The organism is Chryseobacterium sp. Leaf404, assembly GCF_001424145.1.
Classification (GTDB): domain Bacteria; phylum Bacteroidota; class Bacteroidia; order Flavobacteriales; family Weeksellaceae; genus Chryseobacterium.
This window is the reverse complement of the sequence record NZ_LMQM01000001.1, coordinates 632,304-689,974: the sequence shown is the minus strand read 5'-3', so window position 1 is coordinate 689,974 and position 57,671 is coordinate 632,304. Positions and strand designations below refer to the sequence as shown.

The following is a 57,671-nucleotide window of genomic DNA, read 5'->3' as shown; positions in this document are numbered from 1 at the left end:
CTCAGGAGCCGTCAAAGGTGCACGGACAAAACGAGAAGAAGGTGTATATGCGTTCAGATTCCACGGCTTCTTATTCACGGTCGCATGGTTTTATGACGGGACTTTTGCTGTATCATGCTTTCAGACCGTATGGCGCTTACAGTAATGGCGCTTTTCAAAGAACAGGATACTACAGCGATGCCATCAGTTCAAAATCGAATATCGGGAGAAGCACTTACAAAGGAAATGTTGTAAGAGGCGGAATGGGCAGAAGCGGTTTCAGGGCATCATCTTAGAATTTAAAAATGAAAAGAATTGCATCACCCTTCAGGAAAAACTGGGAACACAAGCTTGAAAATTTAGGTTTTGGCTATCATTCTATGGAAGATTTGTACTGGGACGAAAGTCATTACTACGAACTTTCCATGGATGAAGTGAACACCATCGAAAGGGCAACTGCAGAATTGTGGCAGATGTGTCTGGAAGCTGTAGATTATGTGATTGATAAAAATCTTTGGGACAGGTTTAATATTCCTGAATATTTCAGAAAATATATCGTGACGAGCTGGGAAGAAGATCATCCTTCTATTTACGGAAGGTTCGATTTTGGTTTTGACGGGAAAAATTTAAAACTTCTTGAGTTCAATGCCGATACGCCGACTTCTCTCTACGAAGGCTCTGTTATTCAGTGGTACTGGTTGCAGGAAATGTTTCCGGGAAAAGATCAGTTTAATTCCATTCATGAAAAACTGGTGGATTACTGGAAGTATCTTAAAAAGTATATGGATCCGCATTATATTTATTTTGCTTCCCTTACGAATATTGAAGACGTTACCAATGTGGAATACCTACGCGACTGCGCAACACAGGCTGGTTTCGAAACAGAATTTATCCCCGTTCAGGATATTGGCTGGGCAGAGGATGCGGGCGAATTTATTGCGGCTGACAGAAGTGTAATGGAATATATTTTCAAGCTTTATCCTTACGAATGGATTCTGGATGACGGTTTTGGCGAAAAACTGGTTAAAAACAATTTCAGATCTCAATGGATAGAGCCGTCTTGGAAAATACTTCTTTCTTCAAAAGCGATTTTACCGGTTTTATGGGAAATGTACCCAAATCATTCCTATCTTTTGGAGTCTTATTTTGAACAGAGAATGCTGACGAGTTTCGTAAAAAAACCAATCTATTCAAGGGAAGGAGCCAATGTAAGTATTCACAAAAATAGTGTTCTGCTGGAGAAAAACGAGGGCGATTATGCCAAAAACGGTTTCATCTATCAACAGTTGTTTGACCTTCCTAATTTCGACGGAAATCATCCTGTCATCGGAAGCTGGGTCATTGGTCAGGAAGCAGCCGGAATCGGCATAAGAGAAAGTGTCAATTTAATTACGAATAATCAAAGCAGGTTTGTGCCTCATTTGATTGATCAGAATAAACTGTATATAAAAGAAAAGGAGCTGTAAAAAAAGCTCCTTTGTTATTTTTAAAGATTTAGGAATTAATTTCCAAAACCGATATTTCCTTTTTTATCTGAAAGATTTTTCTTAAAATCAATCATTCTTAAAGCCGTTACCGCCGCTTCAACGCCTTTATTTCCAAGGTCGCCACCACTTCTTGCGATTGACTGTTCTTTGGTGTCGTCTGTAAGAACGCAGAAAATAGTTGGTGTATCGGTTAAAATATTACAGTCTTTAATTCCCTGAGCTACGGCGTCACACACAAAATCAAAATGTGGCGTTTCCCCACGGATAACGCATCCTATAGAAATTACCGCATCAAACTTGCGTTCTTTGCAAAGTTGCATGCTCGCATAATTTAATTCAAAAGCTCCCGGAACCGAAAAAAGTCTGATGTTTTCTTTTTTTACACCCTCTTTCTCAAGAATTTCAAGTGCTGCATCACGGAGATTGTAGGTTACAAAGTCATTCCACTCAGAAAAAACAATGCCGATAGAAAAATCTTCGGCATTGGATATATGAAGTGGCTTGTAATCTGAAAGATTAACTGTTGCCATGTTTTTAGTTTAAATATTTAGACATTTCAATGTAAGAATCAGACATTCCGTTGTCGTAATCCTGATATTTTTCGTCAATTGTAGTAAAATATTTTTTAGCTTCTGCATTTTTCTTTAAACCTAAAGCCAAAATACCTGCTTTTCTTGTAAAATAATATGTTGTGTAAGGATCATCCGATGCAGAAACCGCTTTGTCTAAAAGACTCAAAGCTTCAGTGTTTTTGTTAAGACCAGACTGAGCATCTGCCATTACACCATATTTCATTGCCTCTAAAGTTTTGTTGTCTGAAGAAAATTTATCCATCAGATCGTAAGCTTCCTGAAATTTTCCTTCTTTGAATTTTAAAAGAGCCGCATTGTAACCAGCGAGTTTACCCACTTTGGTAGAAGAATACTCATTAAAAGTTCCTAAAAACCCTGGATTAGCTGCAGATTTTCCGCCTAATGCTTCTTTTTCTTTGCCTTCTACAAGGTTTTTCTGTGCTGTAAGATAGGTTTTTACTGCTTCAGCATTTTTTGGAGCCACCACAAACTGCTGGTATCCGAAAAACCCTAAAACTCCCAAAACGATTACACCAAAGGCAATACCTAAAGGTTTTGCATATTTTTCAAGGAATCTTTCTGTGTTTAAAGCTTCTCTGTCGAGGTCTTTAAAAAATTCCACTGTTTCTTTACCTTCCTGCTCGTTTGGAGCATTCTTTCCCAATTTTGCCATAAATTCTTAAAAAATTGAACTGCAAATTTAATTGTTTCTGAATGATTTACAAAATACTTTACGAGTATTATTGATTTTTAATTTTAATAACCTGTTAATGTTCTTTTTTTAAACCAAAAGCCTTCTGCCGGAACCCGCTAAGGATTGATTTTATAGCTTGAAATTTTCCAGTCTCCATTTACGTTTTTAAGTCCGAATGTTACTTTTAATGCTGTTGTTTTTCCGCTTTTATCGGTAACATCGTAGGTTGCGTTTACGCTTGCTGAATTCGGTGTTGATGCATTGGTGCTGATATTTTTCACTGAAACATTTTTCACTGCTCCGAAACCGGAAGTTGCATCAGAAAATGAATCGTAGCTTCCCCAGCTTGGGTTGCTTGAAGCGTCAAAAGCTGCCTTTAAGTTTTGAGAACTTACGTTATTCAGAAATTTGCTTACTGTAGCTTTCGGATCTGCAGATGGCGATTTTGGAGCTGTTGGCACAGTTGCAGCCGGATCTGTTGGTGTTCCTGCAGGTGTTGTTGCATCCGGGAAAGTAGGTTCTGTAATTTGCGTAGAATCTACTATTGGCGGTGCAGGCATTCTTAATGCAGATGGATTGACGTCTAAACCAATCTTTGTCATTTTCAAAGTTTTTGCTGACGTTTTTACAGAAACTGTGATATCAATTTTACCATCTGTTACTCTCTCCGCCGAAAGCGATGAAAATTTCAGATAAAACCCTTTAAAATTATTATCCAGCATTATATTTTTTGCTGTGGATAATTTTACACCATTGTTGAAAACCTCTAAAGTAGCCTCCAAAGTTGCACCACTGAAAGAAACAGGATTTCCCGAAGCGTCTGTTAATCTTGGGATAATCTGTACTGCAGTAGGCCCGCTGCCTGTATCTCCCGAATATTTTGTGATAAGATTGACAGATGCTGCACGCACATCGTTAGAATCTACCTCTTTTGCATTCAAATCTCCGAAAATTTCCAGATTACCAAGTGATGGCGGAGCGGTGCTTGACCAATCCATGCTGTTTTTCTGGGCTACCTGATCGGCAAGTGCCAGAATTTCCGGAACTTTTTTCCCGTCAATCAGTTTGCCTAAAGCTTTGAGTTCGTTGATATCGCCATCGGCTTCTACACCGAAAGTTTTCAGTACATATAAAGCCTCATTGAATTTGACTTGCTGAAGCGTATTCAGACTCGAGGTCATATCATTAATGCTCGACTGCAAAGACTGTGTGGAACTTGCGTCTACGTGGTCTTTCTTACAGGCTGTAAACAGTGCAAGACCGGCAATAAGTAAAAAGAATCTAACCTTTTTCATACGTAGGTATTTATTTTTTTTGGCTATCCCTAATAATCGGGACAAGTTATGCAATCGCTGTATTTTATTGGTGTCTGTATTTCCAAGTCACAGCAGTTTTATAAAACAGTGGTTTGTTGCAAATTTAATAAAACCTTTTATATGTATTGTTTTTTTATTTTACGTTTTGTTTTTCTTTCAGATCATCTTTAAAAAAAGAACTGAACACGGTCTGCATATTTGGGAAAGATGGGTCTTCCCAGTATTTTGTGGCGTAATTGCTTTTGGTTTTGTCATATTTCACTTTAGGGACATCCTTTGAATTACTGAAATCAATTTCTGCTGCATTAAAGTTTCTATAAACAACAACTTGATTATAATTTTCTTCTGTTTTATGTTTTAGCTTCATAAAACCTATTTCATTACTCTCAATAAAGTCCCTTAATGTCTTTTTAGAATCTTTCTCGTAAGAAACATTCAGAATTGTCTTAATATCAAACAGACGAATACCCAAAATGCTAAATTCTTTGTTCTGAAGTGCTTCACCTGTTATTTCCATTTGATCTTTTGCAGCGCTTTTCAGTTCCTTTATTTTAGCCTTTTTAGATTTATAATCATAAATATTACCAACATCTTTTAATTTTGGAAGTTCTAAAGAAGAGCTATAATCCCACGAACCCATTTTTCTAAATTCGTTCTCGGCACTTTCTAACCAAAAAATACGATACTGCTCAATATTAGTACTCTTAACTTTTTTAGTCTTGTTATCAAAAATATAAGTAGCAACACCATCTACGTAACAATTTAATTTATTATTAACCACAACATAGCTATTAAAATTTCCTCTAATGAAAAGATATTTCGCTGGTTTTGATTTCTTAATTACAACAGCTTCTATTTCTCTTACTTTATCATTCAGTTTTACAATATCTTTATTGATTTCTGCATAAGAGAGCTCTGCAAGTACCAAATTTTCATGAATAATTTTAAATTTTTCCTGCTCCGGCTTTAAGGCAGATCGATCGATTTTACCATCAATATCCGAGAATCCTAAAATATTTCCGTCTTTGCCGAAAACAGAAACTTTGGTAAGTGGTTGCCCGCTTCTCTCAGAAACGAAAGTGATAGTTTGTGCAAAGAAAAAATTCAGTACAAAAAGCAGCAGAAAGGAAGTTTTAATTTTGAAATTCATAGTTTATTGGGTTTAAATATTTACAATAAAGACGAAGAAAATCCGGAATAGTTGTCTTGAGTTTAGAATTATTTGATAAGTGCTCTCCATTTACCTTTTGTTACGGAAAATTTATTTTCTGCCAGGAAAACACAAATAATTTTTAAATCTGAGTGACAGATAACCTGCAATCTTCATCCAAAAAAGCAAAAAAAGACTGATCCGAAGACCAGTCTTTTTAAATATATTCTGTAACGAAACCTTAGAAAGGATATTCGTAAATTTCAGATTCGTGTAGATAAGGGTTACCTGTAGGAATCAGTTTCAGTTTAGATAATGCTGAAAGCACTGTAAACATAAATAATCCAACTACAAATAATACCGCTCCGGCTACTAATAAAAGCAGTTCAGGTGTCTTCCAGAAAGGACCCACTGTTCCCGGCATTACCATGTTGAAGTAATCTAAAAGGTGACCGAAGATTACGATACAAGCCATAATAGTTACCACTTTGTAATTTCTCTTGATGCTGCTGCTTACCAATACCAATAAAGGTAAAAGGAAGTTGAATACCAACATCGGTAAGAAAGTAGGTGAATAGTGCTGGAATCTTCCGAAGAAATAATTTACCTCTTCCGGAATGTTTGCGTACCAGTACAACATAAACTGTGCAAACCAAGTATACGTCCAAAGTAAACTTGTAGCGAATAGGAAAACTCCTAAATCGTGTAAGTGATTGTCATTAAACTGTGGAAGGAAACCATTTTTCTTAAGATAAACACTTAATAAAATAATAACCGCTACACCACTTGAAAGACAGCTTACCATTGAATACCAGATGTACATTGTAGAATACCAGTGAGGGTCAATAGACATCAACCAGTCCCAAGCCCATGCTGCAGAAGCAAATCCGAAGAATGCAATGTAACCAACAGCCCATCTGTAAAGGAACTGATACTCCACTAAAGATTTTGTATCATCTACTTTTTTAGACTGAGATTTCAGTTTCCAGGCAAAGAATGATGCTCCACAAACGTAGATAAATGTTCTGATTGCGTAGAAAGGAATATTAAGGAAAATTTTCTTTTCAAACAGGATCACATCAAAGTGTGCTGATGTAGGATCTGTTAATTCCGGATCCATCCAGTGGAACAAATGTCCCTGATGTGTAATATTAAGAATCATGATGATAATTAATATTGCTCCACCGTAAGGAATGTATGAAGCGATAGCTTCCATTACTCTTGTGATGATAATTGGCCATCCTGCATGAGCTGCGTGCTGAATACAATAGAAAAACAATACTGCAGCACTGATTCCGAAGAAAAATACAGCTACAAAATGGATAGATGCCAATGGTGAATTGTGAATCTGCATTGTTGCATGCTTTAGATGAGAATCTTCATCTTGAGAGCCTATCATCTCACTTGAGTGTGTAGGCGCATCATGACCTGAAGAGTGTACTTCATGCATCATGTGCTGAATTTTTTCAGTAGATAAACCGCTATTCAAAAAATAACCGGCTATGAAAAGAACCAAACCTACAACAAGAAGTATGAGAGAAGTTGATTTTAATTTTGGTGAAAAACTATACATTTCTTTTCTTATTTTTTAGTTTCAGTAGATTGAGTAGTCGCTGCTGCTGCCGGTGCAGCTGGAGTAGCCGCGGGAGCTGCTGCAGGTGCCGGTGCTCCTTTTTTGAAAGCATTCATCACATACATTGCCACTCTCCATCTGTCGCCAGCGCTAAGCTGTCCGGCATAAGAACCCATGGCATTTCTACCGTTTGTTAATACATAATGCACAGATCCTACAGTGATTTCTCTGTCTGCATAATTTGGCACACCCGAATAAGCGCCGCTCTGAACAATTGGCCCCTGCCCGTCTCCACCAATACCGTGACATGCAGAACACGTACGTTCAAACAAGAATTTACCTCTTTCAATATCTTTATCAGCATTCGCAGGATTTAAAGGAGATGTGGTCACTGTTTTAGCAGCATCATAACCAGCGTTGTACTGTTCAGGATTTTTTGGAAGTTTATCTTCGGCAAAAACGCCGTCTTTATTCTGAGCCACTGAACCTTCTACCGGGCCAAGACCTGTAGCGCCGTTGTTTCTTACAAAAGCAGGAATTTCATTTTCATGATCTGAATATGCATCCTGAGCTTTCATCAAGGGGTCATAAGCTACAGGAAAATACATATCCGGGAAATATACCAAAGGTGTATTTTCTTTTGGTCCGCAAGAAGTAAACAATACTGCTGAAAGACCTAAAAAGGCTGTAATTTTTAAAATATTATTCTTCATCTTACGCATCTTTTACAGTTATCTCTTCTACACCGGTTTCAATAAGAAGCTGCTTTACAGATTCTACATCATCAGTTACAAATTCCATTAAGAATTTATCATCAGTAGTTCTCGGATCCGGATTCTGTGCCGGAGCTCCAAGATACATTTTGTTTCTAACAAAGAAAGTTAATGACATCAAGTGAGCGGTACAGAAAACCATCAGTTCAAACATTGGGTCAATGAAAGCAGGGAAGTTATTTACCCAGCTGAAAGCCGGCTTACCTCCAATATTCTGTGGCCAGTCGTGGTTCATAATGTACCATGATAAAGTAATACCAATGGTCACACCATAAAGAGCGAAGATAAATGCGGCATCAGAAATTCTTGTTTTCTTCAATCCTAAAGCTTTATCAAGGCCGTGAACCGGGAAAGGAGTATAAACTTCGTTTATAGAGATCCCTTTATCGTTGAATGCTTTAACGCCGTTCATTAAATCGTCGTCATCAGCATAAAGTCCGTATACAATTTTAGTGGTGCTCATCTCCTTCTTTTACTTTATAGGTTTCACCTGAAATTTTTAAGATACTCTTCAATTCAGCCTGTGCAATTACAGGGAATGTTCTAGCATATAGTAAGAATAATACAGAGAAGAATCCGATTGTTCCCAAATATACTCCAACGTCAATGATGGTTGGTTTAAACATCGTCCAAGATCCTGGAAGGTAATCTCTCGAAAGGTTGATTACAATGATGTCAAAACGCTCAAACCACATACCGATGTTGATAATTAAAGCAATAATAAATGTAGCAATAATGTTTGTTCTCACTCTCTTGAACCAGAATAATGCAGGAACAACAAGGTTACAGATAATCAATGCCCAGAATGCCCACCAGTAAGGTCCTACTGCAGCACCCGGAGAAAGATAAGTAAAGTCTTCATATCTTGAACCAGAATACCATCCGATGAAATATTCAGTTGCATAAGCTACAGTTACCATACCACCTGTCAATACGATTACGATGTTCATAATTTCGATATGATACATTGTGATGTAGTCTTCAAGGTGACATACTTTTCTTGCGATTAACAAAAGCGTCTGTACCATTGCAAATCCTGAGAAGATAGCACCCGCAACAAAGTAAGGAGGATAGATCGTAGAGTGCCATCCTTTAATAACTGAAGTTGCGAAGTCAAAAGATACCGTCGTGTGTACTGAGAATACAAGTGGAGTTGCCAAACCTGCAAGAACCAAAGATACCTCTTCAAATCTCTGCCAGTGTTTTGCTTTTCCACCCCATCCGAAAGACAGTAATGTATAGATTTTTTTAGTCCAAGGCGTTTTTGCTCTGTCTCTGATCATTGCAAAGTCAGGAATCAAACCTATAAACCAGAATACCGTAGATACTGAGAAATAAGTAGAGATTGCAAATACGTCCCAGAACAGAGGTGAGTTGAAATTGGTCCAAAGTGTACCAAACTGGTTAGGAAGAGGGAAAACCCAGTATCCTACCCAAACTCTACCCATGTGAATTACCGGGAACAAAGCTGCCTGTACAACCGCAAAGATCGTCATCGCCTCTGCAGATCTGTTTACAGACATTCTCCATCTCTGTCTAAATAATAATAATACTGCTGAGATCAGCGTACCGGCGTGACCAATACCTACCCACCATACGAAGTTGGTAATATCCCAACCCCAGTTAATAGTTCTGTTAAGCCCCCATGATCCAATACCTGTTCCGATAGTGTATGCGATACAGCCAAATCCGTAGATGAATAGAACTAAGGCTGCATACAGTGATACCCACCATAATTTTCCTGCTCTTTCTTCTATAGGTCTTGCAATATCTTCAGTGATATCGTGATAAGTTTTGTGACCAATAATTAGAGGTTCTCTTATCGGAGCTTCGTAATGTCCTGACATTTTTTACCTATTTATTATTTAAACTTTATTTTATACTCTGTTTCTTACTTTAGCGTGATAGAACACATTTGGTTTTGTTCCGATCTCTTCAAGTAAATGATATCTTCTGTTGCTAGAATACAGTTTTCTAACTTTAGACTCTTTATCGTTCATATCTCCGAATAACAGTGATCCTGTAGCACAAGCGCCAGCACAAGCTACTGAATCCTGGAATTCATTATCTGTAACTTTTCTGTTTTCTTTCTTAGCATTGAGGATAGTTGCCTGAGTTTTCTGGATACATAATGAACATTTCTCCATAACCCCTCTCGTTCTTACCACAACATCAGGGTTCAACACCATTCTTCCTAAATCGTTATTCTGATTAAAATCAAAACGGTCATTTAAGTTATAAGTAAACCAGTTGAAACGTCTTACTTTGTAAGGACAGTTGTTTGCACAGTATCTTGTACCAATACATCTGTTGTAAGCCATGTGGTTCTGCCCCTGCTTACTGTGTGAAGTCGCCGCTACCGGACAAACAGTTTCACAAGGAGCGTGGTTACAGTGCTGACACATTACCGGCTGGAAGATTACGTCAGGATTTTCTGCAGGATTTTCTAAAGATCCTTCGATACCTAAAATTTTGCTTCCGTAAAGCTCAGGAACTGCTTTGTCCTGTGCCAAACCGTCATATACAGTTAGAGTGTCTTTTGAAGAATAGTAACGGTCAATTCTCAACCAGTACATATCTCTTGACATTCTAATCTCTTCTTTACCAACAACAGGTACGTTGTTTTCTGCCTGACATGCGATGATACACGCGCCACAACCTGTACATGAGTTCAAGTCAACGGATAAGTTGAAGTGAGGTCCGTCTGTATCGTCGAAAGCATCCCAAAGGTCAATTTTACCTGCAGGAAGTGCTCCGCTGATGGTATGATATTCCAAAGGCTTATTCCATCCTTTGTGCTCGTCGTCGAAAGGTACATTAATGAATTCTGCCAAAGGAACTTCCTTCGCGATTTCGTAACGACCCATTAAAGTATTTTGAAGCTGAACACCTGCAAACTCGTGATCTTCTCCTGTCTTTTCAATTTTTACGCCTGAAAGCACAAGGTTCGAACCGTCAAATAAAGGGTAAGCGTTTACTCCTGTATCAGCAGTTGCTCCGGAGTTTTTCTTTCCGTATCCAAGCGCAAGACCTACTGATCCTTCTGCCTGACCCGGCTGTACAAATACAGGAACATTTTCTAATTTTACTCCGTTTACGGTAAGATTGACTAAAGATCCATCTAACTGCATTCTTGCATTAAGATCGTTTTTGATCTCAAACTTGTCAGCATCCTTAGGAGAAATAGTAAGATAGTTATCCCAAGACATTCTTGTGATAGGATCCGGTAATTCCTGCAACCATGGGTTGTTTGCCTGAGTTCCATCTCCCATTGCAGTTTTGGTGTACAATACCAATTCTAAATCAGCAGGTTTGAAGTTTCCTAGTTCTGCAAGGGCCTGAGCCGCGTTTCCGCCAGCGTAAGTAAGCATTGTTGCATTATTTGAAGCTACGAAACCGTTATAAAGAGCTTTGTTAAATGAAGTTGCTCCTAAAAGAGAACCTGCATTTGCCTTTAAATAATCGTAATAGTTATTGGCAGCATTGTTTTTTCCATTCTTCCAAACCAATAAAGATTCTTCGATCTGTCTTGATTTATAAATTTTCTGGATTGTTGGCTGCATTAATGTATAAACACCTGTCTGAGGTTCTATATCACCCCAAGATTCCAGCCAGTTGGCCACAGGAATTACAGCTTTTGCTGCTTTATACATTTCGTTTTTCTTATCAGCAACAGCAACTATACAAGGTACTTTTGCCAAAGACTTTTTGAAATCCTCACCTTTGTGGTAAGAATAAACCGGGTCTACATTGTTGGTGATTAAGACACCTACCTGTCCACCGTTTACCCATCCTAAAAATTCTTCAAATCTTGCTTTGTCAAATTCTTTCAGGAAGTTTGCTTTACCAGTGAAAGCAACAGAACCTAATTTCTGGTTAATTAAGTGTGCTAAAACCTGAGCCGCTTTAGAACCGTCTGCAAATACTACAGCTTTGCTTCCTTTAGCCTGAAGTTCTTTTACGATTTCTGCTGCAGTTTTATCAGCCGGAGCAGTTCCACCCACGATGGCGTTGTATACTTCCACCAAAGTTTTGTTTACTGCACTTGGTTTAAGTCTATATCTTGAATCTGCGTTTGCACCCGTTAGAGACATATTAGATTCAACCTGGATGTGTCTCATCATGTTTGCTCCCGGAGTTCTTGCCGCAGCATAAGAGGTTTCAAGCCCTGAAGCATTGAAGTCTCCTAAGAAATCTGCCTGGAAAGCAACTATCAGTTCTGAACCTGTAAGATCATATACTGGTAAAGCTCTTGTTCCGAATACTTCTTGAGCAGCGTCCAAAGATGCACTGTAAGGGAAGGCATCGTAAGTTACCAGCTCTGCAGTAGGATATTTTGCTTTAAATTCAGCAAATAATTTTTTGAATGTAGGAGATGCAAAAGACTGAGATAAAAGAACAATTTTTTTACCTGCCGCCTGAGCATCATTTAATCCTTTGATAACGAAATCATCTACTTTGTCGAAAGTTTCGTCTTTACCGTCAAGTTTTGGCTGCTTTACTTTATCATTATCATAAAGTGAAAGTACAGCTGCCTGAGCTCTGGCATTAGTTTTACCTAAATTACCGGCTGCCGGGTTTGGATCAATTTTGATCGGTCTTCCCTCTCTGGTTTTCACTAAAACACTTGCGAAATCGAAACCGTCAAAATAAGTTGAAGCGTAGTAATTAGGGACCCCAGGAATAATATCGTGTGGCTTTACTACATAAGGGATTGTTTTGATCACCGGAGCTTCACAGGCTGCCAAAGTTACTGCTGCAGTAGAGAAACCTAATAATTTTAAGAAATCTCTTCTTGTAGTACTTGCATCGCTGGTTTCAGCTTTGTCTAGAAAATCTTCTACCGGAATTTCTTCCTGGAACTCTTTAAGAGCCAGCTTACCGTTTAAGGCAGGGTCTTTAAGTTCGTGAATACTTCTGAATTGTATTTTATTTGAAGCCATTTATACTTCTAATTTTTTAGTTATTAATAATGACATTTACCACACTCAAGACCTCCAATTGCATCTACCGTAATCTTACCGCCATCCTGAGGATATTGTTTTTTCAACTTGTCGTGTAGATTTTTGAAGTATTCTTTATTATAACCGTTGGTCATATCTATCTCTGTAGTTCTATGACACTCGATACACCATCCCATTGTAAAGTCGTTAGCCATCTGTACTACGTTCATGGTATCAATTTTACCGTGACATGCTTTACATACAACGTCGATTTTATTATCTGGGTTTTTCTTGTTGAAAGAATTGATGATTGCTTTTTCACCAGCTACAACGTGCTGTGCGTGGTTGAAGTAAACGAAATCCGGCATGTTGTGAATTCTCGTCCATTCTACAGGAGTTGTTTTTCCTGTGTATTGCTGTGTGGCAGGATCCCATCCGGTTGCAGCATAAATTTTCTGGATTTCTCCGTCGTAGAATGCTTTGTCTTTTCCTGGCTCCATGTAATGATCTTTGTTGTACTCAGAAATAGTTCTGTGACAGTTCATACAAACGTTCATTGAAGGGATTTCAGAAACCTTACCGTATTTTGCACTTGAGTGACAAAGCTGACAGTCTATTTTCTGTTCACCAGCGTGAATTTTGTGAGAGAAATAAATCGGTTGCTCTGGCTTATATCCTTTGTAAACCCCGATCCACATAATCCAGTTCCAGACACCGTAAGCAGCAAGGATTGCAAGAACTGCAAGAAGTCCTTTACCCACCATGTGGTATTTTTCGTAGATTTCGCTGAAAGATTTTACTTTAGACTGATTGTAATCAGATAATTCGTCAGACTGACCTAGTTTTACCAACTGTCTCAACTTCAACAAAATCCAGACAAGAAGTCCAGCAATTGCCAAAAGAGAAATAATCATGATTGTGGTAATGCTTTTGTCTGCAGGAGCAGATGCAGAAGTACCGTCAGCAGCAGCTGTACCGGCAGCGGCCGTCGGCTTAGGCTCTTCAACAGGAGGATTGGTGGTATAAGCTAAAATGTCATCAATATCCTTATCTGTAAGATTAGGAAAGACCTGCATTTCAGTCTTATTGAATTTTTCAAAAACCTCATTCGCATACTTATCGCCCGAAGCTCTGAGTGCTTTGTTGTCTTTGATCCACTTGTGAAGCCAATCTGTATCAAGTCCCTGCTCAGTTTTAAGTCTGTCTACCACACCTTTCAGCGCAGGTCCCACAACTTGCTTGTCTAATGCATGACATGCCGTACAGTTTGCCTTAAAAAGTTTTTCACCGTTTTTAGGATCGCCTTGCCCGTAAATTGAAGCACTTGTTGATAGCAATAAACCTATCGCAATCAGCCCTTTTTTATAATGCTTTCTCCAACTAATCATTTAAATTATCTTATGTTAGTAAATATTGAATATGTAATCAATTCCGCAAAAATATGATTTTTAAGAAGATTTTAACGACTGCTGTAAAAGGTAAAATGTCATTTCAGTTTAATTTGTAACTATTCTAAATAACCTTGCTTGCTATGTTTTTTATTATTTATAACTTTGCGGAAACAAGATTTTAAATGAAAAAAATTATTGCTACATTTTCTATTCTTACCATTTGCGGCATCAACACTCTTGATGCACAGCAAGTTGTAAAGAAAGATACAATCTCCGGAACAGAGCTTGTTTTAACCATGGATTCCCGCGTGAATGAGGCTTTAAGCAATCTGGAAGAGCGTTGCGGGAAATCTTCGTACGGTAAGTCTTATGAAGATCCGGAAACTGAAGTGAAAAGACCGGCCAAAATTTACGTTCCTAACCGTGAACTTACAAAAGCTGAAATCTGTGCAAAAAACCCAAGAATTTTAGGTTTTAAAATTCTGATAACAACGGTGAAATCTAACGAAGAGGCCAATGAAGTTAAGGCTTATTTCAGAAAAAGATTTCCTAATCTGAAGGTGGAAACCGACGCCTCTTTAAGACCAAATTATAAGATTTTGGCGGGAAGTTATTTCTCTAAACAAAGTGCATCAGCAGACCTTTCAAGAGTGAAAGAATATTTTAAATCTGCATCTTCTGTGCAGTACAGAATATTCTGTTCTGAAGCCAAATAGGAAAAATTTTACTCAAAAATACAAACGCCTCCAGTGTAAAATTGCAGACGTTTTTTTTTAATAATATCGGTTTACAAAATCGAAAAATTCTGTCATCCGGTAGAAATTATTGAAGCCTAAATAAATGATCATTATGATAAGGGAACTTGCTAAAAATGAAAGCATTTTCGGTTGATTTTTATATGCGAAAAACAACCATCCCAAAAGCATTGGATAGATAAAAACAAAGTGCCCACCGTAAATGTAAGAAGTGTGCAATCCGAATCTGCAAATGCAGTGAATCAGGATATCTACCGCAAAAGAAATCATCAGAATCTGTACTAGTTTGTTTTTGAAATTTCTGAAATAGCTCCAAAATATTAAAAGAAGTAATAATCCAATGAAAATATACGGAACAACAGAAGTGTAAACATCCATAAACAGGGCTTTGTAATAAAAACCCTTCATATTGTGTTTTTCTCTGATAAAAAAGCTTGGGAAAAGAATGTTTCCGCCAAAAAAGTAAGAATAGATCATATCCCAAACCGGAGTGGAATTTACATTCGAGAACTTTTCATACTGCTCACCAGATTTTGAAAGAATATTTTCATACTTAAAATTGATTCTGTTTAAATACAGCAAAATAAAAATCACACATGAAATCCCAACTCTCAACGCGGCAAATCCGAATTTTTTCCAGTTGTTAAAAAGGTCTTTTTCAAATAAAACAGGGATGAAAATTTTAACAATGTTTGTCACCGTTAAACCTCCCACTACTGCAGATCCCAAGACCAAAGAAAGTCCTGAGATTTTTCCGTCTCTTTTGAGTTTTACGGCTGAATAATAATTGAATGCAGTGAGCAAAAGCAATGTGTAAGTATATGTTTCAGGAGTGAATGATAAAAGAATGCAGGTCGAAAAAAGGCTGAAAAATAAAACAAGAAGCAAATTGACCACAAGCGGTGTCTGAACAATGTTTTTTAAATATTTATAAACCTGAACGATGCTTAAACTCACGATGAAATTACTGATCCAAACCAGGAAAAGCCTGAATTCCATTCCCATTTTTCCTTTGGTGAAAAGGAAAATAAATTCTCTGATCCAGTTGAAGAAATACCATGAAAGCGGATGTCGTTCAAAGCTTCCACCCGTCATCACAATCGCTTTGTTATCAAAACTGAAATACGCATCCCACGGAATTCTGCTGTCGAAGACGATTTTGTAATGCTGCGCTAAAAAAGTTCCAAATATCCCGTAAGCGGCGAGAAAAAAAATGAAAATTCCCAATTCCATAAAAGTGGAAGGAAAAATCATTTTAAAAAAGTGAATGAGTTTTGATTTAATAGACATTCAGTATAATTTTCTGCAAAAATAGGATTTACAAAAGTCTTTAACGAAGTCTTGGATGTTTAAATTTGAATTATGAACTGCACGAAAGCATCGAACAGCCTGCGACACCTTCAAAACCATCCGGACGTTTAACAGAAAATTCAGGAAACTTTTCTTCGTAGGGATTTTCCAGTGCGGTAACCAGTTTTTCAAGCAAATCTCTTTTCCCTTCCTCAAGCTCCTCAATGCACTGATATAAAAGGTAATTTCGCAGGATGAATTTTGGATTGCTTTCCTTCATCAGTTTTTTTGATTCTTCGGCAGAAAATGAGTTTTTTGACAACCTTTCTTTGTATTCAGATAAAAAAACGTTAAATTCTTCAATGTTTTCTTCATTATTTGATCCGTAAGAGATTTTTTGAAACTGGTCAGTATTTATTTTCTGGCTGGAATAACTTTCAATATGGTTAAAAAACAGCGTGTAATCTAACGAAAGTTCCTGCATCAAGCTTTGCCAAGCCGAAAAGAAGTCATCATCACCGGAAATCAGTTTTTCAAAACCGAATTTTCTGCACAACATTTCATCGTGTTTTGTCCAGAAGTAAGTTCCAAATTCGTTTAATGTTTTCTCTAAAAATTTTTCATCTTGAATCACCTGAAAGAGTGAATTGGCGAGTTGCCAGAGATTCCACTGTGCAATCTGTCCCTGCTTTCCAAACACATATCTTCTTCCTGGCAAATCTGTGGTATTTGGTGTGAAATTCAAATCGTATTCATCAAGCATTGAATATGGGCCAAAGTCGATGCTTAAACCTAAAACCGACATATTATCTGTATTCATCACACCGTGTACAAATCCTACACGGTACCATTCAACCATCAAATCTGCTGTTTTAGTACAAACCGTTGTGAAAAAATCCTGATATTTCTGTACGCCTTCAGATTTTATTTCAGTAAAATAATTTTCAATGGTGAAATCAAGCAGTTTTCTTAAAGTATCCGTTTCTTTTTGAGCCGCAAGAAGTTCAAAATGCCCGAATCTCAAAAAGCTTTCAGCCGTTCTGATGACCACTGCGCCTTTTTCATATTGAGGATTTCCGCTGTACATAATGTCGCGGACTACATTTTCTCCCGATAACGCCAAACTTAAAGCTCTCGTTGTGGGAACTTTCAAATGGAACATAGCTTCACTCATCAGATATTCCCGGACGGACGATCTCAAAACAGCTCTTCCGTCAGCGTGTCTTGAATAGGGCGTCGCTCCCGCACCTTTCCATTGGATTTCATTTTTTTGACCTTGTTCATTTGTAATCTCACCTGCCAAAATGGCGCGCCCGTCCCCGAGTTGCCCTGCCCAGTTTCCGAATTGATGTCCGGCGTAAGCGGTGGCGTATGTTTTTATATTTTGAGGCAAATCTGTTCCGACCAGAAAATTTAGATCAGATTTTTCATTAAATTCTCCGAGACCGATTTCATAAGATAGTTTTTGGTTAAACAGAATCAGCTTTGGATTTTCAAAACCTGACGGTTCAACGGTAGCGAAAAGCATTTTTGGTGTCTGTCGCTGCATTGTATTTCCTGAGAAGTCTCCCGGAAACTGTTCTGTGAATGGCTGTTTTACCTGATCAAGATTCATAGTTCAAAAATAGCCAAAAACTTCGTAACAAACCACAGGAACTCTATTTTTAAAATTCTGACAGCTCAAAAATCATTTTGAAGCTTCACTTTTTATTGATCCGTTTCTTCTGTATAAAAAGCTGCGAAATGAGAATCTGTTTCTGGATATCTAATGGATGATTGATGAAAATCTGTATCTGGCTCCGATTGACAACCGTATTGAAAAGTGCTTTCGTTGCCATTACAACAAATATTGAATGGCGGGAAATTTTTAGTTATAAAAAAACCGCAGCACAAAAAGTACGGCGGTCTTGAGATTATTAAAAAAAAATATTACTAACAATACTCGTCGTAAGCAGCCTGAAGATTGGCAGCGATGGCTCCCGCAGGATTTCCTTCGATGTGGTGTCTTTCAAGCATGTGTACCAATTCTCCGTCTTTGAAAAGTGCCACGCAAGGTGAGCTTGGAGGGAATGGTGCCAGATGTTTTCTAGCCTCAGCTACAGCATCAACGTCGTAGCCTGCGAAAACTGTTGTTAAATGATCAGGTTTTTTATCTCCAGTGATAGAGTAAACAACTCCCGGTCTCGCTGCACCCGCTGCACACCCACAAACAGAATTGATCACCAAAAGTGTAGTTCCTGATTGCTTCAAAGCAGTTTCCACCGCCTCCGGTGTGTCTAAATTTTCAAAGCCTTTATCTGTAAGTTCTGCCTTCATCGGCATTACTAAATCTGTTGGATACATATTTTAATTCATTTTTAAATTCGACACAAATTTACAATAATTATCTTTTTTAATTGATTTATAAAAACTATTTACAGATTTTAGAAAAGCGATATTGAGAAATATTCACAATAATTTGTTTATTCATAAATTTTTGTTAAATTTGAGCAGATTCTAAAACCGATTTTACATGAAAGAAAATTGATTCTTGAGGATTATTTATTCACGTAAACTATATTTCAAATAATAAACTTCCCTCTAACTATTACATTTGAATTTTAGTTTCAAAAAAAAATGAAGCCCGAAAATAAATTTCCGGGCTTCTTTAATCAAATCGATATGCAAAGGTTAAATATCCGTGTGTAGGTTCGAGATGCTCGTTACGGGATAAAGTTTGCGTGATTTAACCCGAAACTCCAAACCCGAAACCCGAAACTCTTACGAAAGCAGCTTCTTCGCCATTTCGGAAATACTTTTTCCGTCGGATTTTCCGGCGAGTTTTTTTGAGGCTGTTCCCATTACTTTTCCTAAATCTTTCACAGATTCGGCACCTGTTTCGGCGATGATGGCTTTTATTTCAGCTTCCAGTTCATCGGCAGATAGCTGTTTTGGCAAATACTGCTCAATTACTTTCATCTGAGCATCTTCCACTTCTGCAAGATCGTTTCTTCCCTGAGCCATGAACTGGTCATAAGAATCCTTACGCTGCTTCACCATTCTCTGAAGAATAGCAATTTCCTGCTCAGGAGAAACTTCGGCACCCAAAGCTTCGGTTTTTAATAATAATATCTGTGATTTTACAGCTCTCAGAGAATCCAAAGCTACTCGGTCTTTCGCTCTCATAGCATCTTTTATCGCTTCGCTGATGGTAAGTTCTAAACTCATAGTTTATGTTTTTAGCTATTAGCAGTTAGCTATTGGCTTATAGATTTGACGTTTTGTGCCATTCGCCAGAAGCCAAATGCTAACCGCAATTTAATCTACGTCTTTATTTAAAAATCTGTTTTCTCTGATCTGTACAGAACCTTCGTTGCTTTCAGACATAAAACTGTGGATGTTTTGGTCTGAAGCATTGCTCCCGTCGATTGAGATATTTTTTCTTTTAAAAGCCGGAACTGTTTCAAAATCATCCTGCTTTTCATAACTCTGATAACGTGAATTGAATTCTTTCAGCTTGTTTCTTCTTTCCAGTACTTTTTCCTGATCTGCAGGTTTGTTTATGAAAGAAAACTCAGATTCTGCGTGAATGGTAGTTTCTACTTCGGTTCTCTGCTCAAACACAGCCTGGCTTTCAGTTTTTGGCTCAGCAGCTGTCTGATAGAAAGTTTCCAATTTATGGGTGGTTTCCTCCACTCTTTTCTCGATGACCGCAGAAGTCTCCACTTCATTTTTTGGCTGTCCGAAATCATATTTAGGCTCAGAAACGGGCTCATTTACAGTAAAATTAAATTCTACAGGTTTTTCCTGAGAAAAACTATTTGTGAAACTATCCTGTTTAGGCTCTTCTTTTTTGTTTTCAAAATCAAAAGAGAAAGACTGGGTTTCCAAATCATTTGAATCTTCTTCGAAAGTGAAAAGATTTACGCTTTCATCACGTGCAGGTTCTTCATTTTTCCAGGTGTGTGTGAAGTTATCTTCCGTATCTTCCTGTCTGTCAGAGAATTTGATTGCAGTTTCAATTTCTTCCTCCTCAATAATCATTTTTTTTTCAGAAGACAGCAATTTGAATTGCGGTAAATCCTGCTCTTCATCATCTAATCTGAAAAGATTTTTACCTCCGAAATCGTAAGAATTTTCAGCGGGTGTTTCTCTTTCTTCTTTAGTTTTAAAAGGCGAAGCTTTAGGATTTTCCAAAGCATCATTTAAACCAATTCTGATTTTTTCTGTAGGCCCGGAAAACTTTTTGTTGTCATTAGAAAAACCGGTAGCGATTACCAAGACGCTCACTGCATCGCCCAATTCTTCGTCTGCTCCCACTCCGAAAATAATATCTGCCGTGTGACCGGCTTCTTTCTGGATGTAATCCATGATGATCCCGATTTCGTCCATCGTAGCTTCTTCCACACCGCTTCTGATCAGCAACAGTACATTTCTTGCGCCTGTAATTTTGTTGTCATTCAATAATGGAGAATCTAATGCCTTTCTAACGGCTTCTTCAGCTTTGTTTTCGCCGGAAGCCATACCAGTAGACATCAATGCTGTACCGGAATTCTGAAGTACAGATTTAGCATCTCTAAAGTCAATGTTTACATCAAAATATCCGGTAATAACCTCTGCCATACCTTTCGCAGCGTTGGTCAACACTTCATCGGCTTTTGAGAAACCTTGTTTGAAACCTAAATTTCCGAACTGCTGTCTTAATTTATCATTGTTGATGACGATTAATGAATCAACATTATTTCTTAATTTTTCAAGACCCAATTCAGCCTGATCCAATCTTCTTTTACCTTCAAAGCTGAAAGGCACGGTAACGATTCCTACAGTAAGAATTCCCATGTCTTTTGCCACTTTTGCAATGACAGGCGCAGCACCGGTTCCGGTACCACCACCCATTCCGGCAGTGATGAAGACCATTTTTGTATTCTGCCCCATTGCTGCTTTGATGTCTTCAATGCTTTCGATAGCAGATTTTTCTCCCACTTCAGGATCTGCTCCGGCGCCAAGACCTTCTGTAATCGTGGTTCCCAACTGAACTTTGTTGGCAACAGGATTATTATCCAAAGTCTGGGCATCTGTATTGCAAATCACGAAATCTACCCCGTGAATTCCTTTTTCGTACATGTGCTTCAGGGCATTGTTACCGCCGCCACCTACACCGATTACTTTTATAATTGAAGAATTTCCTTTTGGCAAATCAAATGAAAACCCCTGCGTTCCTATATTTTCCATAAGTATATTTTTTTATAATTGATAATTGATTAATGATTATTGATAGCTGACAATCACTGACCGATTATCATTCATCATTTATATTTTTTTATTCTACTTCTTCGAAGAATTTTTTTACCTTTTCCATTAAAGACTGTCCGAAAGTTGGCTTAGCCAGTCTCTTTGCAGATGGCTGTTCTATTTCGGAGGGCGGCAGATATGTTGGCTGCTCTGGCTGTACATGAGCAATATTCGCTTCGTTATCAGCAGCTGAGACAGTATCGTTCTGCACTTTTGCTTTAGGTTCTTCGGTTGAAATTTCCTCTTCGGGAAGATTGGATTTTTTATCTCTGATCTTTAAACTTTCCATCAGTAACCCGATTGAGGTTGCAAATTCCGGTCCCTTAAGATACTGATTTTTATCGTTTGCTACATATTCATTTGCAAAACCAATTCTGCTGTCAAAACCTGTGGTATAATTGGCCAGCTGACGAAGATGTTTCAGGTTTGACCCACCACCCGTAAGCACGATTCCAGCGATTAATTTCTTCTTTTGGTCGAAAGCGCCGTAAGCTTTTAACTCAGTGTTAACTAAATCCAGAATCTCTTCAACTCTTGCATTGATGATCTGTGCTAAAGTTTTAAGAGAAATTTCTTTATCCGGTCTACCGTGAAGTCCTGGAATTGTTACATACGTGCTGTCTTTTTCAAGCTCAGGCACTGCAGAACCGAATTTTACCTTCAGTTGCTCTGCATGTTTTTCAATAATTGAACATCCTTCTTTGATGTCTTCGGTGATAATTCCGCCACCGTAAGGAATCACGCAGGTATGACGGATAATGCTGTCTTTGAAGATCGCAATATCTGTAGTTCCGCCACCGATATCAACAATGGCTACACCCGCTTCTTTTTCTTCTTTCGTTAAAACTGCCTCCGAAGATGCCAAAGGCTCCAAAGTAAGCGCTTCCATTTCAAGGCCTGCCTCACGAACGCATCTTGCGATGTTTCTGATGCTTCCCATTTGCCCAACAACAACGTGGAATTTGGCTTCAAGACGGCTTCCGTGCATCCCGATTGGCTCCTGAATTTCTCCTTCAGAATCTACTTTGTACTCCTGAGGAAGTACGTGGATAATTTCTTCTCCCGGAAGCATGACCAGTTTTTTTACCTGATCTTTTAATGCTTCAATATCATCATCTGTGATGAATTTGTCTGGATGTTCACGCATAATATAATCTGAATGCTGAAGCGAACGGATATGTTTACCCGCAATCCCCACCGTTACTTTACGGATAGGCACTCCCGCGCTTGACTGTGCTTCTGCCACAGCTGCTTTGATTGAATTAATGGTTTGTGAAATATTATTCACAATCCCTTTGTGTACACCAAGACTTTTGGCCTTCCCAACGCCGAGAATTTCTATTTTCCCGTGGGCATTCCTGCGTCCTACAATGGCGACAATTTTTGTTGTCCCAATGTCAAGACCTACTGAATACTCTTGATTTTCCATTGTGTTATATCGATTTGATTTTATTACTTAATTAAATTCAGAAGGAAAAACCTTCTCTTTATTCTATTTTTACCTTTGTTTTAGTTTTTGGTTTTGTAACCGTTTTCTTTTCCGGGGTCTTCTTTTTCTCTTTCGGTTTTGAAAGTGATTTAGGCTTTGCCGTTTCCTTTGGCTTTGCTGAAACTGTTTTTTTCTCTGCCGGTTTTGTTTTTGTAACCTCTTTTTTAGCAGTTATGGCTGCGATTGGTGTTTTAGCTAATTCTTTATGACCTGCTTTCAGAATACTGTCGTTTTCTTCAAAGTAAGGATTTAAAGTGGTTACAATCTGATTGTCATACTTCACCGAAACCATACTGTACTTCTGCGAATCCTGATATATGAGATATTTTTCTACAAAAGTTTTAAAACCTTTCACTTTAAAGTCGATGTGGTCTAAATCGCCAATCTCCACTTTGTAATTCCCTTCACTCGTGAGCAGGTAGTAACTGTCTTTATGTTTCGAAATTCCGATGAAATATTTTTTGCTGAAATCGTCTTTATCAATTTTATTTACAAGCTCAGCTACCTTTTCGTATTCATCTTTTTTAATATTTCCTGTCACAAGCATGCACGGATGCGAATAGGTTTTTGAAATCGGAAACTCGTTGCCTTTTTCGTCTACATAAAAATCTTTTCCTTCATTATTCAATCTGAAAACCGGAACTCTCTGTTTGATATCCAGATGCAGTTTTCCGTTTAAATTCAAATACACATTGGCGCTGTCTACCGCCGGAAGTGCATTGATCTTCTTTTCCAGCTCCGGAATATTTAAATCTCCCACTTTGCCGGAAGGATTTTCCCTGATGACAATCTGCTTGATATCTTTTTCGTCAATAAAATACACCGGAGTTTTCTCATTCATTTTTACAGAAATTTTCTCATCAGTAATCTTCTGACCACTGAATTTCTTCAAAGAGAAACTCAGCAGGAAGCCAAGAATGATCACTGTGACGGCAATTTTTAAAATTCTGTATTTGTTTTTCATAATCCCCTAAATCCCCAAAGGGGACTTTCATACTGTTTTTATTTTAATTTCTACTCAACCATTCACAAATCGGGTCGTACAACGTATCTATATTTCCCGCACCGACAGTGAGTAAGATGTCAAACTTCTTTTCTTTTATCTTATTAAATGCTTCAGATAAACCTGAAATTTCTTTTTTATCCAAAATCACTTTTTCTAAAAGCCAATCTGAAGTAACTCCTTCAAAGTTCTCCTGAAGTTCTCTTGCGGGATAAATATCCAGTAAAATAAGTTCTTCAGAATTGCTTAAACTCTCAGCAAATCCATCTGCAAAATCTCTCGTTCTGCTGAACAAGTGTGGCTGGAAAACAACCAAAAGCTTTTTATCTGGATAAAAAGTTTTAATCGAACCCACCACCGCATTGATCTCTGTAGGATGGTGCGCATAATCATCAATATAAATTTTACCACTCTGAAAAATATGCTTGGTATATCTTCTTTTAATTCCTTTAAAATTGGCAATTGCTTTCTTTAAAGTTTCAAAATCAACTCCTAAATTGTGCAGAATGGCAATCGCAACCGTTGCATTTTCTACATTGTGAATTCCCGGAACGTCCCAAACGAACTCTTCGACGAGCTCAGAGTGACGATCATTTGCTGGTGCATGAAAATCGAAATAGATTTTATCATAATCCATTCTGAGGTTATCTGAGTAATAATCAGCTACTTCGTTGACGGCGTAGGTTTTATGCGCTCTTCCGATTTCAATTCCTTTTCTTACAAAAAGCTGCTTGTCTTCAGGAACCAAAGCTGCAAACTGTCTGAAGCCTTCTTCAATCGTATTTTTATCTCCGTAAATATCCAGATGATCAGCATCTGTAGAGGTAATTACTGCCCAATCCGGAGATAGGTTGAGGAAACTTCTGTCGTATTCGTCGGCTTCTACCACAGAAAATTCTGTTCCATTGAACAGGAAATTTGATTTAAAATTCTCTGAAATTCCACCTAAGAAACAGGAGAAAGACAAATCTGCTTCTTTGCACAAATGCGAAACCAAAGTTGATGTTGTAGTCTTTCCGTGTGTTCCCGCAACAGCGATGCAGTCTGTGTTTTCGGTAATTAGGCCTAAAACTTTTGCTCTCTTTTTTACGTTAAAATCATTTTCATTAAAATAATCTAAAATCCCCAGTTTTTTGATTGCGGGAGTGTAGATGACCAAAGTATTTTTTTTCTGAAGTGACGTGATTTTATCATCAATAACATCTTCAAAAACAATATCAATTCCTTCGCTCATCAGTTGCTGAGTGAGTTTTGTGTTGGTTTTATCATAGCCCAAAACATTCTTACCCGAAGCATGGAAGTAGCGCGCCAATGCACTCATCCCAATACCTCCGATTCCAACGAAGTAAAAATTCTGATATGTTTCTAAATTGTTCATTTTATTTTAAATTTGAGATTTGAAGTTTGAGATTTGAAATTGAAATCTCTTCTCATGACATCCTTATCTCTTTACTTAATTATTTTAAAAATTTCATCCACAATCTCTTTTGCCGCATTGGGTTTGGCAAAATATTTCAGATTGTCTGACATTTCTTTTCTTACATTTTCGTTTTCGCAGATTTCTGAAAGAGTTTTCCAGAATTTTTCTTTCATTTCTGAATCTTTTACAATTCTTGCTGCGTTTTTTTCAACCAGATTCATCGCATTTTTGGTCTGATGATCTTCTGCGGCAGTTGGTAAGGGAACCAAAATCACCGGTTTTTTTGCCATCGCCAGTTCTGAAATCGCAATTGCTCCTGCTCTGGAAACGATTACGTCTGCGGCAGAATAGGCTGTTGCCATATCGGAAATAAACTCCTTAATTTGGATGGAAGCTGGAGGCTGGATGCTGGAAGTTATCTCCGCAAAGTCCAATTTCCCAGTTTGCCAAATCAACTGATAGCCTTTTTCTTTAAGGTTTTCTAAATTATCTTTCCAGCCGTTGTTTAAAGTTCGTGAACCCTGAGAACCACCTACTGAAAGAATCGTTAATTTATTTTTGTCTAAACCTAATTTTTCCTTTGCAGTTTCAGAGTCCGTTAAGTCTGAAATTACATTTTGGCGAACCGGATTTCCAAGAAACAAAGTTTTCGTTCCGTGAAAAAATTTCTCCATACCCGGATAAGCTGTAAATATTGCTTTCGCTTTCTTACTGTTTGCCGTATTGGTTTTCCCCGGAAAAGAATTCTGCTCCTGTATGAAAGTTGGAATTCCCATTTTCGCAGCCATAAACAAAGCTGGCCCGCTTGCAAAACCACCTGTTCCTACCGCAAAATCAGGTTTGAATTCTTTAATAATTTTTTTAGCTTTAATCAAACTTGAAATAAGCTTGAAAGGCAATCCTATATTTTTGAGCAGATTTCCTCTGTCGAAACCGGCAATGTTTAAACCCAGTATTTTGTAGCCAGCCTGCGGAACTTTTTCCATTTCCATCTTCCCGTTGGCACCGATGAACAAAAATTCTGCATTAGGAAATCTTTTCTTGATTTCGTCTGCAATAGCAATTGCCGGGAAGATATGTCCTCCTGTACCGCCGCCACTCATGAGAACGCGAAAATCCCCCTTTCCCCCGAAGGGATGAGCGATGTTTGATTCTATGTTCATTTTTGCTTCCACAATATTTTTTTATCTTTTTAAAAGTCCCCTATGGGGATTTAGGGGATTAAGCTATATCATTAATTTCTGCAACACTCTGTTTTTTGCCAATACCTTCCTCATCATAAATCTGAATTCTGGAACTTACACTTAAAACCAGTCCTAACTGAATATAAGTTACCAACATTGAAGTTCCTCCGTAGCTGATCAGCGGCAATGGCTGACCGGTGACAGGTATTAAATTGACTGCAACTGCAATATTCACAGCCAACTGCACAAAAATCATCACTCCGATGCTCAGCACCAGCAACGATCCGAAAAATGCGGGCATTTTGCTGGCAATCATTACAATTCTTACAATCATAATGATATAAAGTGAAATTAAAAATCCTGCACCCAGCAGTCCGTATTCTTCAACAATAATGGCAAAAATAAAATCTGACGCAGACTGGGGAAGCATCTGTTTCAAAGCAGATTTTCCCGGCCCCATACCTGTAAAACCACCGTGCACAATTGCGGCTTTTGCCTGCATTACCTGATAGTTTTTAGCTTTTACGCTTTCGTCATCTACATCTGCGGTTTTTGCTTTGCTTGACGTAAATGTTTCAATACGGCTCATCCAGGTATGCACACGGTTTCCGCCAATCATATTTGTGTTTAAGGCAATTATCAGAAATAAAACAATTGCTACCACAGATGTGGAGATAAACCCTGCGATGTATTTCCAGTGGAGCTGTCCGATAATCAAGACAATGACCGAAACCATGAGAATCATCAGTGCTGTGGATCCGTTATCTTTGGCAACCAGCAAAAAAACGAGCAGAATAGGCCCAAAAATAAACCCTACATTTTCACCTACCGTTCTTTCTCTTGCAATTTTCTTGGTTAGATATCTGCACAGATAAATAATCAACATTAAAAATGCGAAAGACGACGGCTGAAATGAGAAAGGCGTCCCGGGAATCTTGAGCCATCGCGAAGCGCTTGCTCCGTCAATCGTTTGCCCTGTAAACATGGTTAAAACCAATAATCCGCACATTAAAATCAATAATGCCATGCTTATTTTTCCGATGTGCTCGTATTTTACCATCCCTACCATCCTCATCATGCCCAAACCCAGCAAAACGAAAAACATGTGTTTCACAAGGTGACTTGTGGTGGTACCGTTATTTACAATATATTCCAGGTTTGAACTCGCAGAATAAACAGGGAAAATAGAGATAATAGAGATCACAATAATGACCATCCAAAGCACTTTGTCGCCCTTTAGAAATTCAAATTTCGGATCTGTAATCTGTTCGTTCATATTTTATCCTCACCCTAACCCTCTCCAAAGGAGAGGGAGCTGTGGCGCTTTTAATCTTTTAATACTTGCTCTTTAAACTGATGACCTCTGTCTTCATAATTATTAAAGAGGTCAAAACTTGCACAACACGGTGAAAGTAAGACCACATCTCCGTTTTTGGCTAATGATTTTGAAGTTTTTACCGCTTCTTCCATACTTGAAGTGCTGTAAATAAATTCTTTTTTGTCTTTAAAAAAGTCTACAATTTTTTGATTATCAATTCCTAAGCAAACAATAGCCTTGACTTTTCTTTTTACTAAATCTTCAACTTCTGTATAATCATTTCCTTTATCAACACCTCCGACAATCCAGATTGTAGGATTTTTCATGCTTTCCAAAGCATAATAAGCGGCGTTAACATTGGTTGCCTTGCTGTCGTTAATGAATTTTACGCCATCGATTTCTGCTACAAATTCCAGTCTGTGCTCTACCGCCTGAAAAGTCATCAGTGAATTTCTGATGCTTTCGTTATTGATTTCCAATATTTTACCGGCAATTGAGGCCGCTAAACTGTTGGCAACATTGTGATTTCCCAGTAAAGACAATTCATCAATTTTCATGGTGAACTGGTTTTTCAGATTAATCTCAATATTTTCACCGTTAATAAAACCTCCTTCAGCCAGTTTTTCTTTGGTAGAAAACGGAATCATTTTAGCTTTAATCTCAAATTTTTCGAGAATATTTTTGCTCATTTCGTCATCTTTATTGTAGATGAAAAAATTGTCGTTCTCCTGATTTTCAGCAATTCTGAATTTCGCCAAAGCATATTCTTCGTAGTTGTAATTGTACTGATCGAGGTGATCTTTAGACAAATTCAACAGCAAAGAGATGTAAGGTCTGAAATTCTGAATATCATCGAGCTGGAAAGAGCTTACTTCCAGAACATAATATTCATGGTTTTCGTCGGCCACCTGTTTTGCAAAACTATAGCCTATATTTCCGCCTAATCCCACGTTTAATCCGTCGTTTTTAAGGATATGATAAATGAGAGACGTTGTTGTTGTCTTTCCGTTGCTTCCGGTGATGGCAATGATCTTCGCGTCTGTAAATTCTGCTGCAAATTCTATTTCCGAAGACAGTCTGATGCCTTTGTCATGAATTTTCGTAATCATATCAGCCTTCTTGGGAATCCCAGGGCTTTTTACAATCCAGTCTGCATTTAAAATCCTTTCCTCATCGTGATTTTCCTCTTCAAATTCAATTTCATTTTCAGTCAGAAACTGTTTGTAGTTATCCTTAATGGCACCTTTGTCTGAAAGAAACACTTCCAAACCTTTCTTTTTAGCCAAATAAGCAGCACCACAACCGCTTTCTCCACCTCCTAAAACAACTATTTTCATAAACTTGCTTTTTGCTTTTTGCTGATAGCTTTTTGCGTACAACTGTCTGCTAATTTTTATCTCATTTTTAATGTAATGAGACATACAATTGCTAACATAACACCGATGATAATCATTCTGTTGACAATTTTACTTTCGTGGAAACCGTCTTTCTGATAATGATGATGCAGAGGAGACATTTTAAACAATCTGTTATTCTGGGCATATTCCAACCCGAATTTTCTTTTTCTGTATTTGAAAACCACAACCTGAAGCATTACAGATATGTTTTCGATTAAAAAGATTCCGCACAAAACAGGAATCATTAATTCTTTTCTTAAAATAATCGCCAAAACTGCAATCACTCCGCCGAGCATTAAACTTCCGGTGTCTCCCATAAAAACCTGAGCTGGATAGGTGTTGTACCAGAAAAACCCAATCACCGCACCTACCATGGCGACGGCAAAAATGGTGGTTTCACCCATATTCGGGAGGAACATAATGTTGAGATAATCCGCAAAAATAATATTCCCTGAAACGTAAGCGAAAAATGCCAGCGCAAGTAAGATAATCGTACTCGTTCCGGCTGCGAGGCCATCAATTCCATCGGTGATATTGGCTCCGTTGGAAACTGCTGTTACAATGAAAATTACAATCGGGATGAAAACAATCCATGCCCATTCGTGAGCTTCGGCATCATCCATCCAAAACAATATTCCGCTGTAATCGAATTCGTTGTTTTTGGTAAACGGAACTGTGGAAACCGTGATTTTTTCAGTTGGTGAAAAATTCTGTTCCACATTATTTCTGTTCACTACTTTAGCATCCGCATATTTTCTTTTAACCGTAATATCGGGATGAAAGTACATTGTAACTCCAACGATTAGCCCTAAACCAACCTGTCCAACGATTTTAAATTTTCCGCTGAGACCGTCTTTATTTTTCTTTACTTTCTTTAAATAATCATCAATAAAGCCAATCGCACCCATCCAGACTACCGAAACAATCAGCAAAACGATGTACACATTGGTAATTCTTGTGAACAGTAAAACAGGAATCAGAGTTGCAATGATGATAATCAAACCGCCCATGGTTGGCGTTCCCTCTTTCTGTTTCTGCCCGTCTAATCCCAAATCACGAACCAATTCGCCCATCTGTTTTCCTCTCAGGTAATTGATGATGTTTTTACCGTAAATAAGAGCAATCAACAAAGACAGCAACACCGCCATTCCTGCACGGAAAGAGATGTACTTCATCATTCCCATTCCCGGAATGTGGATGCCTTGGCTGGTTAAGTATTCGTATAAATAGTATAGCATTTTATTATAATTGATGATTGATAAATGATGATTGATATTTAAAACTAATCTTCAAGTTTATTCCTTAATTGTTTTTTGTAAGCTGATGTTACTTTTAAAATTTCTAAAGATTCTATCGAAATCAGCTACATATTTTACTTACTCATCAGCTTCCACAGCTCATTAATTACTTCCTTATCGTCAAAATGATGTTTTACACCATTGATTTCCTGATAATTTTCGTGGCCTTTTCCGGCTACGACGATGATGTCTTTTGGCTCGGCAAATTTTATGGCCATTTTTATCGCTTCTCTTCTGTCGGGAATTGAAGTGTATTTGCTGAAATTCTGAGGTTCTACGCCAGCTTCAATTTCTTTGATGATGGTAGCCGGATCTTCTGTTCTCGGGTTGTCTGATGTGATGATTGCCAAAGTTGACTTTTTAGTCGCAATATTTCCCATTTCTGGTCTTTTGGCGTGATCTCTGTCGCCTCCGCAACCGAAAACCGTGATGAGTCTTTCGTTTTTGGTTCTGATTTCGTTAATGCTGTCGAGTACGTTTTCCAATGCGTCCGGAGTATGAGCATAGTCTACGACGAAGAAAATTCCGCCATCGGATTTGAAAGTTTCAAATCTACCGTTAACTCTTTTCAAAATGCTGATGGCCTGAAGAATTTCTTCCTGTTGAAAACCTAATTCAGAGGCAATTCCGAAAACAAGAAGCAAATTGTAGACATTGAATTTCCCTGTTAAGGTCGTCCAGAATTCTTTTCCGTTGAAATTGAGAAGCATTCCGTTGAAATCCACTTCCAGAGTTCTTCCGTGGTAATCTGCCATCGTTTTCAAAGCATAGGATTTCTTCTCTGCTCTGGTGTTTTGAAGCATCACATTTCCGTTTTTATCATCTACATTCGTGATAACAACTGCTTCATCATTTAATTCATCAAAAAATCTTTTTTTCGTTTTTAAATATTCATCAAACGTTTTATGATAATCTAAATGATCGTGGGTAAGATTGGTAAAACCTGCAATTTTAAAGGTTAAACCTTCAATTCTGTTTTGAGAAATACCGTGTGAACTTACTTCCATAAAAGCGAATTCACAACCTTCTTCAACAGCCTGCGCCAAAATTTTATTAATGGTAATTACATCCGGAGTTGTATGTGTAGCCGGAATAACTTTTTCACCAATTCTGATTTCTACTGTAGAAAGTAAAGCCGAATTGTAACCTAAATTTTTGAAAACATCAAAAAGCAAAGTAGAAACAGACGTTTTCCCATTGGTTCCCGTAACTCCGATTAGCTTTAATTTTTCTGAAGGTTTTCCATAAAAATTGGAAGCTAAATGACCTAATGTTTTTGATGAATCTTTTACTTTGATGTATGTAATATTTTCATCTAAATTATCCGGAAATTCTTCGCAAACAATTACAGTTGCTCCTTTTTCAACAGAAGATGCAATGTAGGAATGACCATCCGCAACCGTTCCTCTCACTGCAATGTACAATGAGTTTTCGGTAACTTTTCTGCTGTCGAATACCAAAGCTGAAATCTCTTTTTCAAGAGTTCCTTTTGTTTCCAGAATTTGGATTCTTTCCAATAATTTGCTTAATTCCATAAACCTACATTCCTGTGCTTCGCACCTCTAATTCATTTACTTTATCTTACTCTACCAACATTACGCAACTTCGCTGCCTTCTGGCTGTCATTTTTAATTTTGCAACGTCAGATAAATCCTTTGATTCTTACTGATAATGGTGCCTTCGAGCGGAAACTGTTCTTTAATTCTTCCAACTCCTTTAAATTCCACCCGATAACCTAAATTTTCCAGTTGAGGAATTACATTTTTGCCGATTAAACCGACAACGGTGGGCATCTGTTTATTATTAACTGCTACTTTTACATTCGGTTCAACCAGTTTGTTCAGGTTCACTTTTTTGTCGACAAGCATTTCTTTTTCAATATTCTGCGGTGTTTTAAGGAACGTTTTACCTGCGATTTCCTTAAAAACCGGCGCAGAAACTGTTCCTCCGTAAAATCCTTTAGAAACATTCGGCTCGCTAATCATGACGTAACACGTATATTTCGGATTGTCTGCCGGATAAAAACCTGCAAACGACGCTCTGTACTTCATTGGACCAGGTAACCAATATTCAAATCTTGCGGTTCCGGTTTTTCCTGCCATTCTTAAATTGGGTGTGAAGATGCTTTTTGCAGTTCCTTTTTCAACGGCTTTGGTTAAAGCACTTGTCATCATTTGAATTGCTTTTTCAGAAGCCATTTTTTTTACCATAATCTGAGGTTCGGCTTCGAAAGTCACTTTCCCATTTTGCATAATTTTATCGATAAACAGCGGTTTTACCATTTTACCTTTGTTAGCAACACCGTTGTAGAAAGTTGCCAGCTGCAAAAGGTTAATATTGGTAGAATACCCGTAACCTATTGACGCTAAGGTTGCTGCATTCCATCTTTTATGTTCAGGTGTAAGTATTTTTGGCTTCGTGATCCCAGGAAGTTCGATATCCATTTTATCGAAAAGCTTCCATCTTTTTAAATGATCCAGAAATATCTTTGGATTGTCTGCGTAGTACTGCGTAATCAGTTTTGCCGTTCCCACGTTGCTAGATTTCGCCAGAACATCACTGATATCGTAAGTTCCTCCACCGTGCCCGTCATTGATTCTCTGCTTGGCATAAACCCATGAACCGCTTCCAACATTTACCGTTGTTTTTTCATCAATAAAACCATCATCCATTGCTGCCAAAAGGGAAATCACTTTAAAAGTAGACCCCGGTTCAATATTATCTTTTATCGCATAATTGTAGGAATCAACATATTCACCAGCCTCATCACGCTGAAGATTGACCATTGCACGAACTTTCCCTGTTTCCACTTCCATAACGATTACTGTTCCGTGTTTTGCTTCGAAATTGATGAGCTGTTTTTCTAAAGCCGAGTGCGCAATATCCTGAATTCTGAGATCCAAAGTTGTATAAACATCCTGACCGTCAACAGGTTCTTCCACCTTCCAGTAATCAATTGGTTTCCACTGCGATGAGTTGATTCTCTGCTCAAGACGTTTTCCGTCAGTACCTCTGAGATATTTAGAAAAAGCACCTTCAAGACCGGATGTGTACTGCCCGTTGTCCATACCGATGGTTCCAGAACCGATTTCGGTAGTCGCCAGTTCGCGTTTGTAATTTCTTTCTACAATGAAACCTCCTTTATTTTTTCCTCTTTTAAAAATCGGGAATTTTCTAAGTCTGTCGTACTGGTCAAAGTCTAGACCTTTTACCAAAGAGTAGTATTGGTTTTCTTTTCCTTTAATGCGCTGCTCATCAAATCTTTTACGGTATTCCGCTCTTGGTTTTCCAAACATTTTGCTTAAAGAATCCGTCAGTGCACCGATATTATTGGTGTAAACTGTATCGCGCATTGTTTTAAAATCGAGATAAATATCATATCTCATTACCGTTGTTGCCAAAATAGATCCGTCTGAGGCAAAAAGGTTTCCTCTTGCCGCTTTCAGTTTGGCTTCACGATAGTTTTTGTTGATATAATCTTCTTTAATTTCGGTAACGTTGGTATTCTGTAAAAGGACAATTCTTCCCAGGAACAGTGCAAATACGCATAAAGCCACCACTGCAAAGAGGTAGCCCCAACGTAATGTTTTCTTACGTTTTTTATCGTATTCATTTTGATTCTGCATCAGTACTGTCGAGTTTTATTAAAAGTTTATGTGGGTGGCTTTCCAGTGTCATCAGAGAATCGCGAGCGACTTCTTTGCCGAGTTCAGATTCCATTTTTACTTTGATGAGTTTGCTTTGAGCGTATGCGTTTCTTGATTTGAATTCTTCTGTTTCTTCTTTTAAAGCATTTACAATTTTTATTTTCTGATTGACTAAATGGTTGGTGTAAATCATCGACATCATCAGAACAAAAAGCAGCAGAAAGTACTTGTAATGGGCTTTCACCTCATCACGGTTCAGGAAATTCCCTTTTACAATATCTATAAAAGTGAGTTTTTTCTGAGGTTTATATGTATTTCTTTTTGCCACAACTTATAATTGATTATTGATAAATGATTATTGATTTAGTAAATCATTTATCAATCATGATTTATCATTTACACTTTTATTCCTGTTCTCATTTTTGCGCTTCTCGCTCGTGAGTTTTCTTCAATTTCCCTGTCGTCAGGAATTATTGCTTTGCTCTTTACCAGCTCAAAGGTTTTCTTATAATTTCCGTAGATATCTCGTTCGGGCTCACCTTCAAACATTCCGTTTTTCAGGAATCTTTTTACCAGACGGTCTTCCAGTGAGTGATAAGAAATTACTACGAGTCTTCCATCCTGTTTCAAAACATTGTAAGACTGAATAAGCATTTCTTTTAAAACTTCCAGCTCCTGATTCACTTCAATTCTGATGGCCTGAAACAATTGGGCATAAAATTTATTCACTTTATGCGGCGGCAGATAACTAAACAGCTTTTTAAGATCTTCTGTAGTTTCAATCACTTTATTTTTTCTGTGGTGAACGATGTCGCGGGCTAATTTTCTTGCCTCTCTCAATTCACCGTAGTAATAAAAAATATCTGCTAAAGACTCTTCGTCGTAATCGTTGATTACTTTTTTAGCATCGAGACTCTGCATGATATTCATTCTCATATCCAGCGGAGCGTTGCTTCTGGTAGAAAAACCTCTAACAGCAGCGTCAAACTGGTGAGACGAAACTCCCAGATCTGCCAAAACCCCGTCAACTTTGGAAATCCCGTACATCAGTAAGGAATTTTCAAGAAATCTGAAATTCTGATTGATCAGGGTAAATCTTGAATCATCGATTGTATTTTTAAGCGCATCCAAATCCTGATCAAAACTGAAGAGCTTCCCTTTTTCTGAAAGTCTGCTCAAAATTTCTCTTGAATGACCACCACCACCAAACGTACAGTCTACATACACGCCGTCCGGATTCGTCACCAAATCGTCTACACTCTGCTTTAATAAAACGGGATTATGATACATGTTAAGTTTGTGTTTTTCTATTTTTTTACAATCAGATTTCAGCAATTTATTCTTCATCAAAAGAACCCATCACCTGCTCAGCAAGATTTGCAAAATCTTCTTCGGTTGTTGAGATTACACTTTCGTAAGCTTCTTTGTCCCAGATTTCAAACAATTCTCCGGCACTCGTAATTACGATGTCTTTCTGAAGACCCGAATACTGTGTAAGATCTTTAGAAATCTGAAGTCTACCGGCATTATCAAGCTCCACAGTTTTCACACCTGCCGTAAACATCCTGATAAAATCAGCATTCTGCTTGTTGAATCTATTGAGTTTATTAATTTTGTCCATCATTTTATCCCACGCATTCATAGGATAAACCTCAAGGCACTTTTGGAACACAGAACGCTTTACCACAAAGGTTTTGTCATCAAAATTCTCCATCTGCTTTATTAAAGAAGAGGGTACTTTGAGACGGCCTTTATCGTCTATTTTGCACTCGTATGTTCCAATGAAATTTCTCATTTGGGACAAAATTAGAAATATTTTTCCAAAACCTCCCACTTTTTCCCACTTTTTGACTTAATGTTAATAAGTTTTATCCCAAAGGCTCTTATTCGCCCTTATTGACTGATAATTTGGGAGTTGCGCATTTGTACAGATAAAGCACACGAAAGAGTTTAAGAAAAAAATCACCAAAATGTGCAGTTGTATATTATTTTTATTTTAAATTAGGCTTGGCAAAATATTTGTGAGGTATAATTTGTATTTTTGCAAGGCTTTCTTAAAGCATTTTTATGATATTCAAAACAAAAAAAGAGAAAAAATTCGCCTTTGTAGAAGCGGGAGAAGGACATCCATTAGTACTGTTACACGGTCTTATGGGTGGTCTCAGCAATTTTGAGAAGATGGTAAGCTTTTTTTCTGAAAAAGGTTTTAAAGTTTACGTTCCCCAGCTTCCTATATATGACCTTCCGGTTCTTAACACCAACCTGACTACGATTGCCAAGTATGTGATCACCTTTATTGAAACCAACATAGGAAAACCTGTAACTATTGTGGGTAATTCTATGGGAGGCCATGTAGGATTGATTCTTACCCTTGCCCGTCCGGACCTTGTGCAGAATTTAGTTCTCACAGGAAGTTCAGGTTTGTATGAAAGAGCTTTTGGTGACAGTTTCCCGAGAAAAAATGACCGTTCTTATATAAGAAAAAAAGCAGAAGAGGTTTTTTATGATCCCACTGTGGCGTCTGAAGAATTGGTAGACGAAGTTTTCAGTGTTGTAAATGACAGAATGAAAGGTATCAAGACCGTGATGCTCGCAAGAAGCGCTATCAAACACAATATGCTGAATGACCTTCCGAAAATCTCAAGACCTACATGTTTGATCTGGGGAAAGCAGGACAATGTTACTCCACCGGATGTGGCCATAGATATGAACAAATTTATTCCTGACTCAGATTTATTCTGGATTGATAAATGCGGGCATGCAGCAATGATGGAAAAGCCAGACGAATTTTGCGAAATTCTGTACAGCTGGTTAAAGAATAAAGTTTAATAAAATATTACAACCATTAAGATCGTTCTTAGTGGTTTGTTTTTCTAAAAGAGATAATAATATTATGGTTATCAAAACAGCCAATTTTGTAAAGAGTAGCGGTAAATGGCAGGAATGCCCCGAACCTGTAATGCCCGAGTACGCTTTCATCGGAAGATCCAACGTTGGGAAATCTTCTTTGATTAACGCAATGATGAATCACAAAGATCTGGCAAAAACCTCAGGAACACCAGGAAAAACACAGCTGATCAATCATTTTTTGGTGAATGAGACGTGGTATCTTACAGATTTACCGGGATATGGATATGCTAAAGTTTCAAAAACGCTCAGAAAGGATTTTGAAAAACTGATTACCAACTACATTCTGAACCGCAGAAATCTTGTAAATCTTTTTGTTTTGGTAGATTCCAGACACAAGCCTCAGGCAATCGATCTGGAATTTATCCAGTGGTGCGGCGAAAGCGGAGTTCCGTTTTCGATTGTGTTCACAAAAGCGGATAAACTCAAACCCAGTGTGGTGGTTAAAAACATTGAAGATTACAAAACAGAACTTCATAAAACCTGGGCAGATCTGCCGGAAATTTATGTGACGTCAGCAGAAAAAAAAGAAGGGTGTGGAGAAATCCTGACGTTCATCCAGACGACCAATGAGTTTCTTATTAACAACAGCGTGACTTTCGATGAGTAATATTGTCTGGAAAATAAAAACTTTCGAAGAATTTACCGTTCCCGAACTTTATGCTGTGATAAAAGCAAGAATCAACGTTTTTGTGGTAGAACAGAACTGCCCTTATCCTGATCTTGATGATTACGACCAAAAGGCAATTCACATTTGGGCTGAAGAAGATGGTGAGGTATTAGCCAACTGCAGAATTTTTGAAAAAGGAATAAAATATCCTGAAACATCCATTGGAAGAGTTTTGACCACAGAAAAAGCAAGAGGTAAAAATCTTGGAAGACAATTGATAAAGTACGCTGTTGAAACCATTGAAAACCGTTTTAAAACTTCAACCATCAGAATTTCGGCACAGGATTATCTTTTAAAATTTTATGGTGAATTTGAATTTGAAGACACCGGAAAAAAATACCTTGAAGATGGAATTCCTCACACAGAAATGTTGAGAAAATAATTTAAACGCGCAATTATAACATATTAAAACTGGAACCCGATTTTATCTTCGGGTTTTTTTGGCTTTTTACATTTATCATAAATAAAAACCGGATTCTGTACTGGTCTAAAACTGCATATTTCACAATTTTTATACATCTCTCAGCCGTCCTGATGACTGAAGCTCAATCGTATTCTAAAAAGCAGACCGATTCTCTTTTTAATCTTAAAGTAATCCCGATGTTAAAAAAGGGAAACTGCAGGAGTCTCTGGATCTGTGTAAAAAAGTAATACAGGAATACGAAAGGTTAAACGCCAAAGAAGACGCTGCCAAAGACTATCTGTTCGCTGCAAATACGTCCAGCAATCATTTACAGAACGAGAGAGCATGAACTACATCGATCTCGCGCTTGAAAAATGCAAAGAGCTGGACAATCTGGTTATCAGAGTTTATGGAGGATACGGCAGAAACTATTACGATTTGGGATTTAAAGAAAAGGCGATTGAAAATTACAGCATTGCTATAGATATTGCCAAAGGAAACCCTAAAGCTAATGCCCGCCATCTCCAATATTTTTATGGTCTCAGAAGTATTATTTATGAGGAAAATAAAAATATCAAAGCGTTTTACAAAGACATTCAAAACGCACATCACGCCGTTCCCAATACTCAGACTGCATCAAGAATGGCAAAATACTTCATTTCTTATCACAAAAATCTTGATTCGGCAAAATACTATTTAGACCTGGGAGAAAAGTTTTATAATTCAGGAAAAATTCCTGTCTATCAGAAGTCTGTTCTTCTGAAGAACTATGGCAGATATTATTCTGAGAAAAAAGATTTTAAAAAATCTGCACAATATTATGAAGAAGCGCTTGAAATCTGTAAAAAATTAAAAAACCACAGGACGTAAGAGACATTCATAAAATTTTGTATGAAGCTCATAAAGCGTCTCAAAACGATGGAAAAGCGATTGAGAACCTTGGAAAAATATACTTTAATAAATGACATTCTTACTTCTGCAAACAACAAAATACAGGAGATCCCGGTAAAAAAGCTAATTAAAGAAAATGAGGAAATTTCTAAAAATTCTAAAACAAAACTGTACAGCGTTATAATCCGCTTTCTTTTGGTTTCAGCAGGGATTTTTATGTTCCTGAAGGTGAAACATCATAAAAAAAGCAGGGAAGACAAGAAAAAACTATATTCTAGAGAAGAAGAAAACTCCCCGCTGCAGAAAAAAGTAATTGAAGCATTCGGGGAAATTATACAGCTTGCCAAAAAAAACAGCCCGGAATTTTTTACCCGTTTTCAGGAAGTTTACCCGGAGGTAATAAGCAATTTACTGAAGATTGATTCTAAGCTGCGGGTTTCGGAACTTACCCTGTGTTCTTATATTTTCTTAGGTTTTACCACTAAAGACATTGCAAGTTTAACCTTCAGAACCATCAGTACTGTTCGTAACAGGAAGCACAATTTGGGAACCAAACTCAATATTCCCACAGAAGAAAGCACAGAACTGTGGTTTAAAAATGTGAGCAGAAAAAAGTCTTAACCTTCTGCTTATCAGATAATTAAATAAAAGTAGTTTCACTATAGCCCTTGTTTTTTTTAGTATCCCAAAACAATATCCGTTCTTTGAAGTCAATTTATAAATCACAAATTTTGGACTTTAAAAACATTCACGTGGGTTCTCTCACCGAGCAAAAAATAAGAGAAAACAAAATAGAGATGGCAAGAATCTGTAGTTTCATGGCAAGTACAGAAGATGAAATCAAAATCATGCTTTCTTCCAGAGACCTCAATTCTGACGTTCTGCTGAAATGGTGCAAACTGTTGGAATATGATTTCTTAAGAATCTACAGTCAGCAACTCATACTTTATGCTCCGGTGGCAGCTTCTACCACAGAAAAAAAAACAGGCCTATCAAAAATCGGCACTGCCCGTCTTCCGTAAAAACATTTATACCTCAGATATGATAAGTTTTATTCTGGATCAGATCAAGTGTGGACAGTTAACCAAATTATCCGCAATAGAAAAATACAGAATTCCAAAAACCACTTTATACAAATGCATCAACAAGTACGAAACTTAAGAGGTTAATCTTCACAATTCAAAAAATGAGATTCTGACTGCTTTTGGAAGGCCATCACGAAAATCTGACAGTGAGGTGTGATTTTTCAGAAAGTTTGGTCTGAGTTTTTACAATGACGAAATTGTTTTCATTTTCGAAGAAGAGAAAGTAGTTGATATTTCAATTAGCCAATATTTTCTGTGGAAAGAGATAAAGAATCTATACATTTTGGAGGGGAAAAATCCAGAATTTAAAGTTGTTACTCTCAGCGCCACTAGATTTATGAAAAACCCAGGATCCAATTATAAAGTAATTATCGGTGATGTTCTTGACTTAAAACATCCTGAAAAAAATATTTATTAGACAAAGAAGTTCTTTCTGCACTTGACATTATTAAACTCAACACGATTATTTTCGGAAGCTCAGTAAGGGAAGCAGAGACTTTTAATCAGAAACACCGCACGTACAGTGAGGCAGATATTCAACAGATAATAGACTATCAGAAAAAAACAATTTGAGGTATCTTCAGGTTTCCAGAGAATTTAAAATGAGCAGAAATACAATTTCTAAATGGAAAAAGACTTACACAGAATAGCTGTAAGTAAAATATTACTGAGAAATATGATCCGCAACGAAAATTTTTTCTCTCCAGTTTACAAATTAGCCACCCTAAAACAAAAAAGCCTGACAATCAATGATTATCAGGTTTTTTAAGTACCCCAGACGGGACTTGAACCCGTACATCCGAAGATACAGGATTTTAAGTCCTGCGTGTCTACCAATTCCACCACCAGGGCGTGGATTAGAGCGAAAAACGGGACTCGAACCCGCGACCCCAACCTTGGCAAGGTTGTGCTCTACCAGCTGAGCTATTTTCGCAAACTGTGCGGATGAAGGGACTCGAACCCCCACGCCTCACGGCACCAGATCCTAAGTCTGGCGTGGCTACCAATTACACCACATCCGCAGTTATTATTTGAATATTTTAAAGAACTTCTTTCGTTTTTGTGAGTGCAAATATAGGGCAATTATTTGTATTTGCAAGTCTTTTCAAACTTTTTTTCTATTTTTTTTAAAATTTTATTTCTGCCTTTATTTTTACATTTCATTTTATTACTTTTACATCTTTAACATTTACGATATGGAATTACAAGGTACGGTAAAGAAAATCTCTGAAGTTCAGTCTTTTGCAAGCGGTTTTCAGAAAAGAGAAATGGTGATTTTGACGCAGGAGCAGTATCCGCAGCCGATCAACATAGAATTTTTGCAGGATAAGATCAATTTGCTTGATTCTGTTTCTGAAGGTGAAAATGTAAAAGTGGGAATCAACATCAGAGGCAGAGAATGGGTCTCTCCGCAAGGAGAAACAAAATATTTCAACTCTATTACAGGATGGAGAATTGAAAAGGTAATGGATAACAACAGTGCAGAGCCTACACACGCAGCACCAAGCCAGTCTGCTTCGCCAGCTTCTTCCAACGCAAACCCTTTTGAAGAAGAAGACGATGATCTTCCTTTCTAATTGAATTTTAAAACTCAACATACAATCCTGCTTTCCAAAAAAGTGGGATTTTTTGTCTTATGGTAAAACTTGATCCCAAAGAAATTACTTTCCCTGACCCTGAATTTTACGATGGTCACGAAGGCATCATCGCATACGGAGGAGACTTGTCTGCAGATCGTGTTTGGTTTGCCTATCAAAATGGTATTTTCCCATGGTTTAATCCTGATGAGGAAATCCTTTGGTGGTGCCCGGATCCCAGATTTGTGCTTTTTCCTGATGAAATCAAGATTTCAAAGTCGATGAAGAAAATTTTAGACAGAAACATTTTCACGTTTACCGAAAACCAGTGTTTTGAAGAAGTGATCCGGAACTGTCAGCAGACAGCGAGAAAAGATCAGGATGGGACGTGGCTTTCTGAAGAACTTATTCAGGTTTTTCTGCAATTTCACAAATATGGTTTGGCGAAAAGCATTGAAGTTTGGCAAAATGAGGAACTGGTAGGCGGATTTTACGGTTTGAAAATTGGCGATATTTTCTGCGGCGAAAGCATGTTCAGCAAAGTAAGCAATGCCTCAAAAGCCGGTTTTATAAATTTTGTGGACATAAATAAGAATTCTTTAACCCTGATCGACTGTCAGTCCCACACACTTCATCTTGAAAGTTTGGGCGCACGGATGATTGCCAAAAAAGATTTTTTGCATATTTTAAGGGAAAATAATCAGATTTAAAAAACCGATGAAAAAACTCACCATTTTAAGCGGGGCCGGAATCAGTGCCGAAAGCGGAATAAAAACCTTCAGAGACGGCGACGGACTTTGGGAAAACCACAGCATCACAGATGTTGCAAGCCCTGAAGGCTGGCGGAAAGACAGAGCTTTGGTTCTGGATTTTTATAATCAAAGACGCCGTCAGCTGCATGAAGTAGAACCCAACGAAGCCCACAAATTGCTTGCAGAACTGGAAAAGCATTTTGACGTACAGATTATTACTCAAAACATCGATGATCTCCACGAAAGAGCAGGTTCTACAAACATCACTCATCTTCATGGTGAACTTTTCAAATCGTGCTCGTGCAGTAATAAAAATCTGATTTACGACCAGAAAAATGACATTAACATTGGCGACAAAGCGGAAGACGGAGCTCAGCTCAGACCTTTTATTGTCTGGTTTGGCGAAGAAGTTCCCATGATGGAAAAAGCAACTCAACTTGCACAAGAAGCAGACATTTTTTTAGTCATCGGAACTTCACTGCAGGTCTATCCTGCTGCAGGATTGGTGCATGAGATTAAAGATGACTGTCAACTGATTGTTATCAACCCCAACGAAACCGGTTTTGGATACGGGCAGAGAGCTGTTGTGATGAAAGAAACAGCAACTCAGGGGATGAAAATTTTGTTTGAAAAGTTAGTGGATTTGGCTTAAAAATAAAACCATGACTGACTCCCAAAAGAAAAAAACAAGCAAATTCCTGAGCTATGTTCTCCGCCATCATCCTGAATTGATTGGTTTAAGTTTAGATGAAAACGGCTGGGCAAATGTGGAAGAACTCATTGCAAAATCAACCAATGACACTCAAGGTTTTACTTTCGAAGAACTTAATGAAATTGTTGAAACCAATGATAAAAAACGTTTTGTTTTTAATGACGACAAAACCAGAATCAGAGCCAACCAAGGGCATTCGATTGGGATTGATTTAAATTTAAAACCTCAGCTGCCACCGGAATTTCTGTATCATGGAACAGCTCAGGCAAATTTTGATTCAATTTTGGAAAATGGCATTGAAAAAAGAAGCAGACAGCACGTTCATTTAAGTTTAGACAAAGAAACCGCAAACAAAGTAGGGATGCGCCATGGGAAACCTGTAATTCTAACCGTTAAAACAAAAGAAATGTCTGAAGACGGAATTCTTTTTTATCTTTCAGAAAACGGGGTTTGGCTGACGGATTTTGTGGATGCGAAATATATTTTGAAATGATTAATAATGATTGAATTTGAATTGTATAAATTTAAAAATGAGCAAATGAGTATTCTAATTAATGTACGTCTATCTAACACAATTACAATCTCTGGCAGCGAATATGGACATATTGTTAATACAATAAATGGATGATCAAGCTATGATTACTATCTAACAATAAATAAATTCAATACTATTCAACTTAAATTTATGAAAGGAATAAAATCCAATGAAGAATTAAAACAATTTTTCGTTAAGAACTTTTCAAATGATGATTGTATTGAAAAGATCAAAAAATTCTGCTCAAAAAACTTTATAAAATACGACTTTAGCGTCTGGAGATAATATTCACATTACAATCCGAATTCATGAAACCTAAGTATCTGCTCATTCTTTTCATTTCATCTCTCATTTTTGCTCAAAATCAATTTCCAACGCCCTTTGAAAAAGGCAATGGAAACACAACTGTGACATATCAGGAAATGAATGCCTTTTATGAAAATCTTGCAGAAAATTTCAAGACTATTCAATATCTTAAAAAAGGAGAAGATGACAACGGAAAGCCAATCTATGTCGTGGTTTACAACCCTTTTCCCGAGAAAGACTTTGAAAAATTAAGGAAAGAAAAAGCCATACTTTTCATTAACAATGGAATTCATGCCGGCGAGCCCGACGGAATCGATGCTACCATGATGCTGATGCGGGATTTAGCTTTAAATAAAATTAAAACTCCTGAAAATTTCGTGGTGGCCGCAATTTCTGCCTACAACATCAGCGGAATGCTGAATCGTGGAGCATTTTCAAGAGCAAATCAAAACGGTCCGGAACATTATGGTTTCAGAGGAAATGCCAGAAACTTAGACCTCAACAGAGATTTCATAAAAGCTGATTCTAAAAATGCCAAAAGTTTTCAGGAAATTTTCCAGTGGCTGAAGCCCGATGTTTTTATTGATAACCATGTGAGCAACGGAGCAGATTATCAGTATACTTTTACTTATATTTCTACTTTTAAAGAACGTTTGGGGAAACTTTTAGGCGAATATTTTTACAATGATTTTCAAACTAAAAATTTAAATGATTTAAAAAAAATTGGCTATGAAAGCACGCCTTACGTCAACATTCATGGCGATATACCGGATATTGGTTTTGCTGCTTTTGAAGATTCCCCGAGATATTCTACAGGTTACGCATCACTTTTCAATACAATGGCGACGATGCCGGAAACCCACATGCTGAAACCTTATGACAAAAGGGTGGACGCTACCTACAAATACATGCTTGTCAATCTTCAGAATTTAGATAAAGATTACAAGAAAATCAAACAGCTCCGAATCGACAATTTACAACAGTATCAGGCAGGAAATCAATATGGCATTCGCTGGAAGATAGATTCTACGAAATATTCAATAATGGATTTTAAGGGCTATGAAGGAAAATACAAACCGAGTGATATTTCGGGGAAGCCAAGACTGTTTTATGACAGAAGCAAACCTTTCACAAAAAAGATAAAGCTGTTTACAACGGCGGTTCCTACGGGCTACATTACCATTCCGAAGTATTATGTGATCCCCCAATCGCAATACCGTGTGATTGAAGAACTGAAACGCAATCAGATTCAGATGAAAATAATCACAAAAGACAGCACGATCGCGGTGGAATCGTATAAAATTAATGATTTCAAAACCGTGAAAAATCCCTCTGAAGGACATTATCTTCATTATGAAACCACAGTTGAAAAATCAGATAAAAAAGTAACAGTCGCGGCAGGTGACTATATTGTTTCCACACAGCAATCCGGAGTTAAATATCTCGTTGAAACACTTGAACCGGAAGCCACAGATTCTTTCTTTAACTGGAATTTCTTCGACGGAATTTTATCTCAGAAAGAATATTATTCAGCCTATATTTTTGAAGATACCGCTGCAGAACTGTTGAAAAAAGACAAAGATTTAAAACATAAATTTGAAGCCAAAAAAGATTTAGATAAAGAGTTTGACAACGACGGAAATGCACAATTGGACTGGATTTACAAAAACTCCCAATATTTTGAAGGAAAAACATTCAGAAAATATCCGATTTACAAAATTTTATAAAAAAAAGACGTTCCAGCTGAAACGTCTTTACTTTTTATCTTTTAGGTAAACCTTTTTTTAAGGCTGATTCTGCTATTACCACAGCCTTACGCTCTTTCCAGTCCATGTATTTCTTTTTGAAATTTTTCTTCATTACGTCATCAAACTTTCTCTGCACGGTCAGATTCCATAACGATTTTACTTTTACAGCCCATGATTTATCCCACGCTCTTAGAGAAATAGAGAAACTTCCGTCGAGGTACTTCATCCAGTGCCACCATCCTGTTGGCATAAACAGAGTGTCACCGTGCTCCAGAAAACACTCAATTCCTTCTACTCCATTCAACGCAGGAAATTTGTCAAAATCAGGATTAGAAATATCAAAGTCTTCCAAGGCATAAGTAGCGTAAGGAAGTTTATAAAGCCTTTTTTTCCATTTGTTTTCAAACAGCAAAACATGTTTTCTACCGTTGAAATGGGTATGGAAAATATGCGCTAAATCGATATCGTAATGTAGAAATGTAACTGAGCCTTTTCCTCCGAAAAACATTCCCGGATATTTATCCAGAAAACCTCCCATCAATTCTTTAGGTGGAATATAATCTTCTAAGAGTTTTTTAGCCTGCTTGATAGGATCGAAAAAGAAAATTCTAAGATCCGTAGGTTCTCTTTGAATTAAATCGATATAATCTGCAAACTTCATTTTGGTAGTCGGCGTATTAATCGGTGCTGCAGGATCTGCCTTTTTTGAGTCGTATAATGGAACTTCCACATCGCCCACTGCTTCCTTTACATAATCCATCGTCCACTTTTGGTAAGCCGGCCATTTTCTTGCCATATTCCGGATTACGACAGGCTTTCTGGGTTTTAGATATTTTTCAATAAAATCTTCCTGAGTAATATCGTCTACAACATCAATCGGCTTTAAGATAACTCCCATTTTTTAAAAAAATTAATGTTACAAAATTATTAAATAAATGTATATGCCAGCGAAATAAAGATTTTTTTAATCTATGACGTTCATCACATCTCATCATCAGCTTTACAGCACTGAATTTTAGACTGCTTTTAAGATTATTTACAGCCATTTTACTATAAATCATGCCCTTTTGCAAACTTGCGCACGAGCTACAGAATTATTTTAAATTAAACCTTTGCGCATTTAGAAAGAATAATTTAACTAACTGAAATTTAAAACTTTGTATTTCTTCACTAAACGGAATGCCTCGTTTTTCTTAAATCTAAAGCCGTTTTTTAAGCTTTCATTCAACCTCGAGCTAAATTAAAGGCAAAACAAAGATATTTTACAGAAGTACTCTAGATTTTGGCGTAAACAAAGGCGTCAGCATATATTGAAGTAATAAAATTTCATAAATGCACAACAAGTTTAATTAAAAATTTAACAATCAGTTCAAAATTATATCTCTATCAGGAGTAACAAAAACAGTTTCCTGCAAACTAATAGTTCAAATAATAAATTCCGAAATCATTTCTGTCCCGAATTTTCAGGATTTGAAAAATGATTTTCAGAAACTCTAAAAAATAAATAACTGGATATGAAACAAAATTTTTTCCTCTTTGTTCTGATGTTTTTTTCTGTGACGGTATTTTCGCAGAAGACAATTTCAGGAAAAATTACTGATGAAGACGGAATTGGCATCCCAAGTGCCAGTGTAACGATTGAAGAACCCGGCAAAGACGCCATTCTTGCGTATGGAATTACCAATACAAAGGGGGAATACAAAATCACGTTCACTTCTTCTGAATCCAATGTTGATCTTAAAGTAAAAGCTTTTAACCAAAGACCTTTAACGAAACAGATCAGCAATTCTGACCAGAATTTAAGTTTCAAAATGCAGTCTGAGACCACCGAAATCAAGGAAGTTCAGCTGAAAACCAAATTAATTACCGCAAGAGGCGACACCATCGCTTACGATCTGAAAGCATTCGACAGCAAAAGCGACCGTACCTTGGCCGATGTGATGAAAAAAATCCCGGGAATTGAAGTCAATGCAGACGGAACGGTTCTCTACCAGGGAAATCCTATCAACAAATTTTATGTGGAAGGAAAAGACCTTATGGAAGGCGGCTACGGAACAGTAACCAACTCTTTACCCAAAGATGCCATCGCAAAACTTGAAGTTTTAGAAAACCACCAGCCGGTAAAAATGCTTCAGGGCAAAATACCATCCGATGCAGCAGCCATCAACATCAAACTTAAAAAATCTGTTACCATGACCGGTCGTGGCGAAGTGGGCGTTGGTGCAGATCCTCTTTTGTGGAATGTAAAGATGACCCCAATGTTCTTCAGCAAAACCAGTCAGTGGGTAGCCAACTACAAAACCAATAACGTCGGGGATCAGGTAGAAAACGAGGGAAATATTTTGGGAAGCTTCAATCCGTGGGAAGGAAGGCGTGGAAATGTTTCGCAGAACGACTGGCTTAATGTGGAAACTTCTGGTACACCGAGCACGCCTGTAAAAAGATATTTATTTAATAATGTTCATTATGCCTCAGCAAACTACCTTACAAATATTGACAAAGCAAAGCAGTGGGAACTGAAGGCAATTGCCAATTACACCAATAACGCTGTTGAGAGAGAAGATTATAAAGAAACCACCTATCAGACAGGAAACTTAGCAGGAAACAAAGTAATCAACAGTACAAGAAATGATTTTTTTACGGATAAAGTAAGAGGAGAACTACTTTTCACAAAAAATGCTAAAAAAGGTTTCTTCAAAAACTCTACAAGTTTCAGCCAGTTTTGGAACGCAGACCGTGCGTATGCTGTGAGAGAAGGAAGATCATCAGATCAGGCTGTGGAATCTCCAACATCAAATTTTCAAAACTCTTTAAGCACCATTATCCCCTGGAAAGAAAAAATGGTTAATCTAAGATCATACATCAATTACCAGGATGACAGACAGATGCTTAAAATTACACCAGCCGACTATTTGCTGATCCCTTTTGGTACGGGTTCAACGGGTGGCTCTTTAGGAACTCTTATGTTTCTTCCAAACACTGTGGCACAACAGAATTTCAGACTGAAAACTTTAGATACTTCCCATACCGCAAATATCAGTTTCACAAAAAAAGGATGGACGTTTACACCACAGGTTGGATTTGATTTTTCTCAGGATAAATTAAATACCGATTTTAATGGAATCGCTCTTTCGGGAACTCCTGACTTCAGCAGCCCTGCTTACGAAAACAATCTTAAATTCTCTGAAATTAATCCCAATGCTTCATTAGGTATTAACTATAAAACCGATGTCTGGAACGTATTCGCCAATTTTCCGGTAAATTTTACAAGTATTAAAGCGGAAGATGATATAAGAGGTGTTTCAAAAGATCTGAACAGAACAACTTTTACCCCAAATCTATTTGCACAGTATACTTTTGCCTCATTTTGGAAAGCGAGTGTGAATGCCAATGTGAGCAACAATTTCGGAGATATTCAGACTGCTTATGCCGGTTATATGTTGCTTTCACCAAACGGATTTAATGTGATGGATGCCAATAATCCGATTCCACAGACTACAACTTCTGCTTTAGGCTCAAGACTTGAATACAGAAATCCACTGAATAATCTGTTTTTTAATGTAAATTATTCTTACTCTGACAGCAAAAGAAACCTACTCTCTGCTCCGTTGCTGGATCCTACCACAGGGTTTACTTTAATGAGATATATTAGCACAGAAAATCATACAGAAAGCAACAGATTAAGCGCAGAAGTAGGAAAATATTTCCCTTCATTTAAAACAAATGCCTCACTTAATTATAGAAATACAACCTCAATTTCAGACGCGTTCCTGGATGAAGCGAGATTTAAAAACAAAAACAACAGCCAGTCTTATGGGTTTAAGCTAAACAACACCTATTTCAGCTGGATGAGTGTAGATTTCAATATGAGCCTATCGCGCACCAAACAGGAAGGCCGTAGAGGAACTTTGGGTATTAATAAAGGATACAGTCATAATTTAGCTTTATTTTTCTATCCCTTAGAAGATCATAACATTGGTTTTTCTTGGGATCAGCTGAATACAACTAATAATGACACCACATACAGAAACCCATTTTTTGATCTGTCTTACCAGTATTCATGGTCTAAGAAGAAAATTGATTTTGAATTGAAATGGATGAATATCAGTAACCGAAAAGTCTTCGAAACATACGATCTAAACGGAACGCTGAATGCCTTAACATACACCAGAATTCAGCTCAGACCAAGCCAGTTTATGTTTACAGTGAAATTTAACTTTAAATAATAAAAATATCCCTTTCAGATTTGAGAGGGATATTTTTTTGATTTGATTTTATCCTAAAAATTCTCATTGTCGGCTGTTGGACCATAGCTTCCAGGAAGTTCAATATCATTCAGACGGTAATACACCCCAAGCTGAGCCCTGTGATGGGTAATCTGATCCAAACTGTGGCGGATGGCGCCGTATTTCGTCCATTTTGCCAGTTCGTGGCCTGCATTTTTTAAAGCCCAATATTGAAGGAGGTCATCTTCTTTGGCATTTTCAAGCGCTTTTATGCTTTGCCTATAGTTATTTTCAAAAGTCTCCAAAATTTCCTGTCTCGTAGAAAGCAATTTTGGTTGCATTGAGCTATCAGAAAAATCAAGTTCAGAAGAATTGAGCATAAAGCCCGCCCAACCAAAAATTTCTGCGATGTGCGTCACCAGATGATTCATCGCCATGCTTTTTTCGTGTGGCTTGTAATCTGCTTTTTCTTCAGGGTAAATTTCAAAAAACTGTTTAGTGGTTTTGTACTCCTGTGTGAGCTCGTCTCTCAACTGTTTCAGCGTGTCCATAAAATTTTATTTTGTGTTGTTATTTTTTCTGACATCAAATATTATGCTATCCCAATTATTGATTTTGAACACAATAAACACATCATTATCAATTGTTTTTAAAATTAGATTAAAAAAAACTGTAACATTTACAACAACTCTCAAACTAATAGGAAAACATTTACTTTAAAATGAAAAAACTGCTCTTAATATTTTTAATCGCAACGGCGATGTTTACCAACGCCCAGGATTCTAAGGAAACTGCCAACAGATTCTTTTACGAACTTAATTTTAAGCCTAAAAAAGATTCAGCCAAAATGGAAAAGGTAATCACCATCTTAGATATTACAGATAATAACAGATCCGTGTATCAGGACTACACGGTTATTTCTCAGGATTCTATTATGAAAGCAGAGATTGAAGCCATGCAGAAAGCGGGCGCCTTTAAAGATCTTTCAAAAATGATTAAAATGCCTAAAATTTCTGCAAGAGTATACAAAACTTATCCCTCAATGAAGATACAGTTTGTAGAGAAAATTACAAGTGGCTTTACTCCTGCAAACATTGGTTATGTGGAAGATCCTAAGTTTAACTGGAAAATTCTTTCAGACAAACAGAAAATCGGAGAATACAACACCCAAAAAGCAACCACAGAGTTTGGCGGAAGAAAATGGACTGCCTGGTTCAGTACAGATATTCCATTTCAGGACGGGCCTTACAAATTTTCCGGACTTCCCGGTTTGATTGTAAAAATTGAAGATGATGCCAAAAACTATTCCTGGGTTCTACAGGGGAATAAAAAAATACAGAATTACACAGAATATTCTTACATAGAAGGAATGATGCAGGCAAAAGGAGGAAAAGTAAGCGAAATGCCGAGAGATAAATTTGAAAAGAAATTTACGGAGTTTAAAAAAGATCCTTTTGCTACGCTGAGACCTATGCTTACCCCTGAAATCACCTCGAGAACAATGCCTGGAATGGACGGCACCGTAGGAGATATGATCAAAAAACAGGAAAAACAATATAAAGATTTCTTTAAAGCCACAGACAACGAGATTGAGCCAGACTATGGAGTTCTAAAAGTAGGTCAGATGGAAAGAGTAGGTACAGAAAAGAGCAGGTAATAACATTCATATTTAACTTCACTATATTAGAGCAAACCCAAATACAGCAATGTGTTTGGGTCTGTTTTTTAAAGGGTTCCAATTTAGATTAAATTTAAATAACCTATATTTGCACGACAAATTTTCAGCTTTGAAACAGAAAGATCCACAGAAACTGAGTCACTTCCCAAAAAACAAAATGGGAATTATAAAAGGTTATGACAATGAGCATTTTAATATGCCCAATAAAATTCTGGAAATGGGTCTGCTTCCTGAAACTTCATTCAAAATTCTTTATCAGGCGCCTTTCAGCGGGCCAATTTATGTGGAATTTGGGGAAGAAAAAAGCCGGATTGCTCTCAGAGAAGAGGAAGGAGATTTTATTATTGTTGAAGAATCGATTTAAATGCAGGATATTCAAGAAAAACAGGTGCTTTTGGTAGGAAATCCCAACGTGGGAAAGTCTACCCTTTTCAATGCACTCTGCAATACTACCCAAAAAACGGGAAATTACGCCGGAGTAACCGTTTCAAGCCATTCCGGAAGCTATTCTTATAAAAATGAAGAGGTAAAAATTACTGATTTGCCCGGCTCATACAGCATCTATCCGAGTTCTGAAGACGAAGCCGTTTTTTCCAGAGTTTTGCTCGACAAAAAAGAATATGCCGGAGTAATTTATATTCTTGAAGCCTTAAGCATTAAAAGAGGAATGCTTCTGCTGCAACAGATACTGGATGCAGGCTTGCCTATGATTGTGGTTCTCAATCAGGTAGATCAGTCTAAAAGAAGAGGTGTAGATATTGACGTTACAAAACTTGAAGCAACTTTAGGTTTAAGAATCATCCAAACCAACGCCAAAGAAAAAACCGGAATTGAAGAGCTGAGAGAATCGATTCTCAGAAATGAATTTAAAAAATCTGAACTTCCTTATTTTAAAATCCCTGCTGAGCATAAAAATTCAGTTGAAAAAATTACCTCTCAAAAAATTTCAGAAAACGATTACAGAGCCTGGCTGAGCATTTCGCTCGGTTCAGAAGAAAAAAAATCTGCTGAAGAAAATATAGGTTCAAAATCATTAAACCCGAAAAGAATTCAGGTTCAGGAAACAGTAAGAAGATATCAGCTTGCCGATAAAATGCTTCAGGGAATTATTATAAAAAAACAAAATGCAAAAGAACTTCTGACCGAGAAATTAGACAAAATATTAGTTCATAAATTCTGGGGTTATGTCGTATTTCTTTTCGTTCTGTTAATTATTTTCCAGTGTGTTTTCTTCCTTGCAGAATATCCAATGAACTGGATTGATGAATTGTTTGCATGGATGTCTGGTTTTTCTGGCAAACATTTGCCGGAAGGTCCTTTAAATTCTTTAATATCCAACGGAATTATTCCCGGCGTTGGCGGTATCGTTATTTTTGCCCCACAAATTGGGATCTTACTGTTCTTCCTTTATATTCTCGAAGATTCGGGATATATGGCAAGGGTTGTTTTTTTAATGGACAGATTTCTGCGCCCATTTGGCTTAAACGGAAAAAGTATTGTTCCGCTGGTTTCCGGAACTGCCTGCGCAATTCCGGCAGTGATGTCTACCAGAAATATCGAAAATTTAAGAGAAAGATTGCTGACCATTCTGGTAACGCCTTTTATGACGTGCTCGGCAAGGCTACCGGTGTACAGCATTATGATCGGTTTGATTATTTCAGACGGCAATTTTTTTGGAATTTCCTATAAAGCTCTGGTACTTTTGGCGATGTATCTTTTAGGTTTTTTTGTCGCCCTACTGTCTGCTTTCATTTTGAAATATTTCATCAAAGAAAAAGGAAAATCTTACCTCGTAATGGATCTTCCTACCTATAAAAAACCACTCTTCTGGTATGATTTTAAACTTGTCTTAGGCAAAGTCTGGGAATTCATCACCGGAGCCGGAAAAATTATTTTTATTGTCAGCATAATTATTTGGGTGCTGAGTTACTTCGGCCCGAAACTGAATGAAAACGAAATCGTTGCCACCGATGTTGAACTGGACCATTCTTACCTTGCCAGAATGGGAAAAGCCATCGAACCTGCCATCGCACCACTCGGTTACGACTGGAAAATGGGTGTGGGAATTCTGACGAGTTTCGTTGCAAGAGAAGTTTTTGTGGGAACAATGTCAACTTTGTACAGTCTTGACGATGACGCTCCGGAAGGGAAGGTAATCGACAAAATGAGAAGTGATGTGAAAACAGACGGCAGCAAAGTTTTCAGCTTTGCGACCGGAATTTCAGTGTTGCTTTTCTACGCATTCGCGATGCAGTGCGCCTCAACAGTTGCCGTAGTCTACAAAGAAACCAAAAGCTGGAAATGGACTGGTTTTCAGCTGGCCATGATGACCGGTTTGGCATATTTTGTGTCGCTGATCGCTTATCAGATATTAAAATAATACAGCCTGAAAAAAAGAAAATCAGCTGTACGTACCTCGTGAGTGGGAAGGAGCCAACTTTGTCAAAGTTTTTGCAGAGCGCTTTATAACTTTGACAAAGTTTTAAAATCAAATCATTTCAACAATGGAAATCTCTCTTATCATTCAATACATCATTCTTGCGTTTGTTTTCGCATTTGCGTGCTATGCACTGTTCAGAATAGTAAGGAAGAATTTCACCCCGAAAAAATTTGATTCTAAAAGAACAAACTGTGATAAGGATTGTGGATGTTCTTAGAAATCAATATGTACTATTTTCTTTAACTTTGTTAAAAATCACAGCATGGAAATTACGGATATCAATCAATTAGACCCCGATAAAAATTACACTTACGCAGATTATTTATTGTGGAAGTTCAAAGAGAGAATAGAACTTTTTAAAGGCAAAGTGTTTAAAATGAGTCCTGCTCCTGCAAGAATTCATCAAGATATTCTAAGAAATATTAATAGAAAATTTGATCAAATATTTTACAACAAACCATGTAAGGTTTATTTTGCTCCCTTTGATGTGAGATTGCCTAATAAGAATGGTGATGTTTACTCCGTCGTACAGCCAGACTTGAGTGTAATTTGTGACCTAACAAAATTAGACGACAGAGGATGTTTGGGCGCTCCCGATTTAATTGTTGAAATTCTTTCACCGGGAAATACAAAAAAAGAACAGGATCTCAAATACCGTATTTACGAAGAAGCTGGCGTTTTTGAATACTGGATAGTACACCCTACAGATAAAAATATTCAGGTTTTTGTTTTACAGGACGGAATTTACATAGGTCTGAAACCTTTCACAGAAGGCGAAATCATTACTTCAAAAACATTTCCTGAACTCAGTTTTTCTACGGATGATATCTTTGCAAATCTTTAAAGATCTATTAACAAAACTATCCTTTTTAAAAATCGTATTTTTGCAAAAATTTTGAAACCCGAAACCCGAAACCCGAAACTCGTATCTCGTATCTCGTACCTCGCAACCCGAATTTTAAACATTAAACAAACAAAACTTTAAACTTTTCATGTCATTAATAAAATCAATCTCAGGAATCCGCGGAACTATCGGTGGAAAAGTAAACGATAACCTTACACCACTGGACGTTGTAAAATTTGCATCAGCTTTCGGAACATGGCTTCAGAATAATAAAAATAAAAAAGATTTAACTTTAATCATCGGTCGGGATGCAAGAATTTCGGGATTGATGGTTAATTCACTGGTTACCGCAACTTTACAAGGCTTGGGAATCAATGTAATTGACCTTGGACTCTCAACTACTCCAACAGTTGAAATTATGGTTCCCGAGTTGAAGGCCGACGGTGGAATTATCCTCACCGCTTCTCACAACCCAAAACAGTGGAATGCTTTAAAACTTTTAAATGAAAAAGGAGAATTCATCAGTGGCGAAAATGGTGCTGAAGTGTTGGAATTGGCAGAAAATGAAGATTTCAACTACGCAGAAGTGGATGATTTAGGGAAATATGAAACAAGAGGCGATGCTTTTGACATTCATATTCAGCAGATTTTAAATTTGCCGATGGTGGATGTCGAAGCCATTAAAGCTAAAAAATATAAAGTCGTTTTAGATGCCGTGAATTCTACCGGTGGAATTGCAGTTCCTATGCTTTTAGATAAACTGGGAATTGAAACGGTAAAGCTTTACTGTGACCCGACAGGCCATTTCCCTCACAATCCTGAACCTTTGAAAGAACATTTGGGAGATATTTGCGACTTGGTGATTAAAGAGAAAGCAGATGTAGGAATCGTTGTAGATCCAGATGTTGACCGTCTGGCTTTGATCGACGAAAAAGGTGAAATGTTTGGCGAAGAATATACTTTGGTTGCCGTGGCAGATTATCTTTTAAAGAATAAAAACGGAGTGGCGATTTCAAATCTTTCTTCAAGCCGTGCCCTGAGAGATGTAGCAAAAACGCACAATTCAGAATACTTTGCAAGTGCTGTGGGAGAAGTGAATGTGGTGAATCTGATGAAAGAAAAAAATGCCGTAATCGGAGGTGAAGGAAATGGCGGAATTATTTATCCTGAACTGCATTACGGAAGAGATTCTTTGGTGGGTGTGGCTTTGTTTCTGACACATTTGTCAAAAGAGAACAAAACAGTTTCTGAACTGAAAGCGGGCTACCCTGCATACTTCATGGGCAAAAAGAAAATTGAGCTCACCCCGGAAATTGATGTGGATTCTCTTTTAACTAAAATGGAAAAAGAGTATCAAAATGAAGAGGTTTCTACCGCAGACGGCGTGAAAATAGATTTTGAAAACAACTGGGTTCACCTTAGAAAATCAAATACAGAACCTATTATCAGAATTTATACTGAAGCACATTCTCAGGAGGAAGCAGACAGATTAGGCGATGAAATGATTGAAAAGATAAAAAGTTTGATTTAACTCAGAATTTTTGTACTTTTAATAGAGAAAAAACAGTGCAATGACAATTATCATTAATCCCAAAAACGAGAAGGAACTCACTAAAATAAGAGCGATTCTTAAAGCAGAAGACATTCATTTTGTAGAAGAAATCAACAATGAAGATTGGTGAATGAAATCTCAGATGTTGAAAAAGAATCAATAGAAATAGGGCTAAAGGAGGCCGAAAATGGTTTGGTTGTTTCTCATTAAGATTTTTTAAAGTCTTATGGAAAATAACTAAAATAGTTTGGACAAAACGTGCAAAAACTGATTTTGATAAAGTATATGATTATTGGTTTAAGCACAATCATTCAAATATTATTCGGAAAAAATTTTAGATGAAACTTTAAGAATGATCAACATTTTACGGAATCAGAAGAAGAGTGGGCTAAAGAGCAACCGTAAAATTTAAGACGGGTTTTGATTTTAGAGAATTTCTCTTTTACCTATTAAATTTTACCATCAGAAATTAAAATAATTTCATTTTTTGACAACAGGCAAAACCCACGGAAAAATATATTTAATTAAAAAAGTTTTTTCGAAGTTTATAAATCAATTTTTGAGCTTTGAAAATAACGGAGAGATACTATATTGGAAGAATATTTTGAAAATGAACTTGTAAAAAAGTTCGAAGAAATGGTTGAGAGCAATGATGAATTCTACTTCGATACTGAAGAACTGGATGATATTATTGTGTATTACCTTGAGCTGGGTGACTTTAATTACGCAGATATTGCAGTAAATTACGGCCTGAAGCTTCATCCAAATTCTTTGGAAATAAAAATAAAAAAACTTGAAGTTTTATTAGAATGGGAAGACTACACCACTGCTAAGGAACTGATTGACGAGCTGAAAGGTTCTTCAATGGAAAATACAGATTTTATGGTTTGCTATGCCAAATTCTACTCTAACCTCGGTAATCCTAAAAGATCTATTGAAATCTGTAAAAAAGCTTTAGAACTGGGCGAGGAAGAAAATTTTCTGAATAACTTTATTGCAGACGAATACATTAATCTGGGCGATCCCTTCAATGCACTGAAACACTATCAGCAGGCACTGAAAGACGATCCTAATGATGAGTATTCTTTAGAAAATATTATGGCCTGTTTCTCAGAACTTAACAAAACTGATGAAGCAATTGCCTTTCTAAACTCTTATCTGGATGATTTTGCCTATTCTGAAATAGCCTGGAGCGAGTACGGACAGTATTATTATAACAGAAAAAATTACGAAGAAGCCATCCGCGGTTTTGATTATCTTCTGGCTATCAACTCCAGCGCTGTGGGGGTTTACGCAAGTAAAGCCGCCTGTTATGAGGCACTGAAACAATTTGATAAAGCTATCGGGGTTTATGAGGAAATGCTGGAGTTAGAATACACCAAAGCTTTTACTTTC

At 37.4% G+C, this 57,671-nt stretch carries 50 protein-coding genes and 3 tRNA genes (2 of these 53 cut by a window edge); 21 read left to right on the top strand and 32 right to left on the bottom strand.

Annotated elements, in window-relative coordinates; genetic code table 11:
* Positions 1 to 275: the 3' portion of a hypothetical protein gene (locus ASG31_RS03245; RefSeq protein WP_056027824.1), read on the top strand. The gene continues 58 nt to the left of window position 1, outside the view; the window shows 275 of its 333 coding nt (coding positions 59-333); its start codon lies beyond the left edge, outside the window; its stop codon occupies positions 273 to 275.
* Positions 276 to 284: 9 nt separating this feature from the next.
* Positions 285 to 1,445 (top strand): glutathionylspermidine synthase family protein, encoded by a 1,161-nt coding sequence (locus ASG31_RS03240; protein ID WP_056027822.1) that lies wholly within the window; start codon positions 285 to 287, stop codon positions 1,443 to 1,445.
* Positions 1,446 to 1,480: 35 nt separating this feature from the next.
* Here the strand turns inward: ASG31_RS03240 and ribH are convergent, their stop codons facing one another.
* The 10 genes from ribH to ASG31_RS03190 all read right to left on the bottom strand — a co-directional run bounded on the left by ribH (position 1,481) and on the right by ASG31_RS03190 (position 13,875).
* Complete coding sequence (gene ribH / locus ASG31_RS03235) at positions 1,481 to 1,996, bottom strand: 6,7-dimethyl-8-ribityllumazine synthase (RefSeq protein ID WP_056027819.1); 516 nt, start codon at positions 1,994 to 1,996, stop codon at positions 1,481 to 1,483.
* Between the two features lie 4 nt (positions 1,997 to 2,000).
* A complete protein-coding gene (locus tag ASG31_RS03230) occupies positions 2,001 to 2,711 on the bottom strand; it encodes a tetratricopeptide repeat protein (RefSeq protein ID WP_056027817.1) in 711 nt (236 codons plus the stop codon).
* 137 nt (positions 2,712 to 2,848) lie between these two features.
* The gene (locus ASG31_RS03225; protein ID WP_056027815.1) at positions 2,849 to 4,027 is read right to left on the bottom strand and encodes an NTF2-like N-terminal transpeptidase; all 1,179 of its coding nucleotides are present in this window, start codon (positions 4,025 to 4,027) and stop codon (positions 2,849 to 2,851) included.
* Between the two features lie 154 nt (positions 4,028 to 4,181).
* On the bottom strand, positions 4,182 to 5,198 hold the full coding sequence (locus tag ASG31_RS03220) for a hypothetical protein (protein WP_056027813.1): 1,017 nt from the start codon (positions 5,196 to 5,198) through the stop codon (positions 4,182 to 4,184).
* A 241-nt stretch (positions 5,199 to 5,439) separates the two neighbouring features.
* The gene (locus ASG31_RS03215) at positions 5,440 to 6,771 is read right to left on the bottom strand and encodes a hypothetical protein (RefSeq protein ID WP_056027811.1); all 1,332 of its coding nucleotides are present in this window, start codon (positions 6,769 to 6,771) and stop codon (positions 5,440 to 5,442) included.
* Between the two features lie 8 nt (positions 6,772 to 6,779).
* Entirely contained in the window at positions 6,780 to 7,493 is a 714-nt protein-coding gene (locus ASG31_RS03210) for a c-type cytochrome (RefSeq protein WP_056027809.1), read from the bottom strand.
* The gene (locus tag ASG31_RS03205) at positions 7,486 to 8,007 is read right to left on the bottom strand and encodes a DUF3341 domain-containing protein (RefSeq protein ID WP_056027807.1); all 522 of its coding nucleotides are present in this window, start codon (positions 8,005 to 8,007) and stop codon (positions 7,486 to 7,488) included. Before ASG31_RS03205 ends, ASG31_RS03210 begins: the two co-directional genes overlap by 8 nt.
* A complete protein-coding gene (gene nrfD / locus ASG31_RS03200; protein ID WP_056027805.1) occupies positions 7,994 to 9,391 on the bottom strand; it encodes an NrfD/PsrC family molybdoenzyme membrane anchor subunit in 1,398 nt (465 codons plus the stop codon). Before nrfD ends, ASG31_RS03205 begins: the two co-directional genes overlap by 14 nt.
* Before the next feature lie 30 nt (positions 9,392 to 9,421).
* A complete protein-coding gene (locus ASG31_RS03195) occupies positions 9,422 to 12,487 on the bottom strand; it encodes a TAT-variant-translocated molybdopterin oxidoreductase (RefSeq protein ID WP_056027803.1) in 3,066 nt (1,021 codons plus the stop codon).
* A 23-nt stretch (positions 12,488 to 12,510) separates the two neighbouring features.
* The gene (locus ASG31_RS03190; RefSeq protein WP_056027801.1) at positions 12,511 to 13,875 is read right to left on the bottom strand and encodes a c-type cytochrome; all 1,365 of its coding nucleotides are present in this window, start codon (positions 13,873 to 13,875) and stop codon (positions 12,511 to 12,513) included.
* A gap of 185 nt (positions 13,876 to 14,060) precedes the next feature.
* On the opposite strand from ASG31_RS03190, the gene ASG31_RS03185 reads away from it, so the two are divergent.
* A complete protein-coding gene (locus tag ASG31_RS03185; protein ID WP_056027799.1) occupies positions 14,061 to 14,594 on the top strand; it encodes a hypothetical protein in 534 nt (177 codons plus the stop codon).
* A 57-nt stretch (positions 14,595 to 14,651) separates the two neighbouring features.
* Here ASG31_RS03185 and ASG31_RS03180 read toward each other — a convergent pair whose 3' ends face one another.
* The 17 genes from ASG31_RS03180 to mraZ all read right to left on the bottom strand — a co-directional run bounded on the left by ASG31_RS03180 (position 14,652) and on the right by mraZ (position 35,745).
* Entirely contained in the window at positions 14,652 to 15,923 is a 1,272-nt protein-coding gene (locus tag ASG31_RS03180; protein ID WP_082504428.1) for a DUF6080 domain-containing protein, read from the bottom strand.
* Between the two features lie 70 nt (positions 15,924 to 15,993).
* Positions 15,994 to 17,538, bottom strand: a complete 1,545-nt coding sequence (locus ASG31_RS03175; RefSeq protein WP_056027797.1) for a protein adenylyltransferase SelO — start codon at positions 17,536 to 17,538, stop codon at positions 15,994 to 15,996.
* 317 nt (positions 17,539 to 17,855) lie between these two features.
* Positions 17,856 to 18,266 (bottom strand): BrxA/BrxB family bacilliredoxin, encoded by a 411-nt coding sequence (locus ASG31_RS03170; protein ID WP_056027796.1) that lies wholly within the window; start codon positions 18,264 to 18,266, stop codon positions 17,856 to 17,858.
* Between the two features lie 417 nt (positions 18,267 to 18,683).
* Positions 18,684 to 19,130, bottom strand: coding sequence for a GatB/YqeY domain-containing protein (locus ASG31_RS03165; protein ID WP_056027794.1), 447 nt, complete (start codon positions 19,128 to 19,130; stop codon positions 18,684 to 18,686).
* A 90-nt stretch (positions 19,131 to 19,220) separates the two neighbouring features.
* Positions 19,221 to 21,134 (bottom strand): cell division protein FtsZ, encoded by a 1,914-nt coding sequence (ftsZ, locus tag ASG31_RS03160; protein ID WP_056027793.1) that lies wholly within the window; start codon positions 21,132 to 21,134, stop codon positions 19,221 to 19,223.
* Positions 21,135 to 21,222: 88 nt separating this feature from the next.
* On the bottom strand, positions 21,223 to 22,623 hold the full coding sequence (ftsA, locus tag ASG31_RS03155) for a cell division protein FtsA (RefSeq protein ID WP_056027790.1): 1,401 nt from the start codon (positions 22,621 to 22,623) through the stop codon (positions 21,223 to 21,225).
* Between the two features lie 58 nt (positions 22,624 to 22,681).
* Complete coding sequence (locus ASG31_RS03150; RefSeq protein WP_056027788.1) at positions 22,682 to 23,647, bottom strand: cell division protein FtsQ/DivIB; 966 nt, start codon at positions 23,645 to 23,647, stop codon at positions 22,682 to 22,684.
* Positions 23,648 to 23,690: 43 nt separating this feature from the next.
* Complete coding sequence (gene murC / locus ASG31_RS03145; protein WP_056027786.1) at positions 23,691 to 25,064, bottom strand: UDP-N-acetylmuramate--L-alanine ligase; 1,374 nt, start codon at positions 25,062 to 25,064, stop codon at positions 23,691 to 23,693.
* 71 nt (positions 25,065 to 25,135) lie between these two features.
* Complete coding sequence (murG, locus tag ASG31_RS03140; protein ID WP_056027784.1) at positions 25,136 to 26,269, bottom strand: undecaprenyldiphospho-muramoylpentapeptide beta-N-acetylglucosaminyltransferase; 1,134 nt, start codon at positions 26,267 to 26,269, stop codon at positions 25,136 to 25,138.
* A 58-nt stretch (positions 26,270 to 26,327) separates the two neighbouring features.
* Positions 26,328 to 27,566, bottom strand: coding sequence for an FtsW/RodA/SpoVE family cell cycle protein (locus ASG31_RS03135; RefSeq protein WP_056027783.1), 1,239 nt, complete (start codon positions 27,564 to 27,566; stop codon positions 26,328 to 26,330).
* Between the two features lie 50 nt (positions 27,567 to 27,616).
* The gene (gene murD / locus ASG31_RS03130) at positions 27,617 to 28,945 is read right to left on the bottom strand and encodes a UDP-N-acetylmuramoyl-L-alanine--D-glutamate ligase (protein ID WP_056028075.1); all 1,329 of its coding nucleotides are present in this window, start codon (positions 28,943 to 28,945) and stop codon (positions 27,617 to 27,619) included.
* Between the two features lie 56 nt (positions 28,946 to 29,001).
* On the bottom strand, positions 29,002 to 30,243 hold the full coding sequence (gene mraY / locus ASG31_RS03125; protein ID WP_056027781.1) for a phospho-N-acetylmuramoyl-pentapeptide-transferase: 1,242 nt from the start codon (positions 30,241 to 30,243) through the stop codon (positions 29,002 to 29,004).
* Between the two features lie 134 nt (positions 30,244 to 30,377).
* Complete coding sequence (locus tag ASG31_RS03120; RefSeq protein ID WP_056027780.1) at positions 30,378 to 31,838, bottom strand: UDP-N-acetylmuramoyl-L-alanyl-D-glutamate--2,6-diaminopimelate ligase; 1,461 nt, start codon at positions 31,836 to 31,838, stop codon at positions 30,378 to 30,380.
* A gap of 93 nt (positions 31,839 to 31,931) precedes the next feature.
* Positions 31,932 to 33,929: a penicillin-binding transpeptidase domain-containing protein gene (locus tag ASG31_RS03115; protein WP_056027778.1), complete on the bottom strand. Its 1,998-nt coding sequence runs from the start codon at positions 33,927 to 33,929 to the stop codon at positions 31,932 to 31,934.
* Entirely contained in the window at positions 33,913 to 34,278 is a 366-nt protein-coding gene (locus ASG31_RS03110; protein WP_056027775.1) for an FtsL-like putative cell division protein, read from the bottom strand. The genes ASG31_RS03115 and ASG31_RS03110 overlap by 17 nt, the downstream gene beginning before the upstream one ends.
* A 68-nt stretch (positions 34,279 to 34,346) precedes the next feature.
* Positions 34,347 to 35,240 (bottom strand): 16S rRNA (cytosine(1402)-N(4))-methyltransferase RsmH, encoded by an 894-nt coding sequence (rsmH, locus tag ASG31_RS03105; protein WP_056028071.1) that lies wholly within the window; start codon positions 35,238 to 35,240, stop codon positions 34,347 to 34,349.
* A gap of 46 nt (positions 35,241 to 35,286) precedes the next feature.
* Positions 35,287 to 35,745: a division/cell wall cluster transcriptional repressor MraZ gene (gene mraZ, locus ASG31_RS03100; RefSeq protein ID WP_056027773.1), complete on the bottom strand. Its 459-nt coding sequence runs from the start codon at positions 35,743 to 35,745 to the stop codon at positions 35,287 to 35,289.
* A 272-nt stretch (positions 35,746 to 36,017) separates the two neighbouring features.
* Here mraZ and ASG31_RS03095 point away from each other — a divergent pair, with 272 nt between their 5' ends.
* The 6 genes from ASG31_RS03095 to ASG31_RS18840 all read left to right on the top strand — a co-directional run bounded on the left by ASG31_RS03095 (position 36,018) and on the right by ASG31_RS18840 (position 39,843).
* Positions 36,018 to 36,779 (top strand): alpha/beta fold hydrolase, encoded by a 762-nt coding sequence (locus ASG31_RS03095; protein WP_056027771.1) that lies wholly within the window; start codon positions 36,018 to 36,020, stop codon positions 36,777 to 36,779.
* Between the two features lie 64 nt (positions 36,780 to 36,843).
* Positions 36,844 to 37,467: a ribosome biogenesis GTP-binding protein YihA/YsxC gene (gene yihA / locus ASG31_RS03090; protein WP_056027769.1), complete on the top strand. Its 624-nt coding sequence runs from the start codon at positions 36,844 to 36,846 to the stop codon at positions 37,465 to 37,467.
* Complete coding sequence (locus ASG31_RS03085) at positions 37,460 to 37,909, top strand: GNAT family N-acetyltransferase (RefSeq protein WP_056027767.1); 450 nt, start codon at positions 37,460 to 37,462, stop codon at positions 37,907 to 37,909. Before yihA ends, ASG31_RS03085 begins: the two co-directional genes overlap by 8 nt.
* Before the next feature lie 366 nt (positions 37,910 to 38,275).
* Positions 38,276 to 38,800, top strand: a complete 525-nt coding sequence (locus ASG31_RS03080; protein WP_056027765.1) for a hypothetical protein — start codon at positions 38,276 to 38,278, stop codon at positions 38,798 to 38,800.
* 21 nt (positions 38,801 to 38,821) lie between these two features.
* Positions 38,822 to 39,442, top strand: a complete 621-nt coding sequence (locus ASG31_RS03075) for a helix-turn-helix transcriptional regulator (protein WP_131725487.1) — start codon at positions 38,822 to 38,824, stop codon at positions 39,440 to 39,442.
* A gap of 131 nt (positions 39,443 to 39,573) precedes the next feature.
* Positions 39,574 to 39,843: a hypothetical protein gene (locus ASG31_RS18840; RefSeq protein WP_241493134.1), complete on the top strand. Its 270-nt coding sequence runs from the start codon at positions 39,574 to 39,576 to the stop codon at positions 39,841 to 39,843.
* An 833-nt stretch (positions 39,844 to 40,676) separates the two neighbouring features.
* Here ASG31_RS18840 and ASG31_RS03065 read toward each other — a convergent pair.
* From ASG31_RS03065 to ASG31_RS03055, 3 genes are all read right to left on the bottom strand, one after another.
* Positions 40,677 to 40,758, bottom strand: a tRNA-Leu gene (locus ASG31_RS03065).
* 9 nt (positions 40,759 to 40,767) lie between these two features.
* A tRNA-Gly gene (locus ASG31_RS03060) sits at positions 40,768 to 40,840 on the bottom strand.
* 6 nt (positions 40,841 to 40,846) lie between these two features.
* A tRNA-Leu gene (locus tag ASG31_RS03055) sits at positions 40,847 to 40,928 on the bottom strand.
* Between the two features lie 174 nt (positions 40,929 to 41,102).
* On the opposite strand from ASG31_RS03055, the gene ASG31_RS03050 reads away from it, so the two are divergent.
* The 5 genes from ASG31_RS03050 to ASG31_RS03030 all read left to right on the top strand — a co-directional run bounded on the left by ASG31_RS03050 (position 41,103) and on the right by ASG31_RS03030 (position 45,515).
* A complete protein-coding gene (locus ASG31_RS03050; protein ID WP_056027761.1) occupies positions 41,103 to 41,483 on the top strand; it encodes a DUF3127 domain-containing protein in 381 nt (126 codons plus the stop codon).
* 59 nt (positions 41,484 to 41,542) lie between these two features.
* Positions 41,543 to 42,193 carry a leucyl/phenylalanyl-tRNA--protein transferase gene (gene aat, locus ASG31_RS03045; protein WP_056027759.1) on the top strand — a complete coding sequence of 217 codons (651 nt, stop codon included), beginning with the start codon at positions 41,543 to 41,545 and terminating at the stop codon, positions 42,191 to 42,193.
* A 7-nt stretch (positions 42,194 to 42,200) separates the two neighbouring features.
* Positions 42,201 to 42,887, top strand: a complete 687-nt coding sequence (locus ASG31_RS03040) for an SIR2 family NAD-dependent protein deacylase (protein WP_056027757.1) — start codon at positions 42,201 to 42,203, stop codon at positions 42,885 to 42,887.
* A 10-nt stretch (positions 42,888 to 42,897) separates the two neighbouring features.
* Positions 42,898 to 43,440, top strand: coding sequence for an RNA 2'-phosphotransferase (locus ASG31_RS03035; protein WP_056027755.1), 543 nt, complete (start codon positions 42,898 to 42,900; stop codon positions 43,438 to 43,440).
* A gap of 350 nt (positions 43,441 to 43,790) precedes the next feature.
* The gene (locus ASG31_RS03030) at positions 43,791 to 45,515 is read left to right on the top strand and encodes a hypothetical protein (RefSeq protein WP_056027752.1); all 1,725 of its coding nucleotides are present in this window, start codon (positions 43,791 to 43,793) and stop codon (positions 45,513 to 45,515) included.
* Between the two features lie 34 nt (positions 45,516 to 45,549).
* Here the strand turns inward: ASG31_RS03030 and ASG31_RS03025 are convergent, their stop codons facing one another.
* On the bottom strand, positions 45,550 to 46,434 hold the full coding sequence (locus ASG31_RS03025) for a cupin-like domain-containing protein (protein WP_056027750.1): 885 nt from the start codon (positions 46,432 to 46,434) through the stop codon (positions 45,550 to 45,552).
* A 616-nt stretch (positions 46,435 to 47,050) separates the two neighbouring features.
* Between ASG31_RS03025 and ASG31_RS03020 the strand changes: the two genes are divergently transcribed.
* Complete coding sequence (locus ASG31_RS03020; protein ID WP_056027748.1) at positions 47,051 to 49,762, top strand: carboxypeptidase-like regulatory domain-containing protein; 2,712 nt, start codon at positions 47,051 to 47,053, stop codon at positions 49,760 to 49,762.
* 53 nt (positions 49,763 to 49,815) lie between these two features.
* Here ASG31_RS03020 and ASG31_RS03015 read toward each other — a convergent pair whose 3' ends face one another.
* Positions 49,816 to 50,313 (bottom strand): DinB family protein, encoded by a 498-nt coding sequence (locus tag ASG31_RS03015; protein ID WP_056027746.1) that lies wholly within the window; start codon positions 50,311 to 50,313, stop codon positions 49,816 to 49,818.
* Positions 50,314 to 50,483: 170 nt separating this feature from the next.
* Here ASG31_RS03015 and ASG31_RS03010 point away from each other — a divergent pair, with 170 nt between their 5' ends.
* The 6 genes from ASG31_RS03010 to ASG31_RS02985 all read left to right on the top strand — a co-directional run.
* Positions 50,484 to 51,419 (top strand): GLPGLI family protein, encoded by a 936-nt coding sequence (locus ASG31_RS03010; protein ID WP_056027744.1) that lies wholly within the window; start codon positions 50,484 to 50,486, stop codon positions 51,417 to 51,419.
* Between the two features lie 130 nt (positions 51,420 to 51,549).
* On the top strand, positions 51,550 to 51,804 hold the full coding sequence (locus tag ASG31_RS18835; protein WP_262483834.1) for a ferrous iron transport protein A: 255 nt from the start codon (positions 51,550 to 51,552) through the stop codon (positions 51,802 to 51,804).
* Positions 51,805 to 53,820, top strand: coding sequence for a ferrous iron transport protein B (feoB, locus tag ASG31_RS03000; protein ID WP_056027742.1), 2,016 nt, complete (start codon positions 51,805 to 51,807; stop codon positions 53,818 to 53,820).
* 322 nt (positions 53,821 to 54,142) lie between these two features.
* A complete protein-coding gene (locus tag ASG31_RS02995) occupies positions 54,143 to 54,724 on the top strand; it encodes a Uma2 family endonuclease (protein WP_056027740.1) in 582 nt (193 codons plus the stop codon).
* 148 nt (positions 54,725 to 54,872) lie between these two features.
* Positions 54,873 to 56,255 (top strand): phosphoglucosamine mutase, encoded by a 1,383-nt coding sequence (gene glmM / locus ASG31_RS02990; RefSeq protein ID WP_056027738.1) that lies wholly within the window; start codon positions 54,873 to 54,875, stop codon positions 56,253 to 56,255.
* Between the two features lie 612 nt (positions 56,256 to 56,867).
* A protein-coding gene (locus tag ASG31_RS02985; protein ID WP_056027736.1) for a tetratricopeptide repeat protein crosses the window boundary here: on the top strand, positions 56,868 to 57,671 show its 5' portion. Its footprint extends 576 nt past the window's final position; the window shows 804 of its 1,380 coding nt (coding positions 1-804); it begins with the start codon at positions 56,868 to 56,870; the stop codon falls past the right edge of the window.

What these genes read in the sequence shown, in the direction of transcription:
- ASG31_RS03240 (WP_056027822.1), top strand. Translation starts at nt 285, where the DNA reads ATGAAAAGAATTGCATCACCCTTCAGGAAAAACTGGGAACACAAGCTT.
- ribH (WP_056027819.1), bottom strand. Translation starts at nt 1,996, where the DNA reads ATGGCAACAGTTAATCTTTCAGATTACAAGCCACTTCATATATCCAAT.
- ASG31_RS03230 (WP_056027817.1), bottom strand. Translation starts at nt 2,711, where the DNA reads ATGGCAAAATTGGGAAAGAATGCTCCAAACGAGCAGGAAGGTAAAGAA.
- ASG31_RS03225 (WP_056027815.1), bottom strand. Translation starts at nt 4,027, where the DNA reads ATGAAAAAGGTTAGATTCTTTTTACTTATTGCCGGTCTTGCACTGTTT.
- ASG31_RS03220 (WP_056027813.1), bottom strand. Translation starts at nt 5,198, where the DNA reads ATGAATTTCAAAATTAAAACTTCCTTTCTGCTGCTTTTTGTACTGAAT.
- ASG31_RS03215 (WP_056027811.1), bottom strand. Translation starts at nt 6,771, where the DNA reads ATGTATAGTTTTTCACCAAAATTAAAATCAACTTCTCTCATACTTCTT.
- ASG31_RS03210 (WP_056027809.1), bottom strand. Translation starts at nt 7,493, where the DNA reads ATGCGTAAGATGAAGAATAATATTTTAAAAATTACAGCCTTTTTAGGT.
- ASG31_RS03205 (WP_056027807.1), bottom strand. Translation starts at nt 8,007, where the DNA reads ATGAGCACCACTAAAATTGTATACGGACTTTATGCTGATGACGACGAT.
- nrfD (WP_056027805.1), bottom strand. Translation starts at nt 9,391, where the DNA reads ATGTCAGGACATTACGAAGCTCCGATAAGAGAACCTCTAATTATTGGT.
- ASG31_RS03195 (WP_056027803.1), bottom strand. Translation starts at nt 12,487, where the DNA reads ATGGCTTCAAATAAAATACAATTCAGAAGTATTCACGAACTTAAAGAC.
- ASG31_RS03190 (WP_056027801.1), bottom strand. Translation starts at nt 13,875, where the DNA reads ATGATTAGTTGGAGAAAGCATTATAAAAAAGGGCTGATTGCGATAGGT.
- ASG31_RS03185 (WP_056027799.1), top strand. Translation starts at nt 14,061, where the DNA reads ATGAAAAAAATTATTGCTACATTTTCTATTCTTACCATTTGCGGCATC.
- ASG31_RS03180 (WP_082504428.1), bottom strand. Translation starts at nt 15,923, where the DNA reads ATGTCTATTAAATCAAAACTCATTCACTTTTTTAAAATGATTTTTCCT.
- ASG31_RS03175 (WP_056027797.1), bottom strand. Translation starts at nt 17,538, where the DNA reads ATGAATCTTGATCAGGTAAAACAGCCATTCACAGAACAGTTTCCGGGA.
- ASG31_RS03170 (WP_056027796.1), bottom strand. Translation starts at nt 18,266, where the DNA reads ATGTATCCAACAGATTTAGTAATGCCGATGAAGGCAGAACTTACAGAT.
- ASG31_RS03165 (WP_056027794.1), bottom strand. Translation starts at nt 19,130, where the DNA reads ATGAGTTTAGAACTTACCATCAGCGAAGCGATAAAAGATGCTATGAGA.
- ftsZ (WP_056027793.1), bottom strand. Translation starts at nt 21,134, where the DNA reads ATGGAAAATATAGGAACGCAGGGGTTTTCATTTGATTTGCCAAAAGGA.
- ftsA (WP_056027790.1), bottom strand. Translation starts at nt 22,623, where the DNA reads ATGGAAAATCAAGAGTATTCAGTAGGTCTTGACATTGGGACAACAAAA.
- ASG31_RS03150 (WP_056027788.1), bottom strand. Translation starts at nt 23,647, where the DNA reads ATGAAAAACAAATACAGAATTTTAAAAATTGCCGTCACAGTGATCATT.
- murC (WP_056027786.1), bottom strand. Translation starts at nt 25,064, where the DNA reads ATGAACAATTTAGAAACATATCAGAATTTTTACTTCGTTGGAATCGGA.
- murG (WP_056027784.1), bottom strand. Translation starts at nt 26,269, where the DNA reads ATGAACATAGAATCAAACATCGCTCATCCCTTCGGGGGAAAGGGGGAT.
- ASG31_RS03135 (WP_056027783.1), bottom strand. Translation starts at nt 27,566, where the DNA reads ATGAACGAACAGATTACAGATCCGAAATTTGAATTTCTAAAGGGCGAC.
- murD (WP_056028075.1), bottom strand. Translation starts at nt 28,945, where the DNA reads ATGAAAATAGTTGTTTTAGGAGGTGGAGAAAGCGGTTGTGGTGCTGCT.
- mraY (WP_056027781.1), bottom strand. Translation starts at nt 30,243, where the DNA reads ATGCTATACTATTTATACGAATACTTAACCAGCCAAGGCATCCACATT.
- ASG31_RS03120 (WP_056027780.1), bottom strand. Translation starts at nt 31,838, where the DNA reads ATGGAATTAAGCAAATTATTGGAAAGAATCCAAATTCTGGAAACAAAA.
- ASG31_RS03115 (WP_056027778.1), bottom strand. Translation starts at nt 33,929, where the DNA reads ATGCAGAATCAAAATGAATACGATAAAAAACGTAAGAAAACATTACGT.
- rsmH (WP_056028071.1), bottom strand. Translation starts at nt 35,240, where the DNA reads ATGTATCATAATCCCGTTTTATTAAAGCAGAGTGTAGACGATTTGGTG.
- mraZ (WP_056027773.1), bottom strand. Translation starts at nt 35,745, where the DNA reads ATGAGAAATTTCATTGGAACATACGAGTGCAAAATAGACGATAAAGGC.
- ASG31_RS03095 (WP_056027771.1), top strand. Translation starts at nt 36,018, where the DNA reads ATGATATTCAAAACAAAAAAAGAGAAAAAATTCGCCTTTGTAGAAGCG.
- yihA (WP_056027769.1), top strand. Translation starts at nt 36,844, where the DNA reads ATGGTTATCAAAACAGCCAATTTTGTAAAGAGTAGCGGTAAATGGCAG.
- ASG31_RS03085 (WP_056027767.1), top strand. Translation starts at nt 37,460, where the DNA reads ATGAGTAATATTGTCTGGAAAATAAAAACTTTCGAAGAATTTACCGTT.
- ASG31_RS03080 (WP_056027765.1), top strand. Translation starts at nt 38,276, where the DNA reads ATGAACTACATCGATCTCGCGCTTGAAAAATGCAAAGAGCTGGACAAT.
- ASG31_RS03075 (WP_131725487.1), top strand. Translation starts at nt 38,822, where the DNA reads ATGAAGCTCATAAAGCGTCTCAAAACGATGGAAAAGCGATTGAGAACC.
- ASG31_RS03050 (WP_056027761.1), top strand. Translation starts at nt 41,103, where the DNA reads ATGGAATTACAAGGTACGGTAAAGAAAATCTCTGAAGTTCAGTCTTTT.
- aat (WP_056027759.1), top strand. Translation starts at nt 41,543, where the DNA reads ATGGTAAAACTTGATCCCAAAGAAATTACTTTCCCTGACCCTGAATTT.
- ASG31_RS03040 (WP_056027757.1), top strand. Translation starts at nt 42,201, where the DNA reads ATGAAAAAACTCACCATTTTAAGCGGGGCCGGAATCAGTGCCGAAAGC.
- ASG31_RS03035 (WP_056027755.1), top strand. Translation starts at nt 42,898, where the DNA reads ATGACTGACTCCCAAAAGAAAAAAACAAGCAAATTCCTGAGCTATGTT.
- ASG31_RS03030 (WP_056027752.1), top strand. Translation starts at nt 43,791, where the DNA reads ATGAAACCTAAGTATCTGCTCATTCTTTTCATTTCATCTCTCATTTTT.
- ASG31_RS03025 (WP_056027750.1), bottom strand. Translation starts at nt 46,434, where the DNA reads ATGGGAGTTATCTTAAAGCCGATTGATGTTGTAGACGATATTACTCAG.
- ASG31_RS03020 (WP_056027748.1), top strand. Translation starts at nt 47,051, where the DNA reads ATGAAACAAAATTTTTTCCTCTTTGTTCTGATGTTTTTTTCTGTGACG.
- ASG31_RS03015 (WP_056027746.1), bottom strand. Translation starts at nt 50,313, where the DNA reads ATGGACACGCTGAAACAGTTGAGAGACGAGCTCACACAGGAGTACAAA.
- ASG31_RS03010 (WP_056027744.1), top strand. Translation starts at nt 50,484, where the DNA reads ATGAAAAAACTGCTCTTAATATTTTTAATCGCAACGGCGATGTTTACC.
- feoB (WP_056027742.1), top strand. Translation starts at nt 51,805, where the DNA reads ATGCAGGATATTCAAGAAAAACAGGTGCTTTTGGTAGGAAATCCCAAC.
- ASG31_RS02995 (WP_056027740.1), top strand. Translation starts at nt 54,143, where the DNA reads ATGGAAATTACGGATATCAATCAATTAGACCCCGATAAAAATTACACT.
- glmM (WP_056027738.1), top strand. Translation starts at nt 54,873, where the DNA reads ATGTCATTAATAAAATCAATCTCAGGAATCCGCGGAACTATCGGTGGA.